General features: G+C 60.4%; 53 protein-coding genes and 1 pseudogene (2 of these 54 only partly in view). 30 read left to right on the forward strand and 24 right to left on the reverse strand.

The window, feature by feature from the left end:
* The 3 genes from QTL96_RS28335 to QTL96_RS28345 all read right to left on the reverse strand — a co-directional run.
* Nucleotides 1–124, reverse strand: the 5' portion of a protein-coding gene (locus QTL96_RS28335; RefSeq protein WP_289730061.1) for an ABC transporter permease. The gene continues 920 nt to the left of window position 1, outside the view; 124 of the gene's 1,044 nt are visible here — the first part of the coding sequence; the start codon lies at nt 122–124; its stop codon lies beyond the left edge, outside the window.
* Nucleotide 125: 1 nt separating this feature from the next.
* Complete coding sequence (locus QTL96_RS28340; protein ID WP_289730062.1) at nt 126–1,700, reverse strand: ABC transporter ATP-binding protein; 1,575 nt, start codon at nt 1,698–1,700, stop codon at nt 126–128.
* Between the two features lie 74 nt (nt 1,701–1,774).
* Complete coding sequence (locus QTL96_RS28345; RefSeq protein ID WP_289730064.1) at nt 1,775–2,896, reverse strand: BMP family ABC transporter substrate-binding protein; 1,122 nt, start codon at nt 2,894–2,896, stop codon at nt 1,775–1,777.
* A gap of 351 nt (nt 2,897–3,247) precedes the next feature.
* Here QTL96_RS28345 and QTL96_RS28350 point away from each other — a divergent pair, with 351 nt between their 5' ends.
* From QTL96_RS28350 to QTL96_RS28410, 13 genes are all read left to right on the forward strand, one after another.
* Nucleotides 3,248–3,583, forward strand: coding sequence for a hypothetical protein (locus tag QTL96_RS28350; protein ID WP_289730065.1), 336 nt, complete (start codon nt 3,248–3,250; stop codon nt 3,581–3,583).
* A 13-nt stretch (nt 3,584–3,596) separates the two neighbouring features.
* Nucleotides 3,597–4,265 (forward strand): Rieske (2Fe-2S) protein, encoded by a 669-nt coding sequence (locus QTL96_RS28355; protein ID WP_289730066.1) that lies wholly within the window; start codon nt 3,597–3,599, stop codon nt 4,263–4,265.
* Complete coding sequence (locus QTL96_RS28360; protein ID WP_289730067.1) at nt 4,265–4,897, forward strand: glutathione S-transferase family protein; 633 nt, start codon at nt 4,265–4,267, stop codon at nt 4,895–4,897. Before QTL96_RS28355 ends, QTL96_RS28360 begins: the two co-directional genes overlap by 1 nt.
* Nucleotides 4,898–4,916: 19 nt before the next feature.
* Complete coding sequence (locus QTL96_RS28365; RefSeq protein ID WP_289730068.1) at nt 4,917–6,719, forward strand: adenine deaminase C-terminal domain-containing protein; 1,803 nt, start codon at nt 4,917–4,919, stop codon at nt 6,717–6,719.
* Entirely contained in the window at nt 6,719–7,648 is a 930-nt protein-coding gene (locus QTL96_RS28370) for a LysR family transcriptional regulator (RefSeq protein WP_289730069.1), read from the forward strand. The genes QTL96_RS28365 and QTL96_RS28370 overlap by 1 nt, the downstream gene beginning before the upstream one ends.
* 93 nt (nt 7,649–7,741) lie before the next feature.
* Nucleotides 7,742–8,242, forward strand: coding sequence for a thiamine pyrophosphate-binding protein (locus tag QTL96_RS28375; RefSeq protein ID WP_065692718.1), 501 nt, complete (start codon nt 7,742–7,744; stop codon nt 8,240–8,242).
* The gene (locus QTL96_RS28380) at nt 8,239–8,847 is read left to right on the forward strand and encodes a thiamine pyrophosphate-dependent enzyme (protein WP_132669412.1); all 609 of its coding nucleotides are present in this window, start codon (nt 8,239–8,241) and stop codon (nt 8,845–8,847) included. Before QTL96_RS28375 ends, QTL96_RS28380 begins: the two co-directional genes overlap by 4 nt.
* Before the next feature lie 31 nt (nt 8,848–8,878).
* Nucleotides 8,879–10,441, forward strand: a complete 1,563-nt coding sequence (locus QTL96_RS28385; RefSeq protein WP_289730070.1) for a GMC family oxidoreductase N-terminal domain-containing protein — start codon at nt 8,879–8,881, stop codon at nt 10,439–10,441.
* Nucleotides 10,442–10,485: 44 nt separating this feature from the next.
* Nucleotides 10,486–11,868, forward strand: coding sequence for an amidohydrolase (locus tag QTL96_RS28390; protein ID WP_289730071.1), 1,383 nt, complete (start codon nt 10,486–10,488; stop codon nt 11,866–11,868).
* A gap of 10 nt (nt 11,869–11,878) precedes the next feature.
* Nucleotides 11,879–12,748 (forward strand): aromatic ring-hydroxylating dioxygenase subunit alpha, encoded by an 870-nt coding sequence (locus QTL96_RS28395; protein ID WP_113196961.1) that lies wholly within the window; start codon nt 11,879–11,881, stop codon nt 12,746–12,748.
* Nucleotides 12,749–12,771: 23 nt separating this feature from the next.
* Nucleotides 12,772–15,897 (forward strand): molybdopterin cofactor-binding domain-containing protein, encoded by a 3,126-nt coding sequence (locus QTL96_RS28400; RefSeq protein WP_289730072.1) that lies wholly within the window; start codon nt 12,772–12,774, stop codon nt 15,895–15,897.
* Entirely contained in the window at nt 15,894–16,412 is a 519-nt protein-coding gene (locus QTL96_RS28405; RefSeq protein ID WP_289730073.1) for a (2Fe-2S)-binding protein, read from the forward strand. Before QTL96_RS28400 ends, QTL96_RS28405 begins: the two co-directional genes overlap by 4 nt.
* A complete protein-coding gene (locus QTL96_RS28410; protein WP_289730074.1) occupies nt 16,409–17,923 on the forward strand; it encodes an aldehyde dehydrogenase family protein in 1,515 nt (504 codons plus the stop codon). The genes QTL96_RS28405 and QTL96_RS28410 overlap by 4 nt, the downstream gene beginning before the upstream one ends.
* 738 nt (nt 17,924–18,661) lie before the next feature.
* On the opposite strand, the gene QTL96_RS28415 is transcribed toward QTL96_RS28410, so the two are convergent.
* Complete coding sequence (locus QTL96_RS28415; RefSeq protein WP_289730075.1) at nt 18,662–19,522, reverse strand: D-amino-acid transaminase; 861 nt, start codon at nt 19,520–19,522, stop codon at nt 18,662–18,664.
* A gap of 7 nt (nt 19,523–19,529) precedes the next feature.
* On the reverse strand, nt 19,530–20,303 hold the full coding sequence (locus QTL96_RS28420) for a 5-oxoprolinase subunit PxpA (protein WP_289730076.1): 774 nt from the start codon (nt 20,301–20,303) through the stop codon (nt 19,530–19,532).
* A 248-nt stretch (nt 20,304–20,551) separates the two neighbouring features.
* Between QTL96_RS28420 and pxpB the strand changes: the two genes are divergently transcribed.
* From pxpB to QTL96_RS28460, 8 genes are read left to right on the forward strand one after another with little or no spacing between them, the layout of a single operon-like run.
* Entirely contained in the window at nt 20,552–21,295 is a 744-nt protein-coding gene (gene pxpB, locus QTL96_RS28425; protein ID WP_289730077.1) for a 5-oxoprolinase subunit PxpB, read from the forward strand.
* A complete protein-coding gene (locus QTL96_RS28430) occupies nt 21,292–22,263 on the forward strand; it encodes a biotin-dependent carboxyltransferase family protein (protein ID WP_289730078.1) in 972 nt (323 codons plus the stop codon). Before pxpB ends, QTL96_RS28430 begins: the two co-directional genes overlap by 4 nt.
* A complete protein-coding gene (locus QTL96_RS28435) occupies nt 22,260–22,904 on the forward strand; it encodes a GntR family transcriptional regulator (protein WP_289730079.1) in 645 nt (214 codons plus the stop codon). The genes QTL96_RS28430 and QTL96_RS28435 overlap by 4 nt, the downstream gene beginning before the upstream one ends.
* Entirely contained in the window at nt 22,901–23,848 is a 948-nt protein-coding gene (locus tag QTL96_RS28440) for an NAD(P)-dependent oxidoreductase (RefSeq protein ID WP_289730080.1), read from the forward strand. Before QTL96_RS28435 ends, QTL96_RS28440 begins: the two co-directional genes overlap by 4 nt.
* Nucleotides 23,845–25,098, forward strand: a complete 1,254-nt coding sequence (locus QTL96_RS28445) for a hydantoinase/carbamoylase family amidase (RefSeq protein ID WP_289730081.1) — start codon at nt 23,845–23,847, stop codon at nt 25,096–25,098. The genes QTL96_RS28440 and QTL96_RS28445 overlap by 4 nt, the downstream gene beginning before the upstream one ends.
* A complete protein-coding gene (locus QTL96_RS28450) occupies nt 25,095–25,733 on the forward strand; it encodes a GntR family transcriptional regulator (protein ID WP_132669399.1) in 639 nt (212 codons plus the stop codon). Before QTL96_RS28445 ends, QTL96_RS28450 begins: the two co-directional genes overlap by 4 nt.
* A 4-nt stretch (nt 25,734–25,737) precedes the next feature.
* A complete protein-coding gene (locus QTL96_RS28455; protein WP_289730082.1) occupies nt 25,738–26,928 on the forward strand; it encodes a Xaa-Pro peptidase family protein in 1,191 nt (396 codons plus the stop codon).
* A gap of 34 nt (nt 26,929–26,962) precedes the next feature.
* A complete protein-coding gene (locus tag QTL96_RS28460) occupies nt 26,963–27,376 on the forward strand; it encodes a VOC family protein (RefSeq protein ID WP_209193098.1) in 414 nt (137 codons plus the stop codon).
* A 65-nt stretch (nt 27,377–27,441) separates the two neighbouring features.
* Here the strand turns inward: QTL96_RS28460 and QTL96_RS28465 are convergent, their stop codons facing one another.
* Nucleotides 27,442–28,617, reverse strand: a complete 1,176-nt coding sequence (locus tag QTL96_RS28465; protein ID WP_289730083.1) for a M24 family metallopeptidase — start codon at nt 28,615–28,617, stop codon at nt 27,442–27,444.
* A 289-nt stretch (nt 28,618–28,906) separates the two neighbouring features.
* Here QTL96_RS28465 and QTL96_RS28470 point away from each other — a divergent pair, with 289 nt between their 5' ends.
* From QTL96_RS28470 to QTL96_RS28495, 6 genes are all read left to right on the forward strand, one after another.
* On the forward strand, nt 28,907–29,533 hold the full coding sequence (locus QTL96_RS28470; protein ID WP_289730084.1) for an urea carboxylase-associated family protein: 627 nt from the start codon (nt 28,907–28,909) through the stop codon (nt 29,531–29,533).
* Nucleotides 29,530–30,339 (forward strand): amino acid ABC transporter ATP-binding protein, encoded by an 810-nt coding sequence (locus QTL96_RS28475; RefSeq protein WP_112820987.1) that lies wholly within the window; start codon nt 29,530–29,532, stop codon nt 30,337–30,339. The genes QTL96_RS28470 and QTL96_RS28475 overlap by 4 nt, the downstream gene beginning before the upstream one ends.
* Nucleotides 30,339–30,995: an amino acid ABC transporter permease gene (locus tag QTL96_RS28480; protein ID WP_018901756.1), complete on the forward strand. Its 657-nt coding sequence runs from the start codon at nt 30,339–30,341 to the stop codon at nt 30,993–30,995. Before QTL96_RS28475 ends, QTL96_RS28480 begins: the two co-directional genes overlap by 1 nt.
* An 8-nt stretch (nt 30,996–31,003) precedes the next feature.
* Nucleotides 31,004–31,963: an agmatinase gene (locus QTL96_RS28485; RefSeq protein ID WP_112820983.1), complete on the forward strand. Its 960-nt coding sequence runs from the start codon at nt 31,004–31,006 to the stop codon at nt 31,961–31,963.
* A 59-nt stretch (nt 31,964–32,022) separates the two neighbouring features.
* Entirely contained in the window at nt 32,023–32,811 is a 789-nt protein-coding gene (locus QTL96_RS28490) for a transporter substrate-binding domain-containing protein (RefSeq protein WP_112820981.1), read from the forward strand.
* Nucleotides 32,812–32,900: 89 nt separating this feature from the next.
* Nucleotides 32,901–33,845 (forward strand): glyoxylate/hydroxypyruvate reductase A, encoded by a 945-nt coding sequence (locus tag QTL96_RS28495; protein ID WP_289730085.1) that lies wholly within the window; start codon nt 32,901–32,903, stop codon nt 33,843–33,845.
* A 604-nt stretch (nt 33,846–34,449) separates the two neighbouring features.
* Here the strand turns inward: QTL96_RS28495 and QTL96_RS28500 are convergent.
* The 8 genes from QTL96_RS28500 to QTL96_RS28535 form a co-directional block, all read right to left on the reverse strand.
* Nucleotides 34,450–35,481: a porin gene (locus QTL96_RS28500; RefSeq protein WP_289730086.1), complete on the reverse strand. Its 1,032-nt coding sequence runs from the start codon at nt 35,479–35,481 to the stop codon at nt 34,450–34,452.
* A 541-nt stretch (nt 35,482–36,022) separates the two neighbouring features.
* Nucleotides 36,023–36,265: a hypothetical protein gene (locus QTL96_RS28505; protein WP_289730087.1), complete on the reverse strand. Its 243-nt coding sequence runs from the start codon at nt 36,263–36,265 to the stop codon at nt 36,023–36,025.
* Between the two features lie 219 nt (nt 36,266–36,484).
* Nucleotides 36,485–38,137, reverse strand: a complete 1,653-nt coding sequence (locus QTL96_RS28510; protein ID WP_289730088.1) for a GMC family oxidoreductase — start codon at nt 38,135–38,137, stop codon at nt 36,485–36,487.
* Nucleotides 38,138–38,204: 67 nt separating this feature from the next.
* Complete coding sequence (gene ugpC / locus QTL96_RS28515) at nt 38,205–39,284, reverse strand: sn-glycerol-3-phosphate ABC transporter ATP-binding protein UgpC (RefSeq protein WP_289730089.1); 1,080 nt, start codon at nt 39,282–39,284, stop codon at nt 38,205–38,207.
* A gap of 6 nt (nt 39,285–39,290) precedes the next feature.
* Nucleotides 39,291–40,172: a carbohydrate ABC transporter permease gene (locus QTL96_RS28520; RefSeq protein WP_112535104.1), complete on the reverse strand. Its 882-nt coding sequence runs from the start codon at nt 40,170–40,172 to the stop codon at nt 39,291–39,293.
* On the reverse strand, nt 40,169–41,059 hold the full coding sequence (locus QTL96_RS28525) for a sugar ABC transporter permease (RefSeq protein WP_289730090.1): 891 nt from the start codon (nt 41,057–41,059) through the stop codon (nt 40,169–40,171). The genes QTL96_RS28520 and QTL96_RS28525 overlap by 4 nt, the downstream gene beginning before the upstream one ends.
* Nucleotides 41,060–41,135: 76 nt before the next feature.
* Nucleotides 41,136–42,365 (reverse strand): ABC transporter substrate-binding protein, encoded by a 1,230-nt coding sequence (locus tag QTL96_RS28530; RefSeq protein ID WP_289730091.1) that lies wholly within the window; start codon nt 42,363–42,365, stop codon nt 41,136–41,138.
* Nucleotides 42,366–42,417: 52 nt separating this feature from the next.
* A complete protein-coding gene (locus tag QTL96_RS28535) occupies nt 42,418–43,371 on the reverse strand; it encodes a sugar phosphate isomerase/epimerase (RefSeq protein ID WP_289730092.1) in 954 nt (317 codons plus the stop codon).
* A gap of 234 nt (nt 43,372–43,605) precedes the next feature.
* On the opposite strand from QTL96_RS28535, the gene QTL96_RS28540 reads away from it, so the two are divergent.
* Nucleotides 43,606–44,679 carry a LacI family DNA-binding transcriptional regulator gene (locus QTL96_RS28540; RefSeq protein WP_289730093.1) on the forward strand — a complete coding sequence of 358 codons (1,074 nt, stop codon included), beginning with the start codon at nt 43,606–43,608 and terminating at the stop codon, nt 44,677–44,679.
* Nucleotides 44,680–44,681: 2 nt separating this feature from the next.
* Here QTL96_RS28540 and QTL96_RS28545 read toward each other — a convergent pair.
* From QTL96_RS28545 to QTL96_RS28580, 8 genes and pseudogenes are all read right to left on the reverse strand, one after another.
* Nucleotides 44,682–45,261, reverse strand: a pseudogene (locus QTL96_RS28545) (nucleotidyl transferase AbiEii/AbiGii toxin family protein); the annotation flags it as partial.
* Between the two features lie 135 nt (nt 45,262–45,396).
* Nucleotides 45,397–46,159 (reverse strand): IS5 family transposase gene (locus tag QTL96_RS28550; protein WP_289730094.1). Its coding sequence is split into 2 segments (ribosomal slippage): nt 45,397–45,838 and nt 45,837–46,159, totalling 765 coding nucleotides; the frame shifts between segments, so codons are not numbered across the junction.
* Nucleotides 46,160–46,316: 157 nt separating this feature from the next.
* Nucleotides 46,317–47,642, reverse strand: a complete 1,326-nt coding sequence (locus tag QTL96_RS28555) for an alpha/beta fold hydrolase (protein WP_289730095.1) — start codon at nt 47,640–47,642, stop codon at nt 46,317–46,319.
* A 391-nt stretch (nt 47,643–48,033) separates the two neighbouring features.
* Nucleotides 48,034–49,131 (reverse strand): sn-glycerol-3-phosphate ABC transporter ATP-binding protein UgpC, encoded by a 1,098-nt coding sequence (gene ugpC, locus QTL96_RS28560; RefSeq protein WP_289730096.1) that lies wholly within the window; start codon nt 49,129–49,131, stop codon nt 48,034–48,036.
* Nucleotides 49,132–49,141: 10 nt separating this feature from the next.
* On the reverse strand, nt 49,142–51,073 hold the full coding sequence (locus QTL96_RS28565) for a beta-L-arabinofuranosidase domain-containing protein (RefSeq protein ID WP_289730097.1): 1,932 nt from the start codon (nt 51,071–51,073) through the stop codon (nt 49,142–49,144).
* A 29-nt stretch (nt 51,074–51,102) separates the two neighbouring features.
* Entirely contained in the window at nt 51,103–51,972 is an 870-nt protein-coding gene (locus QTL96_RS28570; RefSeq protein ID WP_289730098.1) for a carbohydrate ABC transporter permease, read from the reverse strand.
* The gene (locus QTL96_RS28575) at nt 51,972–52,892 is read right to left on the reverse strand and encodes a sugar ABC transporter permease (RefSeq protein ID WP_289730099.1); all 921 of its coding nucleotides are present in this window, start codon (nt 52,890–52,892) and stop codon (nt 51,972–51,974) included. The genes QTL96_RS28570 and QTL96_RS28575 overlap by 1 nt, the downstream gene beginning before the upstream one ends.
* A gap of 81 nt (nt 52,893–52,973) precedes the next feature.
* Nucleotides 52,974–54,218 carry a sugar ABC transporter substrate-binding protein gene (locus QTL96_RS28580; RefSeq protein ID WP_289730100.1) on the reverse strand — a complete coding sequence of 415 codons (1,245 nt, stop codon included), beginning with the start codon at nt 54,216–54,218 and terminating at the stop codon, nt 52,974–52,976.
* Between the two features lie 179 nt (nt 54,219–54,397).
* On the opposite strand from QTL96_RS28580, the gene QTL96_RS28585 reads away from it, so the two are divergent.
* Nucleotides 54,398–55,393 carry a LacI family DNA-binding transcriptional regulator gene (locus tag QTL96_RS28585; protein WP_289730101.1) on the forward strand — a complete coding sequence of 332 codons (996 nt, stop codon included), beginning with the start codon at nt 54,398–54,400 and terminating at the stop codon, nt 55,391–55,393.
* A gap of 487 nt (nt 55,394–55,880) precedes the next feature.
* Nucleotides 55,881–56,276 (forward strand): RidA family protein, encoded by a 396-nt coding sequence (locus QTL96_RS28590; RefSeq protein WP_113196974.1) that lies wholly within the window; start codon nt 55,881–55,883, stop codon nt 56,274–56,276.
* Between the two features lie 104 nt (nt 56,277–56,380).
* On the opposite strand, the gene QTL96_RS28595 is transcribed toward QTL96_RS28590, so the two are convergent.
* Both QTL96_RS28595 and QTL96_RS28600 read right to left on the reverse strand, forming a co-directional pair.
* A complete protein-coding gene (locus tag QTL96_RS28595) occupies nt 56,381–56,962 on the reverse strand; it encodes an NAD(P)H-dependent oxidoreductase (protein ID WP_113196975.1) in 582 nt (193 codons plus the stop codon).
* A protein-coding gene (locus QTL96_RS28600; RefSeq protein WP_289730102.1) for an FAD-binding oxidoreductase crosses the window boundary here: on the reverse strand, nt 56,959–57,039 show its final stretch. It continues 1,329 nt past the right edge of the window; only the last 81 of its 1,410 coding nucleotides appear in the window; its start codon lies beyond the right edge, outside the window; it ends in the stop codon at nt 56,959–56,961. The genes QTL96_RS28595 and QTL96_RS28600 overlap by 4 nt, the downstream gene beginning before the upstream one ends.

Consider the following 57,039-nt stretch of genomic DNA (forward strand, 5'->3'; position numbering starts at 1 on the left):
CGCCGGTCATCGCCAGAATGATGCCTGCAAAGACGAGCGCGAGAACGATGGCGGCCGCCCGGGCAGCCAGCGCGATGCCGGGCGAGGCGGACGGCAGGCGCTGCAAACGGAGGGAACCTGCCATGCTATGCGACCTCACGGACCTGGGTACGGCCACCCATCAGCAGGCCGATTTCGTCGATATCGGTCTTGTCGTTGTCGACGATCCCCATGATCTTCCCTTCATAAAGCACGGCAATGCGGTCGGAGAGGTTGAGCAGTTCTTCGAGTTCCTCGGAGATCAGAATGATGCCAGCGCCTGCATCGCGCAGCTCGACGATGTAGCGCAGCATCGTGTTGATGGCACCGACATCGAGGCCACGGCTCGGATAAGCAGCGATCAGGACCTTGTCGGCAATGCGCATCTCGCGCCGGGCGACAAGGCGCTGTTGGTTGCCACCGGACAGATTGCGGATCGGCATTGCGAAATCCGGAATGGCAACCTCGGCGGCCGAGGCGATCTCCTTGGCAAGTGCGGTTGCAGCACTGGGTTTGTAGCTTCCGGCTGACGAGACCGGCGGCTTCTTGTATTCGCGCATCACGGCATTGACTGTGATGCTCATCGCCGGTGCGAGGCCGCTGTGCAGACGGTCTTCCGGAACATGACCGATGCCGCTTTCGGCAAAGGCTGCGGCGTTGCTCTTGTCAACCGGTTTGCCCGCAATCAGGATCCGGCCGGCACTCACCGGGCGGATGCCGGTCAGCACCTGGCTGAGCTCGCGTTGACCATTGCCGGCGACACCCGCAACGCCAACGATCTCGCCCGCCCGAACATCGAGCGAGATGCCGTGCAGTGCTTCATTGCCGCCGTCACCGATCGCCGAGACATTTTCGAGTGATAGTACAGGCTGTGGCGACATCGGGGCCGCGCCTGCTGGGCGCTGGCGCATGTCGGCCAGCACGATGTCACGGCCAACCATGAGCTTGGCAAGCATGCGCGGATTACAATCGGCCGTGTTTTCGGTGGCGATCTTGCGGCCGCCGCGCAGAATGCTGATGCGGTCGGAAATCTCCAACACTTCATCCAGCTTGTGGCTGATGAAAATGACGGCATTGCCGGCGGCCACGAATTCGCGCAGCGCCTTGAACAGTTCGCGCGCCTCGGCCGGCGTCAAAACGGCTGTCGGCTCGTCAAGGATAAGGACGCGTGCCTGTCTGGCAAGTACACGCAGGATCTCGACGCGCTGCTGTTCGCCGGTCGAAAGATCGCTGACGCGGGCGCCTGGATGGGTTTTTAGATTGAATTTCTCGGCCAAGTCGGCGGTGCGCTGCTCCAGTACCTGCGCGGAGGCACGGCGCGGCGTTTGCGACCAGCCGAGATGGATGTTCTCGGCAACCGTGAAGGCCTGGACCAGCTTGAAATGCTGGTGCACCATGCCGATGCCTGAGGCGATTGCCTGCAGCGGCGTCGCGAATTCCTTGGCGTAGCCGTCGATGATGATCTCGCCGGCGTCCGGCTGGTAGATGCCGGTCAGGATGTTCATCAGCGTCGACTTGCCGGCGCCGTTTTCGCCAAGCAGCGCATGGATTTCACCCGGCATCACCTCCAGATCGACATTCTCGTTGGCAATGACGCCTGGAAAGTATTTCGCGATGTCCTTCAGCTGGACGAGCGGGGGAGCTCCTGCAGGCGGCGTGTAATGGGTCGCATTTTCGATCATGGAATGGCACCGGAGCTTGAAGGCGGGGAGCCCGGCCGACTAGAGCGGCCGGGCTCTTGGCTTGGGAGGCCGGATCAGGAGGTAAGGCCGGTAACACCCTCGACCGACCAATCCCAGTTGTAGAGTTCGAGCTCGGTCATCTTCTGCCCAGCGGCAACGCGCACCTTGCCGGTGGAATCCTTCAATTCGCCGGTGAAAGGCGACCAGCCGCCCATGATCTTCTCGCGGACGGCATCGGCCGCTGCGGCAACATCTGCCGGAACCTTCTCGCCCCACTTGTCACGATCAACGCCGGCGCCCATTGCAAACAGCTGCTCGCTCGGCGCCCAGGTGCCGGCAAGACGCTTGCCGACCTGATCGACATAGAACTTGGTGAAATCGATCAAGATCGATGAGACATAGGAGTTCGGGCCGTAGCGACGGATGTCGGTGTTCCACATGGCCGCCCAGACGCCGCGCTTTTCTGCGACCTGCAGGTAGCCCGCTTCGTCCATGATGCCGAAGAGGAAGTCGCAGCCATTGTCGATCAGGGCCGTACCAGCCTGCGTTGCCGCCTGCGGATCGAACCAGGAGTTGATGACGATCGTCTGCACCGTTGCATTCGGGTTGACGGTGCGTGCGCCCATCAGGAAGGCGTTGGTCGAGGCGTAGACGGAGGCAACCGGGAAGGAAGCGACGTAGCCGAGTTTGCCGGTCTTAGACAGATGGCCCGCGGCGACACCGAGCACATAGGTCGGATACCAATGGGCCAGATAGTACCAGCCGAGATTGTCCATCGTGACGTGGCCGTTGCATTCCATGAATGCCACATCGGTCGCGCGCTTGACCACCTCATGCAGGAAGTCGCCGTTCGACGAGGTGTCGAAGATCATGTTCGCGCCTTCGGAGACGAACTGGCGATAGGTGCGCGTCGCGTCGGCCGAGTAGGGGATGTTTTCGACTTCAAGGATCTTCTTGAGCTTCGGATAGGCTTCCTTTACGGCCAGCAGGCCCTGGTGGTGTGCCCATGTCCAGCCCTCGTCGGAGATCGGCCCGACATGCCCGAAGCCGATGACGGCTTCTTCTTCCTTGATCGCAGGCAAAGGCGAGGCGGCTAGAGCCTGGCGGGCGAGGCCAGCCGGGAGCAACATTGCCGCTGCACCAGCAGCACTCATGTTCAGAAATCCGCGGCGGGAAAGCGTACGCAAGTCAATCATGTGATCCCCTTCTGGTTTCTACGCGGTTGGCCGCGCTTTTGATCTGTAATAGTTCGACCCTACCGTTCTTGACGCAACAATTATGCCAGTTGCCAAACGGAAGCTGGTCCGTCCCGAAGCGCATCCCTGCAGTGCTATTCCAGCGGCTCTCGGTCGCCGTGGCCGCGTGGATGGCGACGTTGCCTAGTGTGTTTTGCGCGCGGCGATCACGGGGTGGAAACAACGGAACCAGGCGAGACTGACAAATCACCAATGTTCCGAATAGTGCGAATTTTTCGATGATACCAATGCGTAGAAGGCAACAAGCCACGACGAAAAGCGGCTTGAATTTCGGTCCAGACAATGCCTAGAATGCCCAAAAGTAATGCATGTTTATTTTTTATGCATTCCGCTTTAATTTTGAGCGGAGGCACGCGTCAGGATGGAGACGATAAGCGAGCAATGTCCGGACTAATTCAAGGCGCGTATTTCACCTTCCGAGGGCAGATGGTGTGCGAGAGCTTCACCGAATTTGCATTGCATCGCGCCCGACGGCTGGATCTGGAGATCAGCATGGGCGCTTGCGATACAGCGTCGGCCACCTTGTCCGTTCGGGGGCAGGAAGATCTGGTTGACGCGTTCGAGATGGCCTGCAGCCTCGGCCCCTATGATTGCATCATCGTCGATATCGAACGCGCAACCGCTTGAACAGGAGTGGACTATGAAATTGAATGAGGGATGGGTGCCCGTCGGGTTGTCCTCGTCAATCGAAGCCGGGACATCGGCAGGTGCGACGATCGAGGGCGACGAAATTGTCGTCTGGCGCGACAATAGCGGCAATGCACATGCCTGGGAGGACCGCTGTCCGCATCGTGGCATGCGCCTCAGCTTCGGCTTCGTCCGCGGCGATCATATCGCCTGCCTCTATCACGGCTGGCAGTACGATACGACGGGACAGTGCCGCTACATCCCGGCCCACCCCACACTCGACGTCCCGCAGTCGATCAAGGTTCCGATCTACCGGGTCGAGGAAAAGTACGGCATCATCTGGACGACGACGGCGGAAGATGTTTCGATCCCGGAGACCGGCGCTACGGAGATTACGCCGGTGCGCAGTCTTTATGTCGACCGATCGATCGATGCCGTCGTTGCTGCGTTCACTGGGGCCGGAATGACAAGCCTTGGCATCAATGCCGGCGAATTCGTCAATGGCGACGATGTCGTGTTCGTGGCATTCCAGGCAACGACGGAAGCCAAGACTGCCGCGCACATTGTCCTTTTCGGCTCTCTTGCGGTCTATGGCGGCGCAAAGCAGAAGCACTACGCGCAATGGGCCGAGGGGCTGCGGTTCGAGCTCGAGGCCGAGCAGCGCGTGACAGAGGTCGCCTGATGTCTGATATCACGCTTTACAATTACGAACTCGACGAACAGAGCTATCGTGCGCGTCTCGCGCTTTCTATGCTGGGCCTCGAGTGGACGACAATTTCGGTCGATATGTTCCCAGGCGCGGAGCAGAAAAAGCCCGCGATGCTGGCACTGAACCCGCTAGGTACGCTCCCTGTCGTGCGTGATGGCGACCTTGTGTTGCATGGCGCCGCGGCAATCCTGCTCTATCTCGCCAAGGCCTACGATCCGGCCGGAAAATGGCTGCCTGAAGAACCCGCGTCCTTCGGCGCCGTGGCGAAATGGCTTGGCTTCAGCGAGACGGCGATCGCGCCGGCTATCGAAGCCCGACTGCAGGCGCTGTTCGACACATCAGGCGATGCAGCCGCACTGCGTCAGGCCGCGCGCAAGGCGTTTCGCATCATGGACGACCACATGACCGCACGTCACTTCGACGGCAAGGATTGGTTCGTCGGCGATGGGCCGACACTCGCGGATCTAGCGCTCTTTCCCTCCTTCGCGCTCAGCCGCGACTATGGTGTCGAACACGACGAATATCCGGCGCTTCGCCGTTGGATCCGTCGTTTCCGCGCCTTGAAGGGCTTCCATACGATGCCGGGTATTCCCGACTACCACTGATTTTCAGATCGGAGTTTTCATGAGCCCTTTGACCCGTTTTTCCGTGAAGCCGCTTTCAACACTGACACGCACCCTGGCCGACGTCGCCTTCGGGCGATCCGATCCGGACATCGTCATCCAGGGAGCGCGCGTGCTGTCGACTTATTCCGAGCGCATCCTCGGCGATAAGGAAATCTGGGTTTCGAATGGCCGCATCGCGGCGGTGAAGCCATCGGGAACCTATCGCGGCGGGACGGCTAGGCTCTATGATGCGCGAGGCGGAATTATCGCGCCGGGCCTGGTCGATCCGCATATTCATATCGAATCCAGCATGGTGACCGCCTGCGCTTACGCGGAAGCAGCGCTTCTCAACGGGACAACCACGATCTTCTGCGACAGTCACGAGATCGGCAACGTCATGGATGTCGCCGGCGTCGAGGCGATGCTGGAAGACGCGCGTCATGCGCCCTTGTCGATCTTCCTCACGGTCCCGAGCACCGTGCCGGCGACATCCCCGCAGCTTGAGACCGCCGGTGGCGATCTGACGCCCGGCAAGATCGCGGCCCTGTTCGACAAATGGCCGGAAGCCGTGGCGCTCGGCGAGAAGATGGATTTCGTGCAGGTCGCGATGGGCGACGAGCGCAGCCATGCGATTTTGGCCGCGGCACTGCAGCGCGGGCGCCCGGTCTCCGGCCATGTCTACGGCCGCGAATTCGTTTCCGCCTATGCCGCAGCCGGCGTCACCGACACACACGAGGCAATCGATCGCGACATCGCAGACGACTTGCTGGAGGCCGGCATCTGGCTGTTCTTGCGCGGTGGCCCGCCGACGACGCCGTGGCACAGCCTGCCGCACGCCATCAAGACGATCACCGAGCTCGGCGCTTCGCACAAGCGGATCGCGGTCTGCACCGACGACCGGGATGCCGACGATCTGCTTCTCTTTGGCCTCGACTGGGTGACGCGCGAAGCCGTCAAGGCGGGCATGACGCCGGAACAGGCTTGGGCCATGGGCTCACTGCACGGCGCAACGCGCTTCGGCATGGAAAACGACATCGGCGGCCTTGGCGGGGGTCGGCGCGCCGATCTCGTCCTGCTCAACGACAACCTGAAGCCGGTAAACACATGGTACGGCGGCGAATTGGTCGTCGAAGACCGCAAGGTGACACCCGTTCTCGAAACCGCGCTGTCCAAGCCCTATCGCTATCCCGATGCTGCCTATCACACGGTCAAACTGCCGAAAAATCTCAAGCTGACCCCCGACCTGCCAACCGAACCTGTCATCGCCCACACCATCAAGACCGAACTGCCCGGCATCACGCTTGGCCATTCCAAGATCACGCTGGAACCTGCCAATAACTGGCAGACCCATTTCGATCGTCACGGCCTCTGCTTCGTCACCGTCGTCGAGCGCCACGGCAAATCCCCAGGTAACGTCGCTCATGGTCTGCTGCACAGTTTCGGGCTCAAGAGGGGCGCGGTGGCCTCGTCTGTCGGACACGATAGCCACAATATCATCGTTGCGGGCACCAACGAGGCAGACATGCAGGTCGCCATTCAGGCGATCGAGGAAAAGCAGGGCGGTGTCTGCGTCGTCATAGATGGCAAGGTTACCGCCATGGTGCCTTTGCCGATTGCAGGACTGCTCTCAGACAAGCGCGTGCACGAAGTCGCAGAAGAGGTCAAAGCGCTCAAGATCGAATGGGAAAAGGCGGAGTGCACCATCGCCTATATGGGCTTCAACCTGATCCCCCTGTCGGTCATCCCCGAGATCCGCATTACCGACAAGGGTCTCGTGCTGGTGCCTGAAATGGCAATACAGCCACTCTTTGAGACGATTTAATGGACCCATACCGCCTGGGCCTTCTTGCCACCCGCATCCACTATTTTCAGCTGGTTGCAAGGCTTGGTTCGATCCGTCAGGCATCCCAGGCTCTCAACGTCGCTCCGTCCTCCGTCAGCCGCATCCTGCGGCAGTTGGAGGACGAACTTGGAGCATCCCTGTTCGAGCGCGTGCGCCAACGCCTCAAGTTGACGAGTGCCGGGGAGCTCATGCTCTACCGCGCCCGTCTCAGCCTCTCCGAGTTGAACCGCGCCTGCAGCGAGATCACCGATCTGCATGGCCTGCATCGCGGAACCGTCTCCGTCGCCGTGATCGAGAGCGTCTCGCGCGGACTGTTACCGGAAGCGCTCCAGGAATTCTGGCAGCGCCACCCTGGTATCACCGTAGATGTCCGCGTCATGGGCTCCCAACCGGCCGTCAACGCGGTGGCCGAGGGTGAGTGCGACCTTGCTGTCATGTTCGACATCAAGGTGCCACGCAATGTTCGACGGATCGCAACGGTTTCTTTGCCGCTCGGTGTTCTCGCCTTGCCGGAGAGTCGCTTTGCCGCGAAGACGGAGCTGCGGCTGTTCGATCTTGCCGGCGAACGCATCATCCTGTCGGATTCCAGCCTGACGCTTGGCGCCTGGCTCGAAGAAGCCTTCAGCCGCTCGCTGGTCGACATCACGCAACGCAGCCGCACGAACTCGATCGGGCTGATGGTGGATCTGGCCAAGCGCAATCTCGGCACGGTGTTGCAGACACGTGTCGGCATCGAGCAGGAGATCTTGGACGGAACGCTGACATTCATACCGCTGCGCGATCCCAAGCTCAGCCCAAGAAAGCTGATGCTGTTGTCGCGCTCGGAAAAAGAGATGTCCGACGCGGCCTCCGCCCTCGGCAAGCTGCTGTCGCAGGCGATCGAGCGCTTGGGCGAGAACGGGATTTGAGTTGTTGCGTCTAGCGCATCACTTGGATCGAAAATTGCAGACTATTCGAAACATTTTCAGTTTGCGACCTTCCCTATGAAATGAGGACGCACCATGAAAAAATCCGCAGTTGATGCCGTCATCCGAGGCCTGAAGAAGGCCGGCGTGAGCATCGTTTGTTACCTTCCCGATTCCCTTTTCAAGGAGTTGTATCCAGCGCTCGACGCCGATCCTGATATTCGCACCATCCGGGTCACAAACGAGGGCGAGGGCGCGGCGATCTGTGGCGGTGTGTTCCTGTCTGGAAAGCGGGCCGCGCTGATCATGGAGAACTCCGGCCTGCGGGCGTCGGTCGAGCCGCTTGCCCGCATGGGCCTTGGCGCCGGCATCCCTGTCGTCATGCTGATGAGCTATCGCGGCGAGATGGGTGAAAACAACTGGTGGGCCATTCCTCACGGCATCACCATGGAGCCGGTGCTCAACGCGCTGCGCATTCCCTATCAGGTGGTGCGCGAGGAAGAACGCATCGAGCGGGCGATCGCCGACGCGTATGAATGGTCTTACGCCGCCTACTACCATTCGGCCGTGGCTCTGGGCGGGGAGATCGTTCGATGAAGCGCTTCGATTGTATGACGGTCCTCTCTGCCCGGCTCAAGGACGAACTGGTCATCCTCTCGCTCGGCGCCAGCGTCGACGAATGGTACAACGCCGCGCCGCACATGCGCGAGGCAAGTCTGTTCCAGCAGCAGCTCGGCTGCGTCACGCCGCAGGCCTTTGGCCTGGCAGCCGGTCTGCCGCATCGCCGCATCGTCTCCCTCGATACCGATGGCGGAATGATGTTCAATCTCGGCATCCTTGCCACGCTCGGCAACGAGCAGCCGAAGAACCTCTTCGTCGTCGTCTGGGACAACGAGTGCTACCAGTCCATCGGAGGGCCACCAACCCACACGGCGTCCGGCCGCGTCGATATTGCAGCCATCGCGCGCGGGGCAGGGGTCGAACAAGCCCATACCGCCCGCTCGCTGGAGGAATTTGAAACGCATTGCCAAGCGGGTCTGAAGGCGGACGTCCCCTATGTCGTCGTTGCCAAGGTGGCCGGCACCGTTCAGCCGGACATCAAGCGCAAGCACAGCGACGGCCGCGAGGACAAATACATCTTCGTGCGTCATGTCGAGGCGACCGAAGGCATCGTCATCATGGGTCCTAGCGAACACAACTGAGGCACAGCGAAGATAAGGAATGCCGCATCCAATGCCTGCTCCGACCATACCGCAAAAACCCATTGCCGCAGCCTACGACTATATCGTCGTCGGCGCCGGCTCGGGTGGTTGCGCGGTTGCGCGGCGGCTGATCGATGGCAGTGATGCCACTGTTTTGCTGATCGAAGCAGGCGGCCCCGGCATCGGCATTGCCGAGATCGACAATCCCACCTCCTGGGTGTCGCTCGGGCGCAGCAACTATGACTGGGGATACGACTACGCACCGAACCCGCGCGTCAATAACCGAACCATAGGCATTCCCCGCGGCAAGGTGCTTGGCGGTTCGAGCAGCATCAATGCGATGATGTGGTATCGTGGAGACCCGCGCGACTACGACGGATGGGAAGCGGCCGGAGCACAAGGCTGGTCGTTCAAGGACGTCCTGCCCTATTTCAAGCGTGCCGAAGACTGGGAGGGCGGAGCATCCGAACTGCGCGGCGCCGGCGGCCCTCTTCGCATCGAGCGCAGCAAGGCGCCTCATCCCGTCGCCGAAGCGATGCTCGGCGGCTCTGCCGAGCTCGGCATCCCCGTCATAGACGACCCCAATGGCCCGTCCAACGAAGGAGCGGCGCTCTCCAACCTCAACATGTCGGCGGGCGAACGCTGGAGTTCGGCTAGAGGCTACCTCTGGCCGATCTTCGACAATGAACGTCTGACGATCCTTACCGATGCGCTGGCGATCGGTCTCGGCGTCGAAAATGGTCGCTGCGTGTCGGTCAAATACCTCCACGCGGGAGAGGTGCGGGAGGTCCGAGCAACCGCGCATGTCATCCTGGCGCTTGGCGCTATCGACACGCCGCGGCTCCTGATGATGTCGGGCATCGGCCACCCCGCGGAGTTGAAGCGGCTTGGTATCGATATTCGCCTTGCTCTTCCCGGCGTCGGCCAGAATCTCCAGGATCACCCGCTGGTTCAGGCCTGCGTGTTTCGTGCCAAGCAATCGCTCGGCCCGGTGCGCGATAATGGCGGCGGCGCGGTCATCAACTGGAAATCGTCTGCAGCTTTGGCCCAGCCGGACCTGCATGCCTTTCCGGTGCAAGGCAGCAGCGCCGGACCGCGCATTCGCGAACTCTACGACCTGTCCGGGGATGTTTTCTCGATCGGCTGCGGGCTGATGCACTCGAAGAGCGTCGGCTACATGCGGTTGCTGTCCGCTGAACCCGGTGGCGCGGTCGAGATCCAGCCAAACTATCTGGCGGAACAAGGCGACCTTGATGCGCTGGTAACCGCTGTCGAAACCATGATGGAGCTTGCCACGACACGGAGCTATGCCGATTGGTTCGGCGGCTACGCGGCGCCCTCGCGGCAGCTCTCAAAGGCAGCGATCGTCGACTACATCAGGAACGCCTGCTCGACCTTCTTCCATGTCAGCGGCACTTGCGCGATGGGCAGCAGCGAGGCGGCCGTCGTCGACCGCAGGCTGCAGGTGCGCGGCATCGATGGCCTGAGCATCGCCGATGCCTCGGTCATCCCGATTATCCCCACCTGCCATACCCACGCGCCGGTGACGATGATCGGCGAACGCGCCGCCGACTTCGTTCTCGAGGAGGCCTGAAACTTGCATGCGATGCGTGAACCCGAAACGAACTGGATGATGGCATGACCACGGATAAGCAAATTGTCGCCGGCGACTACCTATTGACGATGGACGCTGAAAACCGTGTTGTCTCGGATGGCGCAGTCTTAATCGATGGCAGCGTCATCGAAGCAGTTGCCCCCCTTAGCGAGCTTGTCGCGGCCAATCCCGACGCCCCCGTCCGGAAAATCGCAAATTCCGCAATCATGCCAGGACTGGTCAACGCCCATGCGCATTCCGGCTTTCTGCGAGGCACGGCGGAACACCTGCCGGTGTGGGACTGGCTGACGCTGCACATCAACCCGATGCATCGGGCACTTCAGCCGCATGAAGCCGAGGCCGCATCCTGGCTCTGCTATGCCGAATCCGTCCTCGCCGGCACGACGACGATTGTTGACATGTGGCGGTTCATGGAGGGCAGCGCCAAGGCGGCGAGCGCAATCGGCAACCGCCTCGTGGCGGTGCCCTATGTCGGAGAACATCCGGAATATAACTATTTCGATACGCTCGACATGAACGAGGCGATGATCGAGACGTGGCACCGCAAGGCCAATGGCCGCGTGAATGTCTGGGTGGGACTTGAGCATCTGTTCTATGCCGACGAGGTGGGCCAGCAGCGCGCAATCCAGCTCGCCAAGACCCATAACACTGGTTTCCATACCCACTGCAGCGAAGCGGAAATCGAGCTCGCCGAATTTGACAAGCGCTATGGCAAGCGGCCGATGTATGCGTTGGCGGATCTCGGCTTCTTCGAGGCGCCGCGTACGATGATTGCTCATGGTGTCTGGCTGGACTCCGCCGAGGTCGAGTTCATCTCGAAGTATAACGTCTCGATTGCCCACAATCCCGTCAGCAACATGAAACTCGCCAGCGGTATCGCCCTCGCGGGAGAGATGCTTGCCGCGGGCGTTCCTGTTGGCATCGGCACGGATGGCGAGAAGGAAAACAACAACTTCGACATGTTCGAGGAGATGAAGGTCGCTTCCCTGCTCGGCAAGCTGAAAGACCTCGATGCCGCCGCCATGGATAGCTGGGATGTGCTTCGCATGGCCACTATAACCGGCGCCAAGGCGATCGGCCTCGACCACGAGATAGGTTCGCTTGAGCCGGGCAAGCGCGCCGACCTGATCGCCGTGCGCACCGACACGCCGCGCATGACGCCGCTTTTCGGCGAGGGCCCTTACTTCAACCTGCAACACAATCTCGTGCACGCCGTGCGTGGCGGCGATGTCAGCCTCACCATGGTCGATGGCAAGGTCCTCGTCGAAGACGGTCAGCTGAAGACCGGCGATCTCAACGAGATCATCGCCAAGATCCACCGCATTGTACCGCCGCATTTTGCCCGCCGCGCCGCCTGGCTGGCCGAAAACCGCGAGGGCACCGCGCAATGGACTAAGGCGAGCTGAGGAGACTGATGTGGCCAAGACGACCGACCGTGCAGCGCTGAACGAATGGTACGCCGTCGAAACCTCCACGGACCTGACTACCAAGCCGACCCGCGCGCGCCTGCTTGGACAGGACATCGAGCTTTTCCGCCGCGAAGACGGTGAGGTGGTCATTCGCGAGATCGAGGGCGGCTGGCCCTCCGGTCCAGCACTTCCGGTGCGCGAGAAATACGGTTGCGTATGGACGACGCTCGGGCAGCCCAACAAGGAGGTCTTCGACATCGCCGAAGCCTTCGAAAGCGACCGTCGCTTCGTGCCGTGCGGTTGGGTGAAGATGCGCGCCTCGGGGCTGCGGGTCGTCGAGAACTTTCTCGATATGGCGCATTTCCCCTTTGTGCACGCGGATATTTTGGGGGCCGAACCGCATACCGAGGTGCCGGGTTATCTCAGCGAAATCCGCCGCGATGTCGATGAGGTCTGGGCAACCAACTGTACCTTCTTTCAGCCACGCATTGCCGCGACCGAAAGCGAGGGCGCATTCGTGCAGCTCACGTATCGTGTCCCCACCCCCTTCGTCGTCATGCTCTATCGGGTATGTCCGACTGCACCCGAGCGGCTTGATGCAATCGCGCTCTTCATCCATCCGATCGAAGAAGACCTCTGCCGTGCACAGCCGGTGATGTATCTCGTCGACAGCAGTTCGACACAGACGGCTCTGCTTAATTTCGAGCAGGTCATCTTCCTTCAGGATCGCATCCTCGTCGAAAATCAGCGTCCGCTGCTTCTCCCGCTCGAACCACGACAGGAAATTCCGACCCGCGCGGACAGTTCCTCCGTCGCGTATAGGCGCTGGCTGAAGGAAAAGGGCGTGCTCTTCGGCACGACGGCGGGAGCGCCCTGAGCATGATAGCGGGACAACTCTCAGTGCTTCGTCCGACATCCTTGCGGCAATCGCTGCAAATGATGCTGGATCACGAGGGTGCCCGGTTCGTCGCCGGAGGAACCGCCCTGCATCTGGAATGGGCAAAGGGATTACCGAAGCCGCCGACGATGATCAGTCTCGGCGACATTCCGGGCCTCACTGGCATCTCGCTATCCGGCGACATGATCCGCATCGGGGCCCTGACACCCTTGTCGACACTTTGCTCGGATGCCACGATCAATGCCCGCGTGCCCATGCTAGCGGCGGCTGCACGAACGGTTGCCGCACCCGGCGTCCGCAATCTCGGGACGGTCGGCGGCAACATAACCGGCAGAGCAGGATGCCTCCTACCGTCATTGCTTGCACTCGATGCCACCCTCGACGCCTCAAGGATCGGCGGCGGAGCGCACGAAAACCTGTTGCACTGGCTGTCGCTGCCGATACGACAGGACGAGGTTGTGGAAGCCATTTACCTGCCGTCGATGGCACCTGACTGTCGCTGGACGCAGCGCAAGACAGGACTGCGGGCCGCGTTCACGCCGAGCATGATCGGCGTTGCCGGCCTGATTGAGCTTGACGGAGACCACGTGCGCACGGGGCGCTTTGCCGTCGGCGGCGGTATCGTGCCACCGGCACGTTTGCGTCGGGCCGAGATGCTGCTTGCAGGTGCATCTTGGAGCAACATCGATTGGGAGGAGCTCAAAGCCCATCTGTTCGAAGAGGTTTGCGCACCCGACGACGCATTTCGATCCGCACGCTATCGGCGCATGGTTGCTGCAAACGCCTTGACGCAAGGTCTTCGCCCAACCGCGAAAGCGCGGACACCGGTCAACGTCGTGACCGAAGATAAACACATTGCCGACGAGATCCTTCTTAGCCGGGCCGAACAGCCACATCGCTGGCACCAGCGCCCCGACGTTGAATCAAAAACCTCCGGCCAACTGCCATATCTGACGGACAAACGCTCCCCGGATATGCTCGTCGGGCGCATCCTTCGTGCAGGCCTCCCACACGCCCGCATCGTCTCCATCGACACGAGCGCCGCCGAGGCGCTTGATGGCGTCATCGCCGTGGTCACCCATTGCGACATCCAGGGCGAAAACGCCTTCGGTATCGTCGTGCAAGATCAGCCGGCATTTTGCTTCGACAAAGTCCGTCACGCAGGCGATATCGTTGCCGCCGTCGCGGCCCTTGATGCCCAAACGGCCGAGGTGGCTCTGGCTTTGATCAAGGTCGAATACGAGCTGCTTCCCACCGTCAGCGATCCGCAAGCAGCTTTGGCTGAGAACGCACCAGAGGTGCATGCCGCCGGCAACCTGCAGACCATACTGCGTTTTTCCCGTGGGGACATCACAGTTGGCTTCGAGCAGGCCACCCATATCGTTGAGCGCACCTATGTGACGTCGCGCCAGATGCATGGCTTCCTGGAGACCGAAGGGGGCTATGCACAGGTGGAGCCCGATGGGACGCTTTCGGTTTTCGCCGGAGGTCAGCATGGCGCCCGCGACCGACTGCAGTTGTCTCGTATCCTGGCAATGCCGGAAGACAGGATCCGTGTGGTCACGAGCCCGACGGGTGGCGCCTTCGGCGGCAAGGACGAACTGACGGTCCAACCCGCGCTGGCGCTTCTGGCGATGAAGTCGGGCCGTCCCGTGCGTATCCAGCTTTCGCGCGCCGAATCCGTCGTCGCCGGCATAAGACGCCATCCAATGACGATCCGGATGCGGACCGGATGCGACGCCGATGGCCGGCTCCTTGCACAGGATGTGGACGTGCTTGCCGACGCCGGTGCCTACGCCTCGCTCGGCCCCGGTGTGCTCGAAACGGCGCTCGAACATTCGGCTGGTCCCTATGTCGTGGAAAATGTCACGACACGCGGCCGGCTGGCTTACACCAACAACGGTCTATGCGGTGCCTTTCGCGGTTTCGGTGCCAATCAGATGACTTATGCGATCGAATGCCAGATCGATATTCTGGCCGAGCTCTGTGGTCTCACGCCGCCGGAAATCCGCCGGCGAAATCTTCGGCAGCCGGGAACGCCCGGCTATTTCGGCCAGGTGGTTGCACCTTCCGAGCGCCTGGCCGAGATGCTTGAGGCCGCGGCCGCAAGCCCACTCTGGAGCGCAGCGACTGACGATGATGATCCCGACGAAATCCCAGGTGTTGGGATGGCGCTGAACTATCAGGGCAATGGCCTCGGCTCGGTCGTACCAGACCCGGCGGGCGGACGCTTGAGATTGACCGAGAGAGGCACGATCGAAGCAGCCTATGGCCTTGACGAAATGGGGCAGGGGCTGCTGACCTCGATCAAGGCTGCGGTCGCCGCCGAGCTTGGCTGCCACCGCGATGAGGTGAAACCGTTGATTGGCGACACCAAGCTCGCCCCCGATTCAGGCTCTACCACGGCATCGCGCGGCGGCTATGTCGTTTGGCAGGTTGCGCGGGCGGCCGCTAAGCGCCTCGTTCCCGACCTGCTGGCCGCCGCATCCGCCCTCCTTGGACGCCCCGCTGAAAGCCTGAGACTGGGACCTGGCGGTTTCAGCGATGTCAGCGGCAAAAGCGGCGATCTGCTGTTGAGCTACCGGGATCTCTCTCGCGCGCTTGCACCGAATGATTTGCCCGAAGCCACGGTGGCGTTCGACTTCCCGAAGACCGCCTACACCGCCGGAAACGCGCGATACATCTTCGCCTTCGGGGCCTGTCTCGCCCGCGTCGCTGTCAACCGCATCACCGGCGCCGTTCGCGTGCTGGATGTCCACCAGCATACGGCAGCCGGTCCGATTATCGATGTCGCGTCTTATCTTGGCCAGATCGAAGGGGGAGTGGTTCAGGGCTTGGGCTTCACCCTGACAGAAAATGCGATCATCGACGACGGCCGCTACCTCACGACAAATCTCGACACTTATATGTTGCCGGGAATACGTGACACGGCGGCAAGCATGTCGGTTTTTGCGCTTGAGGAGCTAGACGAAGGGGACGAACTCGGGCCGCGCGGCGCTGGCGAATTGGGCATTGGGGCTATTAGCCCAGCGATCGCCAATGCGGTTGCCAACGCCATCGACTTTCTGCCTTTGACGATACCGTTCTCGCCCGAGGCGATCCTCGACGCCATGAGGGGCCGCAAATGAACTTGGCACTCTCCATGCCGGTATCGTTCCGCCTTAACGGACGCGACCAGGTCATCGACGTTGTGCCCGATATGCGGCTTTCGGATATCCTGCGTGAGGAGATCGGGCTGGCAGCCAGCAAGATCGGCTGCGGGATAGGACGCTGCGGCGCCTGCATGCTGCTGATGAACGGACAAGCCGTCAACGGCTGCCTGGTCATGGCGTGGCAGTTGCAAGGCGCCGAAATTACCAGCCCCGAAGGGCTGCATGACCTCGAGACCGCCACCATCGTCATGGCCGCGCTGACCGAAGAAAATGCATTTCAATGCGGCTATTGCGCGCCCGGTTTCGTAATGGCGCTGACCGCACTCTTCATCGCAAACCCGCAGGCGGCAGAGCCGGAGATCTTGACGGCGCTGGAAGGCAATATCTGTCGCTGCACCGGCTACCATTCCATCATACGCGGCGCCCTTAATGCCGCAGACAGACTTCGTGCCGCCCGGTCGGTCGAAGGCATCGGAGATCATCAATCATGACCTTGTCCATTCCCTCCCTCGAACCGTCTACCCACGGTGCTCGAGCGTTCCTCTCCAAACCTCGCAAGGCGCTTTTGATCGACGGCGCATGGGTCAATGCCACGTCCGGCCGGACCTTCCCGACATACGACCCCGCCAACGGCCGCCTGCTGGCGGAACTGGCAGCCGCAAGCGAGGCCGATGTCAATGCCGCCGTTGCCGCCGCCCGGCGCGCTTTTGACAGCGATCCCTGGCGCGGTCTCACCCCATCGGCTCGCGGTAAATTGCTGTGGCGGATCGCCGATCTCATCGATGCGCATGTCGACGAACTTGCCGAACTGGAAACGCTTGATCAGGGCAAGTCTTTGAAAACGGGCCGCTTCGGTGAAATCCCGGCATCGGCCGAACAGTTCCGCTATTTTGCCGGATTTGCGACCAAGATCCTGGGCGAAACCATCCCGACATCGATAGGGTACCAACCTGCCGGTAAAAAGATATTCGCCTATACGACGCGTGAGCCCATTGGTGTAGTCGCGGCGATAACGCCATGGAATTCGCCGATGCTGATGGTAGCGATGAAGCTTGCCCCGGCGCTGGCGGCCGGGTGCACAGTTGTTCTCAAGCCGGCCGAGGAGACGTCGTTGACGGCCCTCCGGCTCGGTGAATTGATGATAGAAGCCGGATTGCCAGCGGGCGTTGTCAACATCGTGACCGGCCTTGGCGAGACAGCGGGTGCGGCGCTTACAGGTCATCCTGACGTCGACAAGGTGGCCTTCACCGGCTCCACCGAGGTCGGCAAGCTCATCGTCGGCGCGGCGCGGGGCAATCTCAAGAAGCTGACACTCGAGCTTGGCGGGAAGTCGCCGGCGATCGTCATGCATGATGCGGATATGGACCTTGCCATACCCGGCATCGCGCGAGGCATCTTTGCCAATGCCGGTCAGGTTTGCGTCGCCGGCTCTAGGGTTTATGCAAATCGCTCCGTCTATGAACGCCTGGTGGAAGGGCTTGCGCGTGAGGCCGACAAGTTGAGGCTTGGGCACGGCCTCGATCCGCAGACCGATCTGGGCCCGCTGGTCAACCGCAAGCAGGCCGATCGTGTTGCAGGCTTCATCAGCGAGGCGGCGACCGACGGCGTGGAGATTGTCGCCGGTGGCGCGCAGGCGGGCGAGGAGCAGACCTTCTATCGGCCGACCGTCGTAACAGGTGTGCGCCAGGATATGCGTATGATGCAGGAGGAAATCTTCGGGCCGGTGGTCGCTGTCACGCCGTTCGACGATGTCGATGAGGCGATCAGCTACGCCAACAATTCGCCCTATGGGCTTGCCGCCAGCGTCTGGACAGCGGACCTCAGCGCCGCGCATCGGCTATCCGCTCGCGTTCGTTCCGGTACGGTATGGATCAACTGCCATTCTTACTTCTCGCCGGAACTTCCCAAGGGCGGACACAAGCAATCGGGCTGGGGCTATGAGAATGGTGCTCCAGGCCTGAAAAATTACCTGGAACTCAAAACTGTCTGCGCGGTAATTTAGCGCCCATCAGCATCGGAACGCGAGGAAGGTCATCAACTTCGGGCTGACGCATCGGTCGCGTTTTGGGAGCTGACCGTATTATCGCTGAATTGTTGGGTATCCCGGTTTCGCAACTGGCTGTCGAGCGCGGTCGGGCATCCCCAACTGTTCGACCGGGTGGTCTGCCCGATCGGCTAGACAGACGTAGAGGACAAACGCCCGGCCGTCCTCGCGACGCTCGCCGCCGCCAAGACCGCCAACTTCGAGTTTCCGCAGACCTTCGGCCGACAGAAGCGTCTACAGATACTTCACTGAGCCGGGATAGCGCAGCAGCAGACCCCCGTGCTTGTCCGAGATCAACGCATTCGCATTGTCGGGCATGCCGCGTCGTTCGAGGTAGTCGGGTGAATCAAAGACCATCCGCTGGCAATGGGGGATGCGCGCATGTGAGGGCCTGTTGGCGTGGGTGGCGGATACTGCCGATCAAGTGTTTGAGGCTGCAACTCAGATCGTGCCTCCCAGTTCATGACAAATAGGTTGGCCAAAGGTCCGAACCCCATCAAGAACAAAAGGTATATGAAAGTGCGCGATTTGCTTACTGATCGCACGATATCTGAATTGTGTTTGATGTTGTGGCTCACCAGTAATTTGATGACGAGCGAGGGCTTGGCTGAAGCCGGTATTGCGTTGGGCAATCGGCTGGGTGAACCCACCGCACCGAAATAGGTGTTGTCGCCCGCAACGGGCGACAACGATAAGTCAGATGGCGTTCGCCAGCTTGCTTTCGATGTAGAGCTGGCGAAGCTTCAGCGTTTCAGGTCCCGGCTTGCCATCGCCGACCGGCTGCCCGTCGATCTTGGTGACCGGCAGAACGAAGTTGGTGGCCGAGGTGATGAAGGCCTCGGCGGCATTCTTCGCTTCTTCGGGCGTGAAGGCGCGTTCCTCCACGGCAAGGCCAGCATTGCGGCCGATGTCGAGAACGCTGAGGCGGGTAATGCCATGCAGGATCGCGTTGGACAGGCCGCGCGTGATAAGCTTCCCATCCTTGCTGATGATGTGCGCGGTCGCCGAGCTCGCCTCCGTGACGAAGCCGTCCTCAACCAGCCAGGCATCGTCAGCACCCACGGATGCGGCCTGCATCTTTGCCATTGAGGGATAGAGCAGCTGAACAGTCTTGATGTCGCGGCGTGCCCAGCGCTGATCGGGAACCAGCGCCACGGAAATTCCGGTCTTCACTTTCGGGTTGTCGAGCACGGCCTTAGCCTGGGTGAACAGGACCAAAGTTGGCGTCGCGTCCGTCGGGAAGGCAAAGTCTCGGTCGGCCGCGCCACGGGAAATCTGCAGATAGATAAGCCCTTCCTGAAGATTGTTCTTCAGGACGATCTCGCGGTGAACGGCCAGCAGTTCCTTTTCCGTCAGCGGGCAGGCGATGCCGAGTTCGGCCGTGGAGCGCTGAAGGCGCGCCGAATGGCCGGCATATTCAAGCAGCTTGCCGCCGACAACGCCGGTGACTTCGTAGATCGCGTCGGCAAACAGGAAGCCGCGGTCGAAAACGGAGACTTTTGCGTCAGCTTCGGCGAGCCAGCTGCCATTCAGATATACGGTACGGGTCAAGATCATTCCTCGTTCAGATTTCAGGCTTGGAAAAGGGGGCTATGTCGATTCCGGCGGCGATGAGTTTGTCACGCAACGCACGCGCCGTCGCCGCAGCGCCCGGCGTGTCGCCATGAATGCAGACCGTAGCGGCGTCAACGTCAAGGCTTTTGCCACCGACCGTCGGGATCTTGTTGTTGCAGACCATCGAGAGCACCTGATCGACGCTCTGCTCGACATCATGAATGACGGCACCGTCCATCTGCCGTGGCGCCAGCATACCATTTTCGAGATAGCGACGATCGGCATAGACCTCGCAGGCGACGCTGAGGCCGGCGGCCTCGGCGGCCCGCATGGTCTGCGAATAGGGGAGTGTGATGAAGACGAGGTTCGGATCGACGGCGCGAATGGCGCGCACGCAAACTGCCGCCAGTTCCGCATCCTCGGCCGCCATGTTGCCAAGTGAGCCATGCGTCTTCACATGGGTGATCGGCCAGCCGAGCGCCGACGCCATGCCCTGGATCGCGGCGATCTGATAGATGATCTGCGCCTCGATATCCTCGGGCCGCTCGCCCGAAATTCTGCGCCGGCCGAAACCGTAGAGGTCCATGAAGGACGGGTGGGCACCGACGGCGACGCCATGCGTCTTGGCGCTCTGGATCGTGTCACGCATGACCGCGGGATCGCCAGCGTGGAAGCCGCAGGCCACGTTCGCCGTGGTGATGATCTCCATCATGGCCGCATCGTCGCCGATCTTGTAGGCCCCGAAGCTCTCGCCCATGTCGCAGTTCAAATCTACTGATACCATGGCTGAACTCCTTGTTTGCGAGGGCGCCGCCGGTCATTTGTCAATTGTTGCGGGGCGTAGGATAATGCTTGACATACAGTTGGTGTACTGAAATGACAAGGGCATTGTCGATTGAGAATCTCGCTTGTCGAGACGTGTTTGATGGTGATGGTGGAAATATCTCTCGCTTTCCGTTTGCGCTCGGCACTGAAGCCTCTGGAGCGGCATTCTAATGCGCCCGCGCCCTTCTTACAGGTAAAGTCGCGCCCATGGCCATGATGCAGTCGGTCCATCCCAACTATCCGCGCATTATCGCGTGCGGCGACAGTGCGCTCGTGGTCGAATTCTCCGACCAGATTGATGAGGAGACGAATGAGCGTGTCATCGCCTTGGCGGACATGCTGGCGACGCGGCCGATAACAGGCGTCATCGAAACCGTTCCGACTTATCGTTCGCTCCTCGTCGCTTATGATCCCATCATCATACGTGGGAAGATCCTTTCCTCTTCGATAGCGACATTGCTTGGTCAGCTGTCACTGGGCAGCGCAACCGCACGCCGGATCACCGTACCCGTTCTTTATGGCGAGAAGGTCGGGATCGATCTCGATGAACTCGCGGATATGAAGCAGATGTCGCGTGAGGAGCTGATCGCGTTGCATGCGTCTGCAGACTATCGCGTCTACATGATCGGCTTCGCACCGGGCTTTTCCTATCTCGGCGGCCTGCCGCAGCAATTGCATACACCGCGCCTGGCTGTTCCGCGCCAGCGGATCGAGGCGAGCGCGATCGGCATTGGCGGCAAGCAGGCCAGCATCAACTCCGTTCCCGGCCCAAGCGGATGGCGTTTCATCGGCCGCACGCCGCTTAAGCTGTTCGATCCATCGCGGCCCCAGCCATTCCTGTTGCGCGCCGGTGATCGCGTGCGCTTTCGTCCTGTTGATGCTGACGAGGCAGAAAGCCTCGATGCTGCGGTCAGCCGCGGCGAGGCGGTGGAGGAGTGGGTGGCACCATGACCATACTTCATATCAAGCAGGCCGGGCCCATGCTGACGGTCCAGGATCTCGGCCGTGCCGGGCTTATGCATCTGGGCGTCTCCGGCGCCGGTGCCATGGACCGGATGTCGATGCTGATCGGCAACCGGCTCGTCGGCAACGCGGATAGTGACGCGGCGCTGGAATTCGCCCATGTCGGCGGGGCGTTCGTGGCCGAAAGGCCGGTGCGTTTCGCGGTGACCGGTGGCGCCGTCGATATTACCGTCGATGGTGAGATCAGGCATGGTTGGGAAAGCAATTGGCTTATGCCGGGCGAGGTGCTGAAGATCGGTGCGCTGCGGCAGGCCGTTTGGGGTTATCTCGCCATCTCGGGCGGCATCGATACGCCGAAGGTTTTGGAGGCCCGCTCGACGCATCTTCGCTCCGGTCTCGGCGGTATTGAGGGACGGCGTCTTGCGATTGGCGATGCGCTGCCGCTTGGCGAGACCAACAAGTCGCCAATCCTTGCATTGCGCAAGCCCTTCTCGCGATCGAACGGTCCGGTGCGCGTCGTTCCAGGGCCGCAGGCGGATCATTTCGACGTCACCGCCTGGAAGAATTTCCTGCAGCACCCCTTTAGTGTCACTCCAAGCCGGGACCGGATGGCGCAGGTTCTCGATGGCCCCGCCATCCGTGCCTTCGCCGGTCACGATATCGTCTCGGACGGGACGGTGGCGGGCTCGATCCAGGTGCCGTCGTCCGGGCGGCCGATCGTGCTGATGGCGGAGCGCCAGACCACGGGCGGCTACCCGAAGATCGCGACCGTTGCCTCGGTCGATCTGCCGAGATTGGCGCAGACACCGACCGGCAGCACCATTCGCTTCAAATCCATATCTCAGGAAGAGGCAGAAGATCTGCTGATTGCGCGCAATGCCGCGCTCGCGGATATCCTTGCGTCTCTCGAAGAAAAACCAGAGGACGCGGCAAAGGTGGAGGACCGACAGATATGAGCGAACCGCTTGCCAAGCAGGCCTATGCGAAAATCATCGAGATGATCCTCGCAGGCGGGTTGAAGCCAGGAGACGTATTGCAGGAGGCGAAGCTCGGCGAGGAACTTGCCATGTCGCGCACGCCGGTTCGCGAAGCGATCAAGCGCATCGAGGCCGAAGGACTTGCCGTCCAGGAGGGGCGCTTTCTCAAGGTTCGCACGCTGACATCAGGCGAGGTGAACGAGATCTTCTTTCTCAGAAGTGTCATCGAAGGCTATTGCGCCCGCCATGCGACAACGGTCGCTCCCGCTATCCTCGACGGTCTCGAGAGGCGCGTGACCGCCCTGATGACCGAAGGGCCGGGCGAGGAAGACGAACAGCGCCGGGTCGATGACGATTTCCATCTGACGCTGGCGCGTTCCACGTCCAATCAGATGGTGGTGCGCACCATCAGCGATCTCAGGCGCCGGACCTGCATGTTCGATCACAGCCTCGTTCCCGCACGCTATCTGAAGGGTTGCGAGGAGCATCTCGAGATCATCGCGGCGCTGCGCGCCAAGAATGGAGAGCAGGCTGGAAAGCTGATGAGCCGACATGTCCTCAATGCCCGAGACGCCATTATCGGCCGACTTGAAATCAACGAGCGGAGAGCAGTGCGATGAAGTGCCTGATCGTTCAGCCCATTCACAAGGATGGCCTTGATCTGCTGCAGCAGGCCGGCGTGGAACCCGTCCTGTGCCCATCGCCGGATGCTGCGACCGTATCGACGATGATCATGGGTTGCGACGCCGCCATCACCCGCGATGCGGGCCTCTCGGCTGCGCCCATTCTAGCAAGCGATCGCCTGAAGGTTGTTGTCGTTCACGGCGCGGGTCACGATGCCGTCGACAAGCGCGCTGCGCATCAAAAGGGCGTGCTGGTCTGCAACACACCCGGCGCGAACGCGCAATCGGTCTCGGAACTCGCCTTGGGGCTCACGCTCGCGGCGGCCCGGCTTGTTCCAGCCGCAGATCGTGCGGTTCGCTGCGGCGAGCGCGGCTTTCGCGAAGCCCATACGTTTCATGAGTTGTCCGGCAAGACTGCGCTCGTCGTCGGCTGGGGCGCGACGGGCGCCGGATTAGGGCGGATGCTTCACGCAGCGCTCGGCATGCGGGTTCTCATATTTTCGCCGAGAAGCTCGGATACCGGTTCGTTCCAGCGGGTGAGTACGCTTGCCGAGGGCCTCGCACAGGCCGATGTCGTCTCTCTCCACACCCCCATGCGTGATGAGACGCGCGGGATGATCGGTTCCCGTGCTTTCGCGGTCATGAAGCCGGGCACGATTCTCGTCAACACCGCGCGCGCAGGTCTGATTGAAGAACCGGCGCTTGCCGAGGCACTTGCCGGCGGGATTGTCGCCGCGGCAGCACTGGACGTCCATTCGCCAGAAGCACCGAATGGCCCGCTAGGCGCGTCCGAGCGCGTTATCTTCACCCCGCATCTCGGCGGCACGACGCCAGAGGCGTTGCAGCGGGTCGCAGTCGGCGCCGCGCGCAATGTGCTCCTGGCGCTCTCCGGCGAGAGGCCGGCCACGACCATTGAATTTCTGCCGGAGGTAGCCGCGTGAGCGCAATCATCAGGGACACGATCGATCGCTTGCTCGATCGCATCAACGCCATTTCCGATCCCGGCCCGGGCTTTACCCGCCCATCCTACAGCCCGCTCGAAAGCCGCGCGCATGATGTGGTGGCCGAGGAAGTAGAGCGCCTGGGAATGGCAGTGACGCGGGACGCCGCGCTCAATCTCTTCGCGCGCCTGCCGGGACGTGATCGCGATGCGCCGCCGATCTATGTCGGCTCGCACGTGGATACGGTTGCCATGGGAGGCGCCTATGACGGCGCAGCCGGTGTCGCTGGCGCCGTTGCCCTTGCGGCGGCTTTCGTGGACAGCGGACAGGCGCCGCCGGTCGATCTTGTGGTCATCATCACGCGCGCTGAAGAGAGCGTGTGGTTTCCCGTGTCCTACGCCGGCTCACGGGCAGCGCTCGGGCGCTTGACTGCGCCAGAACTGCAAGCGAAGCGGGCCGACAATGGCCGCACTCTCAGCGACCACATCCGCGCGGAAGGTGGGGATCCCGATGCCATATTGAGCGGCCCGGGCCTTTCGCCGGCACGCTTCATCGAGCTGCATATCGAGCAGGGGCCTGTGCTGGACGATGCGAAGGAAGCGTTTGGCATCGTCGATGGCGTACGCGGCGGTTTGCGATATCGTGAGGCGCGCATTGACGGAACATGGGCGCATTCGGGTGGAGCGCCGCGTGCGGCGCGCTCGGACGCGGTTTTCGCGCTCGCCGATCTGATCGTTGCCATGGATAAGCACTGGGGTGACATCCTCGATGGTGGCGACGATCTCGCCGTCACCTTCGGTCGGGTCGATGCAGCAAGCTCGGAACACGCTTTCGCCAAAGTGCCAGGCCGGGTCGATTTCTGCGTTGATCTGCGTAGCGACGATGTCGCGGTTCTCGAACGCGCCGATGCACTGCTGCAGGCCGAGGCGGCATCGATCGCCGCGTCGCGTGGCGTGCGCTTCGACTTTGGGCAACAGTCACGGAGCCAGCCGACGCGCTTGTCGGCTGATCTCGGCAACATGATTGCCGATGCGGCGCAACGGCTCGGCCATTGCCCGCGCCGGATGCTGTCGGGAGGCGGCCATGATGCGGCAGCCTTCGCGCAGGCGGGCTGGGATTCCGTCATGGTGTTTCTGCGCAACTGGAACGGCAGCCACAATCCCGATGAAGCCATGGACAATGCGGATTTGGCTGCGGCAGTCGAAACCTTGTACGCCGCGATTGCCGGCGAGACGGGCGGTTCACGATGAGTGAAAAGGAAAACCTGACACAACAGGTCTATCGCGATCTGAAGCAGCGTATCCTGGAAGGGCAGTTTTCCTCCGGCGATATGCTGACGGAACGTTCGCTCGCGCAGGACTCCGGTATTTCACGCACGCCGCTGCGCGCGGCGATCTCCCGCCTGGAGAAAGAGGACGTGATATCGAGGCTGCCGAACGGCGCGCTCATGGTGCGCCAGGTGACAGTGGAGCAGCTGCTGGAGATTGTCCAGCTCAGGCGCTTGCTTGAAGGAGCAGCAGCCGAGACAGCGGCCACGCGACCGCTCACGCCCGATCTCATCCAGTCGCGCGAACGCATGCATGCCTACGCCAATGGCGGCGATATCGCCTTCGATCACTTCTGGCTCGACGATGATGCATTTCACAATGCTGTCGCCTATGCCGCCGAGCTTCCTCTGCTCGCCGCCATGCTGACCGAGATGCGCGGCATCGCCCGCCGCTGCACGATCACTCGCACCCACGACCGCTTCGACCAGCAGGCGCTAGAGCACATCGCAGTCATCGATGCGATCGAAGCCGGGGACGGCGTCGCTGCAAGACTGGCGATGGAGGCCCACTTCAACAGCGTACGCACCCGTTTCCTGGGCTGGCTGGCGCGGAGCTGAGGCAATGAACATGCAATCCAAGATACCCAATGACAGCCTGAACGCTCTTCGCGGAAGCGAGGCTTCGTTTTCGCATGACGAATTCGCCCAACGTCAGGCGCGGGCAGTGTCGGTTCTGGCAGCCAGCGGCCACGAGGCGCTCGTCGTCACTGGGCCTGAGACGATCTATTGGATGACAGGACGCCAGACTGCCGGATACTTCGCGTTTCAGGCGCTGATCCTGACGGCATCGGGCGAGCTCACGTTGCTGGTGCGGCAGCTGGAACTCTACGGCACCGTAGCCAATACTTGGCTTTCCGACATCGTCGTCTACCAGGATGGTGAGAGCCCTGTCTCGGCGCTGGTGGAACTGTTGCGAGACCGCAAGATCACGCGACCGGCGATCGAACTCGGTGGTTGGTTCCTGCCGCCTAGGCTCGCAGATGAGATCGCCAGGGAGCTTGGACAGGAGCGTCTTACAGATGGCTCGGATATCCTGCCCCCACTGCGCATGGTCAAATCCGCCGACGAACTCGCCGCGATCCGCGCTGCCGCGCGTTATGCTGAAGCCGGCATGATCGCGGCCATCGACGCCTGCCGGGGGGGCAGCAACGAAAACGACATAGCAGCCGCCATGCTGCAGGCTGCAACGCAGGCTGGTTCAGAAGCCATGGCCATGGAGCCGCTCGTCTCGTCGGGACCGCGCAGCGGCCTGCCGCACATGACCTGGCGCCGGCGCCGGCTGGAGGCGGGCGATCCCGTGTTCCTCGAACTCGCAGGCAGCCATGCCCGTTATCATTCGGCGCTCATGCGCAGCGTCTGGATCGGCGTGCCGCCTGGTGACGCACAGAGGATGATGGATTGCTCGCTGCTCGCCCTTGATGCCGCGCTAGCGGCGATCCGTCCGGGCGCACCGTGTTCGGCGCCGCATGAGGCCGCACAGAGCATCATCGACGAGGCCGGCTACACCGCCGCGTTTCGCAAGCGTATCGGCTACTCGATGGGCGTCGCCTTCGCGCCCGATTGGGGCGAGGGTAGTATCCTCAGCCTTTTTACCGGCGTCTCGCGTGTGATCGAGCCCGGCATGGTGTTCCACCTGCCTGCCACGCTTCGCAGCTACGGCCATTGGACGGTCGGTGCGTCGGAGACGGTGATTGTCACCGACCAAGGCGCCGAGCCGCTATCGAGCCTGCCCAGAACCCTCACCATTCGCTGATCAAGATCATTTCGCCATCACAAAGGAGACCACCGTGCGATCACTCTTCCATCTCGCCTACCACGTCACCGATCTCGACGCGTCAAGGCGCTTCTACGGCGACGTCCTCGGTTGCGCCGAAGGCCGTTCGACCGATACCTGGGTCGATTTCGATTTTTTCGGTCACCAGATCTCACTGCACCTCGGCAAGCCGTTCGAAGTGACGCGCACCGGCAAGGTCGGCGACCACATGGTGATGATGCCGCATCTCGGCGTTGTGCTGCCGCTTGAAGATTGGTTCGCGCTCGCCGAGCGTCTGCAGAAGGGCGGTATTGCCTTCGACATTCCACCGGTGATCCGCTTCGAGGGCGAGCCGGGCGAGCAGCGGACCATGTTCTTCTTCGATCCGAGCGGCAACCCGATCGAGGTCAAAGGCTTCAAGGACTTCGACAGCGTTTTCGCACACTAAGCAAAAAGGACCGGGCGATTATCTCGCCCGGTCCTTCTTTATTCAGGTGGCGGTTGACGCTCAGCCTAGAAGACGCTCGGCGACTTCGTCAGCAGCTCGTTGCCATCCTTGCCGATGATGATGATGTCTTCGAAGAAGGCCGCGCCGACGCCGTCGAGCGATAGGAACGCCTCGACGCCGAATACCATGTTCTCTTCCACGACATCTTCGGGCATCGACATGGTCGTCGAGATACGCGGCAGCTCGAAGCCGAGACCGATGCCGTGGCCATAGAAGGGGAAGTTCTTCATGATCGGCGAGATCGAGCCGCCGAATGCCGCCGTCATACGATCACCTTCGGCCGCGACGTCAAGTAGCTTCGTGCCGGGTCTCAGCATATCCGACAAGCTGTGCACGATGTTGCCGGCGGCTTCGATCAGGCGCAGCTGTTCGCTGTTGGCTTTGCCCCGCACAGCCGTACGGCCGGGATCGAGATAATATCCCTGAAACAGCGGGCCATGAAGCGTGCCGGTGACGATATCGCCGACATCCGGCACATCGGCGCTGTAGCCCGTGAGCGGGAAGCGCTGGTCGAAGCCAAGCGTGTCTCCATGGTTGGTGCCGATCATCTGGATGCGGCCACCACGTCGCACCACCTCGCGGGCGGCTTCGCCAGCCGCTTCGCGCTCCGACATGCCGCAGATCAGGCTTTCCATCAGGATCGTCATTCCCGCCGTCGCGGTCTCGCCCGCGACGCGATAACAGTCGAGTTCGCGCTTACTCTTGATCCGCCGAACGGATCTGACAAGGTCGTCGGCAGGGACCCATTCAATATCGGGCGCAATGGCTTCCAGCTCGCGGTAGTATTTTACCGGGATCAGGTTTGTGCCAACAAGCGCGACGGGGCCTTTCACACCGCGTTCGACGAGCGAGCGGGCAACGCTTTCGAAGGGATGGTTGCTGCTCAGCACGTCATCTACCGACACCAGATCGCGACGAACTTCCGGCTCGTCGATATGTAGCTGTGGGGAAAGTCCTTCCTGTAAGATGATGCCCGCGAAGGATCGCGCAGTCCAGATCAATGAGTCCATGCCGCTGCTGATGGCGTAGTGGTTGGAGAGGTAGAGGATGTCACCGCAATTGTCGGTCGTTCCGCCGCCCCGTCCGAAGACGACTGTCGTGGCAAAGCCACGCCGCTTCATCTCCTTTTGAACGCGGTTCCAGCGCGCCTCGTATTCGTCCAGCGGAAAATAGCGCTCCATCATGTCACTCCGTATGCACTCATGCGTTAAGGCTTTAATTTTCGGTACACCACGAGTATCCGAACGTCAATTGAGCCTTTTAGCCTTCTGCTGATTAACGCGCCAACCGGCAGAATGTGCTCACACGATAAGCATCACGTGTCTAAATTATATACAAGGAGGCGATTATATAGGCTGTAATTTATTGAAATTGCTACTTGAACTCCACTGGTATACTGAATAGGGTTGCTAGGACTTGATCGATCGGACCATCCCAGCACCGATCGCATCGAAGAAAGACGAGTTTGAAATGAGCCTAGACGCAGACATCGTGCCCGCCTCCAAAGGGCGCTCCTTCAAGATGAAGGCAGGGCAATTCGCCCTCGTTATGAACACCCACGGCAACCAGGTCGTCGATGCCTGGGCACTGGCCGACAGCGATCACTTCGAGACGTCTTCGCTAGATCACACGCGTTCGATGAACAGCAATATCTTCTTCACCGAGGGTATGGCGCTGACGAGCTCCCGACGCCGTCCGATGCTGACGATGGTTGCTGACAGCGCCAAGGTGAGGCATGACACATTGCTCTGCCCCTGCAATCGCGAGCTCTATCAGCAGCTCGGATGCCAGGAATATCACCGCAGCTGCACCGACAATTTCCACGAGGCGCTCTCCGACGTGGGTATCGAAATGCCCTTCACGCCAGCCTCGCTGAACCTCTTCATGAATGTGCCCGTTACGTCAGATGGCACCGTCGATCGCGTCCCGCCGGATACCGCTGCCGGCGACTACGTCGTCATGCGCGCCGAGATGGATCTGATCTTCGTCCTCTCCGCCTGTCCGCAAGACATCACGCCGATCAACGGCGCCGCACGCACGCCGCGCGACGTGGCGGTGAACATTCTCGATGCCTATCCGTCGGAGGTGCCAGCATGAGCGAACCACTTCTAAAACTCCGCGAGATCCGCAAGAGCTTCGGTGACAACGAAGTGCTGAAAGGCGTTTCACTGGACGTCAAGGCAGGCGAGGTGGTTTCCATTATCGGCGCCAGCGGCTCGGGCAAAAGCACCTTCCTGCGTTCGATCAACGCGCTCGAAATGCCGCAGTCGGGCTTCATGGACTTCGAAGGCCTGTCTTTCGATTTCCGTCCGGCCTCGCGTCTCTTTCCGACAGCGTCGCAGCTGCAGTCCTTGCGTGCGCGCGTCGGCATGGTGTTCCAGAGCTACAATCTCTGGCCGCACATGACAGTGCTTGAAAACGTCACGCATGCGCCGATCCGCCTCTTGAAGCTGCAGCGCGCGCAGGCGATCGAGGAGGCCGAGGCACTCCTGTCACGGATCGGCCTGTTCGAAAAACGCCACAGCTATCCATCGCGCCTGTCGGGCGGCCAGCAGCAGCGCGTGGCGATCGCCCGTGCGCTTGCCATGAAACCGCGCCTGATGCTGTTCGACGAAGTCACCTCGGCGCTCGATCCGGAGCTTGTCCATGAGGTTCTGGTACTGATGGCATCGTTGGCGTCCGAGGGCATGACCATGCTGCTCGTTACACACGAGATCGCGTTTGCGCGCGACGTCTCCTCGCGCGTCTTGTTCTTCGACAAGGGCGTAATCGCCGAAGAGGGACCGCCGGATATTCTGAGGCATCCCGAAAGCGATCGGCTGAAGCAGTTCCTTCATCGCATCCTGCATGACGACGTTGGTCATTCCTTCTCGAACGATCAAGGTCAGGGAGCGCAGGCGTGATGAGCGGTTTTATCGAAGAAGTTCAGCTTTATGGTCCAGGCTTTCTCGAAGCCGCCTGGACGGTATTCGGCCTGACGATCCTGACGATTGTCGTCAGCTGGGCATGCGGCCTTCTGGCAGCGCTGGCGCAGCGTTCCAAATGGAAATCCGCGCGCGTGGCGGCGGGCTTTTATATTTGGTTCATTCGCGGCACGCCGACGCTGATCCAGGTGTTCATCATCTATTTCGGCCTGCCGCAGATCGGCATCCGGCTTTCGCCGTTTACAGCCGGCGTCATCGCGCTCGGCATCAACAGCGGCGCCTATGTCGCCGAAATCATCCGCGGGGGCCTGAACGCCATCCCGCGCGGCCAGAACGAATCCGCGCTGGCGCTTGGCTTCAGCCCGAGCGAGACCATGCGCACGATCATCCTGCCGCAGGTCTTCCGCATCGTCCTGCCTGCCGTGACCAACGAGGCGATCTCGACGCTGAAGAACACCTCGCTTCTCTCGACCATCACCGTCGTCGAACTAACGCTCTATGCACAGACGCTGATCGCGGCGACCTTCCGTCCCTTCGAATTCTACATCGCCGTGGCGGTCATCTATCTCGTCCTGACCACGATCCTCACATTCGTCGCCTCCTGGCTTGAGCGACGCTACGCCAACCTGGGTTGAGGCCAGCCATGAGTGTGCTTCCGATCGACTCGCTTGAAACACCAAGATTCTGCGGCGTTCCGACCTTCATGCGCCTGCCGCAGGCGACGACGCTGAGCGGGCTGGACGCAGCCGTGATCGGGCTCCCCTCCGATTCCGGCGGTCCGTACCGCACCGGTGCGCGTTTTGCTCCGAACGCGGTGCGGGCTATGTCGGTGATGCTGCGTCCGATCAGTCCCTATCGCGGCAACATCAACGTCTTCGAAGCACTTGCCGTGGCTGACGTTGGCGACGCCAACGTCGTGCCGGGATACGAGATCGAATCCCTTGAGCGCATCGAGGAATCTGTCGCGGCATTGGTCAATGCCGGCATCGTCCCCTTCGCGATCGGCGGCGATCACTCGATCACGCTTGCCGAAATCAGGGCGCTGGCCAAGGTTCATGGCCCTATCGCGCTTATTCATTTCGATTCCCACACGGATACCTGGGACAAGTATTTCGCCGGAAAGAAGTACAGCGCTGGAACGCCGTTCCGCCGCGGCGCTGAGGAAGCCATCATCGATCCCGCGCACTCGATCCAGATCGGTATGCGCGGCTCGCTGTTCCAGAAGGACGATATCAGCCAGTCTATCGATCTCGGCTATGACGTGCTCACGACCGACGATGCACTCGACCTCGGCCATCATGGTCTCGCCCAGCGGATCGCCGATCGCGTCGGCGGGCGCCCGGCCTTCATTTCCTTCGACATGGACTTCATCGATCCGTCTGCGGCACCTGCGGTCCAGACCCCCGAGGCGGGCGGACCGACGGCGCGTGAGACGCTTCAGATTCTGCGCGCCCTTCACGACATCAACCTCGTCGGCTGCGACGTCGTCGAGGCCAATCCGCTCTACGACGGGCCAGGACAGATCACCGCCTTGATGGCCGCCACCGTGGTGGCGGAACTTTTGGCTTTGCTTGCTTCCCAACGCGCCAAGGCGAAGGGCTGACGAAAACCGGCGTGCGATGCCGAGTGAATGCACTGAACCAACATAAAGGGAACTGAACCATGAAATTGAAGTCTCTCATCATGACCGCCGCCGCCCTTGCAGGCATGGCTGTCGGCTCTCTCGCCCATGCCGCCGACCTCGAGCTCCTTCAGCCGGGCAAGCTGATGGTCGCCACCGAAGGCACCTACGCGCCGTTCAGCATGCGCGCGCCTGATGGCAAGCTCGACGGTCTCGAAATCCGCGTCATGACCGAAGTCGCAAAGCGCCTCAACCTCGAATACACGCCTGTCCTGATCAAGTGGGACTCGCTGCTCGTCGGTCTTCAGGCCGACCAGTACGACGTCATCAGCGCCGCCATGGACATCACCGAAGCGCGCCAGCAGCAGGTCACCTTCTCGAACGGCTGGCTGGAATCCGGTGGCCGCATTGTCGTAGCCAATGATTCCGCGATCAAGAGCGCTGGTGATCTCAAGGGCAAGACGGTCGGTGCTCTCGTCGCATCGAGCTGGACAAAGATCGCCGAAGAGAAGGGCGCGACCGCCAAGGGCTACAAGGCCGAATCCGATGCCATGCAAGACCTTGTCAATGGCAATGTCGACGCTGTCATCACCGATGCGATCGCCGCTGCCTACGCCATAAAGTCCGCGAAGATGCCGCTGACCATGACTGACGATTATGTCAGCCATGTCCAGAAGGGCTTTGCCTTCAAGAAGGGCAAGCCGCACCTGGTCGAGGCAGTCAACAAGGCACTGGCCGACATGGTTGCCGACGGCACCTACGCCAAGCTGACGACCGATCTGGTCGGCTTCGATCCGACGCCAAAGGACCCGATCAAGACCATTCAGTAATGATCGCATGGCCGGGCACCGAAAGTGCCCGGTCTTTTTTTCCTGATGTTGCTCGGCGTTCATGACGGGCAACCAAACAGAGCATGTCGATGTCGTCTCTCATCGCGCTTGTCACGCGCTTATCCGAAGCCGCCGAAAACAACTGGCTCACGGCCCTCAGCGCGGCTATGCCGCGTGAAACCATCCGGTCCATTCGTGCGCTATCGACCGAAGAGCTCGATCTCGTCGATATCGCCATCGTCGCCAATCCCGATCCCGTTGATCTCGAGCGACTGCCGAACCTGAAATGGGTGCACAGCCTCTGGGCCGGTGTCGAGCGGCTGGTTTTGGAACTCAAAGGCTTCTCGCACCCGATCGTGCGTCTCGTCGACCCGGATCTTGCGCGGACCATGGCTGAGGCGGTGCTCGCCTGGACGCTCTATCTCTCCCGCGACATGCCCGCTTATGGCATGCAGCAACGCCAAAGCCTTTGGCGGCAGCTCCCTTACCGGTCGGCACCCGATACCCGGGTCGGGCTGTTGGGCCTCGGCGCTCTTGGTTGCGCTGCCGCCCGGCAGTTGCAGCTGGCGGGCTTTGTGGTCAGTGGTTGGAGCCGCACCGAAAAGCAGATCGACGGTGTCGAAACGTATTTCGGCCGCGCTGGTCTAGATGCCATGCTTAAAACTTCGGACATCGTGGTTTGCCTGCTGCCGCTAACCGCTGAAACGACCGGTCTCCTTGGCGCAAGCGAATTTGCTCTTCTGCCCGCGAATGCTGGCTTTATAAATTTTGGGCGTGGCCGCATCGTGAAAACGGGCGATCTCGTCGCTGCGCTTGATGCAGGTGTTGTCCAGCACGCAGTGCTTGATGTCTTCGAAACCGAACCGCTCGATGAACAGAGCCCACTATGGCAGCATCCCGGCGTAACTGTGCTGCCGCACATCTCGGCGCCCACGAACCCGCCGACCGCAGCAAAGATCGTTGCCGACAGAGTCTGTGCATTCCGTGCGAACGGCATTCAGCCTGCGGGCATAGACTTCAATCGAGGTTACTAGGGCCCCTCTCTACCGTTTTGAACTGCTTTAAACCGGTAGGGATTGTCAACAGCCCGAAGCGCCCCAGCCGAAAGTCAGTGAAACATCGGGAGCTGTCTCAGCGAAATCTTTCGTTGGATCGTTTGATTGGATTCGCAGACCAATACAACGATAGCAACCAGGCGCGTCTAGAGGGCATTTAGTTTCAAAGAAGAGCCAGGCTCTGCGTCTGCGTCGCTAGGGTGAGAAAGTTCCAAAATTGCCAGTATGACGTTTCTCAGTGGTTAGACAATTCATCGAGGGGCCGCCGCTTAAAATCCTTCCAAGAGCCAAGCGCAGAAACGTATGTTGACTGATCTCTTAAGCAGCATCTTTGCGCGCGTCGTCGTCGTGACTGGCACGGCCCGCGATGGCAGGTGGTGGTCGGCGATCCGGCCACGCTATCGCCCGGACCCAACTGATGCGAGAGGTCATGTAATGCTAGTGACCTTTGAAGGCTGCACTCCGAACCGTCGGCTGAACAGGCTGGGTCGCGTGACTGCTTTTCAAGGTCATTAGTTGGTGGCTATAAACTTGCCACGAGAGGGACCGCACTGAATACCTCAGCGCGGTCTCGGCCTTTCCATCAAAATGCGCGCTGAAGCCGGAAGAAGCCCGTTGTCACGTCGCTGCCCTGATCTTGGTTGAGGTAGTTCACTGTTGCCTTGGCATATAGATTCTCTACGAGTTCATAGTCGAGCGTGACGCCAACCTTCCACGCATCGTTGTTGTCGTTGAAATCACTACCGATGATGCCGTAGTGGCCGTAGTACTGGAACCCTGGGGTGATCTTTACCTTGTCGGTCGCGGCAATGGCGTATTGAACTGCAGCGATCCATTCGGCAGTCTGGTAGTACGAATTCGGAGCGCTGGAGTAAATCCCGGCGAGGCCGAGGGTTCCTGGGCCGATGGCTACGTTCCCCATCGCGCGGATTGCGCCTTCTTCGTTGTCGGTGTCGTAGCCACCCGTGATTTGGTAGCTCAGTGCACCGACCTTGCCGCCAACACCGAACGCAATGCCGACGTTGTTAGAACCCTCGCCCGCGCTGTAATATCCATCTTCGAGTTCGTCGACACTGACCCCGATGTAGAAGTTGCTGGACTCGTACTGGTAGCGAATTGAATTATGAAGAGTGACCTTGCTCTTGATATCGTCGGTATCGCCAGAGAGGTCATCGTCCCACCAACTATAGAACAAGCCGGCGCGCAGACCCGCGATGTCGATGTAGGCAGAGTCGAGCTTTGCGATCTGTCCAGAAGCGTTGTCTGCATTAGTCTGGAAAACCAACACGCCAGTCAGCGCCCCGGACTCCGTGTCGCTTTTTGCAGTGACCTGGAGCTGCCCACGAGTGAAAACGTCCCAGTCCGAGGTGCCTGAAGTCGAAGCGTTCGCGGTCGCCGCGTTGGGCCCGGCATTGGCCTGAAAACGAATATAGCCATTAATCTTAAGGCAGGTCTCGGTGCCAGGAATGTAGAAATACCCGCTGCCGTAAGCATCGCAGACCCGGACGTACTCAACAGTTTCGGGTTCAGCAGCGACGATCGCGTCCGCGGCCTGTGCACTTGAAAAAGCGGCCGATGCTGCGGTCGAACAAATAAGAACTGTCGTGATTTTCATGGTCGGTTCAAACTTTCGAATGGGCACAGGGGATCATTGCAGAGATCGAATCCGTTATTCCGGTGCCGTTGGATTTATGTTGAAGGCGTGCGCTCAAGCGCGCCGGCTAGATCTTCAGTACAGAGATCTCGTCAGCTGCTGATGATGACGTGAGACATAAGTGGATTTCCCCCTAATCCTTTGAGACTTCCAATTGCAACATCGGTAATCGCGGCGTCGTCGTGCTCACGTGAGCATCATTACCTGCCGGACATCCCCAGTTCCTCAACATGACTAGCTGCGGTTCGGCAGAATTCGCAAATATGAAATCGCGCGAATTAATAAATTTCAATTATAGAAACTAAGTCCGCTTCAGGCCGCAGTCAGCGCGGGGAAATTGGCATCCAGCAGCGGCCTTGCTTCTACCTCGCTGATCCTAGCAGGCAGCAGATCGGGATTGACGATCCAGACAGATCGCCCTTCCCATTCGAGGTCGGCATTGGCGTAGACACTGCTCTTCCGTGATCCATTAGGCCCAGCAACGATCAGGAGGACCGGCTGCTCAAGCTTCTATGGGGGCACGATCAACGACGCCGGTCACAGCCTTGTTCTCTCGGCGTGCCTTGGCGACGTTCTTGCTAAAACCATAGTACAGATCCTGCCCGAGGGTCTTGCTCTGCGCGTCAATAGTACGCACGACCAGGAACTGCCCGCTGTTTGCATCGTGAACACGTTTCTGAGTAACAGCCGCGCCGCGCAGATCAGCCTTCGGTCCGCTAGACTTTTTGACGACGACTTTAGCCATGTCTGATCCAACCTTTAAGGGAATATGGCAAGCGTCGTGCTGCGCAAAAAGGCCAAACATTTCATTTCATCGACCGCAAGTCGCGAGAATGGAGACTTTCTTTGAGCGTTATCCGAACTCTTGGACAGGGACAGCATGACGCTTTAGTTGATCTAGCGGCTTGCAAATCGGGTGAAGCGTGCAAGACAAGGCGAAATACTTTAGGCGGACCTCTTTCATTCAACGTTGCATGTAGCCTGTCGCCAGCTTGCGGCAGGCGCGCAGGGTGAGGGCCATGACTGTGAGAGTCGTGCCGGTGGTTCCACCGCCGGCGAACGAGCTTGCGTCGGTGACCAGCAAGTTGGGCACATCCCAACTCTGGTTCCAGGAGTTGAGGACGGAGTTTTCCCTGGATGCGCCCATGCGTGCGCCACCGCTTTCGTGGATGGCGGCACCCATGCACATTGTTTTCTTGAACCATTTGCGGAAAAGGAATCGGCTGAGCGCGCTTGCTTCCGGGAAGGCGCCGCGGCCCATTTCCTTGAGGCCAAGAGGCGAGCCGATGAAGTCGAGCTTGCCGCCAGCGCCCTCGACCATGTCGATCAGGGTGTTTTCCTGTTTGTGAATAAGCGCGGTTTCCGTCTCGTGCATGACGCAGCGGATGTGCGGGACCGGAATGCCCCAGGCATCCTTGCGCCGCGCATCCAGCGTGATGCGGTTGTCGGCGTACGGTAGCATCATGCCGAAGCCGAAGAAGGCCAGGCTCGCGGCGTCATTCTCTCCCACCGGCGCGCGCCCGACGCTGCCTTGGTAGGCGAAATCGCCGCGCTGCGGCTTGTCTTCGACGTTTTCGAAGCGCGGCACGAAGATCCCACCCGATGGATTGTAGAAGGGGTCCTGCGGTGCGGAATCGTCGTGCGACCAGCCTTTGGCCGGCGGGAAGGTGCCGAAGGCAAGGCAGGGCAGTTGGTCCATGAAATAGCGGCCAAGCGTGCCCGAGCTGTTTCCGAGCCCATTCGGATGCTTCTTCGACGATGAATTGAGCAGCAGACGCACGCTTTCGATCGGAGAGGCGCAGAGGATGACGTTTTCGGCACGGATCGTCTGGACGCTGCCCGACGCCTTATCGGTGAACTCCGCGCCTGTCGCACGACCGGTTTCGGCATGCGTGGTGATACGACGCACGATGGCATTATGCTTGATGGTGAGCTTTCCGCTCGCCAGCGCCTCGCGCAGGGGACGCGGCACACGCTCGGGATCCGGCGCGATATAGCGCCAGGACACGACGTGACGCTCTGGCGCCTGGCCTTCGACGGTCTTCTTGAAGAGCTGTTCGGCCGGCGTAAGCTTGGCGGGATGCGCGTAGACGCCGTCGGGCATCGCCGCGACGTGGTCTTCATTGCCGTAGAGGCCGAGATGGGTCTCGGCTTCCGCGTAATAGGGCGCAAGCTCGTCGTAAGAGACCGGCCAGTCGACGCCAGCGCCGGTGCGGCTTTTGATCTTGAAGTCGTCGTCGCTCCAGCGGTTCAGCACGCGGCCGAAGCTGTGAAGACGGCCGCCGGCCTGGCGCCCGCGAATCCAGAGGAAGGGCTCGCCGCGCGGTGTGGTGTACGGGTTCTTGCGGTCGTTGACGAAGAAGCGGCTGAAGCGCTCGGTGAAGAAGGCGGCGCGAGCCTGGACCGGCTGGCCTTTGATAGTTGCGCGGGCGCGCTCCCAGATGTTGATGGCGCTTGCCGGCGGCTTCTTCTTCGACGGATTGAAATCGTTCTTGCCGATCTCGGGGCCGGCCTCGAGCAGAATAACGGAAAGGCCGTTCGCCGTCAGTTCTTTGGCGGCAAAGGACCCGGCTGCGCCGGAGCCGATCACCAACGCGTCATACACTTTCTCAGACATGTCGTTCAAAACCTGACTTCATCAATGAAATGGAGTCGCGGCCCTTTCGTGGGCCGCGAAGATGGGCTCACAGACGGTTACCGTCCTCGCCGAACAGCGATGCCTTGGAGAGATCGAGCCCAAGGCCGATCGCATCGCCCGGCTGAAGATCGAGATCGCCCATCACCCGCAACGACAGCGTCGTGTCGTTCCAGCTGAGCCAGACAACGGTGTCCGAGCCCATGGGCTCGATGACCGATACGCTGGCCGCGATTGCAGAGCTCTCGCTCTTCGCCCTGATGGCGAGATGTTCGGGACGCAGGCCAAGGGTCGCCGGGCCTGGCTTGGGCTCCGAGGCAAATGCATAGCTGGAGATATCGACAACAAGATTCGCGGCCTCGAACAGCCACCTCTCATTCTCGCGCCCGATCCTGCCGCTTATGACATTCATTGCTGGGGCGCCGATGAAGCCGGCGACGAAGAGGTTGGCGGGGCGGTGATAGATTTCAGCCGGCGTGCCCAATTGCTGGATCACGCCTTCCTTCATAATGGCGATGCGATCGGCAAGCGTCAGCGCTTCCACCTGGTCGTGGGTGACGTAGATCATTGTGTTGCCGAGCTGCTGATGCAGCTTCTTGATCTCGACGCGCAGCTCGTTGCGCAGTTTGGCATCGAGGTTCGAGAGCGGCTCGTCGAAGAGGAACACATCGACCTCGCGAACCAGCGCGCGGCCGATCGCGACACGCTGGCGCTGGCCGCCGGAGAGTTCGGCCGGGCGGCGCTCGAGCAGCTTCTCGAGATGCAGCAGGGACGCGGCGCGCTCGACGCGGCTGTCGATTTCGGCTTTCGGCAGGCCGGCGACGCGCAGGCCGAAGGAGAGGTTCTTTCGCACAGACATGCGGGGATAGAGCGCATAGGACTGGAACACCATGCCTATACCGCGATCCTTGGGCTCGTCCCAGGTGACATTGTTGCCCGAAATCCAGATCTCGCCATCCGTGATATCGGCAAGGCCGGCGATGGCGTTGAGCAGCGTGGACTTGCCGCAGCCCGAAGGGCCGAGCAAAACCAGGAATTCCTTTGAGGCGATATCCAGCGACATCTTCTCTATGACGGTGTGGTCGCCATAGGTGATCTTCAGGTCCTTGATTGAAACAGCGGATTGCATTCAGCTTTACCCCTTGACGGCGCCGGCCGCGATCCCGCGGACGAACCAGCGTCCGGACAGGAAATAGATGGCAAGCGGAATGATGGCGGTGAGGATGGTGGCCGCCATGTTGACGTTGTAATTGCGCTCACCCATCGTCGTGTTCACGATGTTGTTGAGCTGTACGGTCATCGGCAGATTGTCGCGTCCGGCAAAGACCACGCCGAGCAGGAAGTCGTTCCAGATACCGGTGAACTGGAACATCGAGGCGACGACGATCATCGGGAGCGCCATGGGCAGCATGATCTCGATGAAGATCCGCCAGAAGCCGGCGCCATCGACGCGAGCCGCCTTGAAGAGCTCTTCCGGGATCGTCACGAAGTAGTTGCGGAAGAGCAGCGTCACCAGGGGCAGGCCGAAGAGCACGTGCACCAGGATGATGCCGCCGAGGCTGTTGTAGAAGCCCATGACCGCCATGCCGCGCACCAGCGGATAGAGGAAGATCTGGTAGGGAACGAGCGCGCCGGCCATCAACATGCCGAACATCGCGCGTCCACCCTTGGGCCGCCAGAAGGACAGCGCATAGCCGTTGATCGCGCCGAAGAAGACGGAGATGGCGACGGCCGGGACGGTGATCTTGATGGAGTTCCAGAAGCCCATGCGCACACCGCCGCATTCGCTGCCGGCACAGGCGCCGGACCAGGCAGTCTTCCAGGCGGTGAAATCGAGATGGAGCGGAAGCGCGAAAATCTGGCCGAGCCGGATCTCGTCCATCGTCTTCAGCGAGGTGACGATCATCACATAAAGCGGCACGGCGAAGAACAGGGCGGCGGAGATCAGGAAGGCATAGAGGCCGACGCGCGCGACGGTGAACTGCGTGGGCTTCGGGCCGCGGGGATGGGTCGTCATAGCGTACCTGCCTGGCGCCGGGCGCGGATGTGTTGGGCATAGCGGAACGGCGCGATGATGATCAGTACGGTCAGCAGCAGAACGGTGGCCGCAGCCGTTGCGAGGCCGAGGTTCTGGCGCTGGAACAGGTTGTCCATGATGAACTTCGCCGGCACTTCGGTGGCCGATCCCGGCCCGCCGTTGGTCAGTGCCACGACGATATCGTAGGTCTTGATGACGCCCATCGAGAGCAGCGTGCCGGCAGCGGCAAAAGCCGGCGTCATCTGCGGCAGGATGATGGATACGTAAGTCCGCCACACCGGAATGCCGTCGACGCGCGCTGCGCGCCATTGCTCGCCGTCGATCCCACGCATGCCGGCGAGAACCAGGATCATCACCAGGCCCGCACCCTGCCAGAGCGCCGCGATGACCACGGCATAGATCGCCAGATCGCGGTTGATGATCCAGTCGAAGGTGAAGCTCTCCCAACCGAGCGCGCGCACGCTGGCCTGCACACCGAGCGTCGGGTTCATCATCCACTGCCAGATCAGGCCGGTGACGACGAAGGACATGGCGTAGGGGTAGAGAAAGATCGTGCGGAAGGCGCTTTCGAATCGCACCTTGCGATCAAGGGCGGCTGCGAGAAGGAAGCCGAGAAACAGGCAGCCGAAGACGTAGAGAATGCCGAAGATGATCAGGTTCTGGAAGGAGATCAGCCACTTTGCCGTCGCGAACAGCTTGGAATACTGTTCCAGGCCGACGAAGTTCCACGATGGGAACAGCCGCGAATTGGTGAACGACAGCGTCACGGACCAGACCATGGTGCCGAGATAGACGACGATCACCGCGGCCCAGGTCGGGATGAGCGCGATCAGCGCCGCCTTCGAGCGGTTATTCTTGCGTTTCATCTGAAGGTCTTTGCTAGAGCGTTTCGAAAGGCCGCCTGCGCCGGTGGTGCGGCGCAGGCGGCAACTGCCCGATCCGTTACTCGAAGATCGCGGCGAATTGCGCGGCCGACGCATCGATATCGGCGGACGGGTTTGCCCAGAATTCGCCGATGAAGTCGGTCAGCGCGCCGACCTGTTCCGGCGTCGTGGTGATGGCGTGTTCCGGAACGATCTTGCCTTCGGACAGGAATGCCATGCCCTTCTGCGTGCAGGCGTCGAACTTGGACTTGTCGACATCGGTGCGTACGGGGATCGAGCCCTTGTTGAGCGAGAAGTCGACCTGAACGGCTGGATCCATCACGACTTCGGCCAGAAGTTTCTGCGCTGCATCCTGGGTCGCATCGTTGGTCTTCATATAACCGAAGGCATCCGAAATATAGATCAGGCCGGGGGAGGCCGGCGAGATGGCGCAGCCGAAGTCCTTGTCGGCAACCTTGCCGGCGGCGGTGAATTCGCCCTTGGCCCAGTCACCCATGAACTGCACGCCGGCCTTGCCGGTGATGACCATGGCGGTCGCGTCGTTCCAGTTGCGGCCGGGAGAACCTTCGTCAACATAAGCACGCAGCTTGCCGAAAATCTCGAGGGACTTCTTGACGCCGTCGGACGTCAGGGCAGCCTGATCCTTGTCGGCATAGATCTTCATGAAACCGTCCATGCCGACCTGCGACAGGAGCACCATGTTGAAGACCTTCACTTCCTGCCAGGCCTGGCCGCCCCAGGCGATCGGCGTCAGGCCGGCCGCCTTCAGCTTGTCCATGTCGGCGAAGAAGGCGTCCCAATGCTTTGGCTCCTCGGTGATGCCAGCCTTGGCGAATGCGTCCTTGGAATAAAACATCCAGCTTTCGCCGTGAATGCCGGTCGGCGTCAGGTAAACCTTGCCGTCATAAGAGATGTAGTCGTAGAGCGCCTTCGGAAGCACGTCCTTCCATTTGCCGGCCGCGGCTACCTCGTCGATCGGGTTCATCAGGCCCTGTTCGATGAACTCGGCCGGGTCCTTGCCGACTACCACCTGCTTTGCCGTCGGCGGGTCGCCGGCGACGAGGCGGTTCTGGAAGGCGGCATTGGCGTTTTCGAAGCCGGCCACGGTGGAGCTTTCCCACACGCCGCCGCGCTTTTCGAATTCCTTCTTGATGGCGTCGACGGCTCGGCCTTCGCCGCCCGAGGTCCAAGAGGTGAAGACCTCGGCCTTCAGTTTGTCATCGGCCTGGGCAAGGCCGACGGCGCCGAGCAGAATGGTGCCAGCGAGCAGGATTGTCATTCTCTTCATGGTTCCACCTCTTCATGGGCCCTCTTTGCGGGGCCGTTGGTTACAGTTTCGGTTAGCGATAGATCGGCAGTAGCGACTGCCGCACGAGGGTCAGGCCATTGGCGATATCGCCGACGGGATCGGGAGCGGCATCGAGTTCGAGGATCGCCCAGCCGCTGAACTGGCGGTCGCGGAGCAGCCGGATCCACGCCGGCCAATCGACGCGACCAAGGCCGAAGCCGCAGAAATAGGGGCGATGACGCTCGTGGATATCTTTGCCGATCGGCGTGTCTGAAGGCATCTTGCCGATTGCATCCTTCCAGTGCGCGATGACCATGCGCTCGTGGTGGCGGTCGACGAGCTGGATAGGATCCGAGCCTTCGAGAATGATGTGGGCCGTATCCGGGCACATGTGGACGTAAGTGGGGTCGGTCAGCAGCATCAGCAGGTCGACGTCTCGGGCTGCGGCGAAGATCGAGTGTGCTTCCGTATGAACGGCGAGCTTGACGCCCTTTTTGTATAGAATCGCGCCCAAGCGATTGAGGAAATCGGCGATGATTTTGGCTTGGTCGAAATCGCGGAAGCGAACCGGTTCGGCACCCGGTGTCTGGCGCATCGGCGCGCCGATCACCATCACATCGCCGCCGCAGGCCTTGATGAAGTCGGCGTAGAGTTCAGCCTTGGCGATGATGGCGTCCTGTGCCGCCGCTTCAGTGAAGTCGCCCGATGCTTCCAGTTCCGCGAAGAAGCCGGATGCGAGCTGCAGGCCGCGCCTGGAGAGTTCGGCGGCGAAGCCTTCGACCGAGCCGTAGGTCTTGATGGCATCCTGCCAGTTAAAGGGTGAGAACGTCAGCTCTACGCCTGTGACGCCCGAGGCTTGGATGCTGTCGAGGATATTGTCCCAGAACTTGCGCGGCTCGGACTTGGCGTGATCAATGATCGCGTCGTAGCTGTCGACGCCCCAGAATCCTGGATGGAAGAAGGTAACCAGATCCACACCGAAACGCAGATTCTCACTCGACGCCATTGTTCAATTCCTCCGATGAGCATAGGCAACCCGTCGCGAAAGAGAGCTTCCACGGCGAAATTTATCCATATAATTCAGTGTTTTGACACTTGGCAAACGTTTGCCATGCCTTGATATTAGACAAGGCGATAAAAGATGCAATGGCTTTCTTCGATTTTTTGGCAAACGTTTGCTATAAGGGTCTTGGGAGATGCGGCGGCTTTGTCCGGCGCTGGGTTTAAGTGGATGGAATGAATGAAGAAAATTGAAGACAATTCATCCACAGAGGGCGCATCCGCTTTGATGGCGGATGTGGCGCGCCTTGCCGGCGTTGCCATCTCGACGGTCAGCCGGGCACTGGCTAACCCCGGCCGCGTCAACGAAAAGACGCGTGCGCGTATCGCGGCTGCCGCGGAAGAGCTTGGCTATACCCCCAATGCCGCCGCCCGTAATCTCAGGGTTGGCAAGTCGAACGTGATCATGATCATTCTGCCGGGATCGCTGCATTACGGCGCTTCACAGATCATTCCGCAGGTCCTGGAGGCGGTGAACCGCTCCGTCATCCGCAACGGCTACAATCTGATGATCGCCAACCTCGATCGCGACGAGAGCTCTGAGCGGCACATCTTGGACCTTGCCTTCGGCGGCACGGTGAGGGGCGCGCTCATCCTTTCGTCCCAGCTTCCCGTCGTCGCCAACAGGTCGCTCGCCGAAGCTGGGTTGCCGATCGTCTCGCTGCTTCTCGACATGAGCGAAACGAGCGTGCCCAGCATCATCACGAATGATCGCCAGGCCGTGAAGGAAGCAGCCCGCGAACTGCTGGCCCTTGGGCATCGACGCTTCTTCTATATTGCCGGTCCGACCGGGAACTACCATGATGTCGAGCGTTATGCGGGCCTTGTCGAAGCCCTGCAAGAGGCAGGCCTTTCCGAGGAAAACGTGACGCGTTCCGGTGGTGATCTGTCATTCCAATTCGGATTTGAGACGGGACTGCAAGCCGCGGCGGAATTCGCCAATCTCTCCACAAAGCCGACGGCCGTCGTGGCGACGAGCGACGACATGGCGATCTCGTTCATGAGCAAGGTGCAGAAAATGGGGTGGCGTGTGCCTGATGATCTGTCGATCGTTTCGTTCGACGGGTCGCCGGTCTGCGAATACTGCGCGCCGCCTTTATCGACCATCGAGCAGCCCATGGAGGCCCTCGGTGAGGTGGCTACCGAGTTTCTGATCGCGCGAATGGAAAAATCGGAAGGGTCACGAGAACCACGTGTTGTCATTCCAAGCCGCTTCATCCGGCGCGACAGCATTTCGGTTGCACGACGGCTGTAGATCCAGTGACGTGAAAAGCGCTCTCCGCGGAGACGCGCCTGCAGGCAGAAGGCGTGGATCTCTGTCATGACCCGCGGTTTCGCGGTGGGAAACTCGATGCCATCCACAAGGCCCGCAGCATCGCACGAAATGTCGCGAACGCTCGCTGGTTCTCCGGTCGCTCACGCCCCGAACTCCAGCATGATGCTCGGCGCGACATAGCTTACCCTCCGCCAATGGCCTCGTAGCCGATCAAGAGCTTGTCGGCTTCGACACGTACGGTTGCTGGAAGCGGCTGGGCGGTGATCGCATCGACAATGAGCGGGCCGACGGTTTCCGATACCCAAGCCGGCAAGCGCTTGCAGACCTCGCTCGACCAGCGCTTCTCATCGCATCCGGTTTCCGGCAACGCTTCCTCGTTCTTGCCCACGAGATCATGAGCTAGTTCACGGATATCATAGGTCAGGTCGATATCTTCCGAAAATCTGCGGATGGCATTGTGGCGAAGTGTCCTTGTCCAAGATGGATCGGCCGTCCGGCTTTCTCCGCGGCGATCGCAAGAACGTCTCGACGATCGTCCTGGGACAGCTTCAATAACTTCAGCCATAAGCGGCCTTTCCTTCACTGCGGGCAAGCCAGCTCGGAAACTGGGGGGCAGTGGCCCACGGCGACAGGCCGGTCGAGATAGCCGGTCGAGATAGCCCGCCGCGCCAGCGCGAAGTTGCCTAGGGCGTAGACTCATAAGGACCTGATCCAGATGCGGGTGGCGAGTAGTTTTACGGCTGCTAGGAAGTTTTGGGGGTCCTTGTCATATCGAGTGGCAATCCCTCTGAACTGCTTGAGCTTGTTGAAGAAGCGTTCGACGAGGTTTCGCTGCCGATAGACCCATGAGCTGAACGGAAAGCTCTCCTTGCGGTTTCGCTTTGCTGGAATATTGGCCCAGGCCCGTTTTGTTTTTGCCAAGGTTCGAAGGGCGTTTGTATCATAAGCCCTGTCTGCCAAAAGTATGGCACCTTTTCCGATATCCTTCAGCATTGGCTCGGCGACCCTGCTGTCGTGCACTTGTCCTGGGGTCAGGTCGATGCCAATTGGACGGCCATCTGCATCGACAAGAGCATGGATCTTCGTCGTCAAGCCGCCGCGGGAACGTCCCATGCAGCCATCGTCTTGATCCCCTTTTTCCCGTGGCCGCATGTTGATGAACGCGGACACAGGAACTGTCGATCATGACAATATCGCCGTCGAAGGCCCTTGAGACCTCCTCCAGAACATGGTCCCAGACACCAGCCTTTCTCCAACGAACAAAACGATTGTAGCAGGTTGTGTAGGGGCCATAGCGCTCAGGAACATCCGCCCAGGGCGAGCCGGTGCGAAATCGCCACAAGATGCCGTTGATAACGCGCCGGTCGTCAACTCGCGGGACGCCGCGAGGCTTGTTAGGAAGAAGCGGCTGGATAATGCTCCATTCGAAATCAGTCAGGTCAAACCGGCGACGCGTCATCTGAGGCCTCCAAATCAAAGCCTCATTGAATCAAAGCCATGCCCGCGTGTGAACCCCGTTATGAGTGTAGGGCCTAATTGGATAACGCTCACCCGCGCCAGATGTGGCTAGGCACTCGCACACCAATAGGCCGATGGAAATCGCACAATACACACTTTTACTTTTGCGGTGAATCGTTGCCATGGATCCCAAGGGGGCCTCCCCGCTCACGCACCATTTGGCGCAGGCGCGAGAAAACCGCCGAAGACTGGCGGACGCCGTCATGTTCGAATTCGTTGGTCACCCAGATCTGGACATTGCCGACATTCCGCGCAGTTTCCAGCGACAGTTCGGCATCGACATACATGTCATCGAAGTAGACGGCGGCGGCCACGGGGATCTCGCTCGAGGCCAATCGAGAGCGATCGTAAAGCGGCTCGAACTGGTCGTAGCGTGCCAATGCCTCGACCGCATTGCCGAACGGCCGCAGCGAGCGAATCTCCTCGAACATCCACGGGTACATCATCTCGCCGGTCAGGAGCAGCGGCCGGCGTGCTTCGCCAAATTCTGAGAACTCGGACCTAACCCGCTCGGCGGCCCAACCGGTCGCACCTGGGCCCTGGCCGTAGATGCTTTCCTGCAGAGCGGCAAACATCGGGTTGCCGTCATACGAGGTCAGCGACATGACGGATGCTAGGAAAGTGTCGGAGAAGCGTGTCTCCTCGTGGTCGGAGAAGGCCTCGTCGATCAGCCAGTGAATATTCTCATATCCCGGCGCCATACCGAAATCGATGCCGATTGTCTGCAATCGGCGGACCGTCAGCCGGTCGCCATCGGGAAGGCGGATATCCTCCGCCGCAATCTTGTCCGCGATCCGACCAATGCGGTCGCGATCGGCAGGGTATCGCCTGTAGTATTCGCGGTTCTTGGCGGCCACGCGCGGATAGGTACGTCTATAGACGTCGTCCGCGGACGCCGAAAGTCCCGCAAGGCCGCCTGTAACATAGCAGGCGGCCAGCCCCTCGGGAGCCCGAGACAGATAGGTCAGGGTAAGGAAACCACCGTAACTCTGACCGAGAGTCTCCCAACGCGCGCCGCCGAATACGGTCTTCCTGAGATGCTCACAATCGGCGATGATGCTGTCGGCCCGGAAGTGGCTAAGATAGCGAGCTCCAGCATTTCCGTCGGCAAACAGCGCCATCGTGGCGCTCTCGATGCGGGTGCTTCTGCCAGTGCCGCGCTGGTCGAGCAGCACGACGCGATAATTTTTAAGTGCTTCACTGAGCCGCGATGGACCGCTGCCCACGGGACGCGGGGACTTGCCCCCCGGGCCGCCCTGCAGAAAGAGCAGCACAGGCAGCGCCTCCTTGCTGCGTGACGGATCGCAAACTTCACGCGCGAACACCTTGATCGTTGCGCCATCCGGCTTCTTCCAATCGAGCGGCACATCAACGAGATGGTCTCGGACGTGGATGCCGGGGATGGTGTATTCGCTGACGAGCATAGTGATATCCTGGACAATGTTGCGCTTCAGACCGGGCTACAACCGCGACGGGCAGGCATCAAGCTCAATCTCCATGATAGATGAGGTTGATCGACTACCTAACGGCATCGCCCGGGGAGCGCCGAGCGCCGGTTGGGAAGTCGAACGGTCAATGAGTAATCCAAGCCTTCACTTTCAGCGTGTCGACATGGAAATCTCGCAAATAAGAATTTCACCTGAACGACCGGCTTCGGCGTATCGCTTGGGATCAAGACCACCCCCAATGTGTAAACTCGTCACCCCTGTCGGTTGGGAGCTTGAATTGGCAACGCAATGGGCCAACCGTGAACGACCTGCACTGGTCGGCAACTGTGCCGGCCAGAACGCTTCTAGGTGATCATCCCGGACGCCATCAGGACGAAAGCGAACGGCCTCCAGCTGGGTCAAAAAGGTGCATTCGGTTCATGTTGAAGGAAAGCGGCATTTGCGAACCTGGACGCGGTTCACTTTCCGGATCGACATTGGCGCAAAGGCTGACCGGGCCGATGTTGAAGTAAATCATCGTTTCTGGGCCAAGTGGTTCGACGAGATCGATAGTCGCCTCTATCGTTTCGAAGCCTGGTTTTGGCATCAGGCTCGATATCGATTCAGGCCGGATGCCGAATACGACCGGCTTGCCCGTATGTGACTTGTACTCCGCCGTTCGGGATGCGGGAACGGCAAGGCGGCTGCCATCATCGAGAACGACAACCAACCCGTCGCCAGCGCTCTCTAGCTTTGCGTTCAGGAAGTTCATCGACGGCGAGCCGATGAAGCCCGCCACGAACTGACTGACCGGACGATGGTACAGCTCCTGAGGCGGTCCGGCCTGTTCAATGATGCCACCGTTCATGACCACGACACGATCGGCCATCGTCATTGCCTCGACCTGGTCATGGGTGACATACACAGTCGTTGTCGGGAGCAATTGGTGCAGGCGCTTGATCTCAGTGCGCATCTGAACACGCAGCTTGGCGTCGAGATTGGAAAGTGGCTCATCGAACAGGAAGACCTTCGGGTTGCGTACGATGGCGCGCCCCATGGCGACACGCTGACGCTGCCCGCCCGAAAGCTGACCGGGGCGCCGCGACAGGAGTTCGGTGATATGCAGTGTCTCGGCGGCGCGGGTGATGCGCTCGTCGATCTGCGCCTTGGGGAGCTTCTGTTGTTCGAGGCAGAAGGAGATGTTTTCCCTGACACTCATATGCGGATAGAGCGCATAGTTCTGGAAGACCATAGCGATATCGCGTTTGCCTGGGCCGAGCCGATTGACGACCTGATCGCCGATGACGATATCGCCACCGGTTATATGTTCCAGGCCAGCGATCATGCGCAGCGTCGTGGACTTGCCGCAGCCCGACGGACCGACGAAGACGACAAACTCGTTGTCCTCGATCGTGAGGTTGATGCCGCGCACGGCTTCGTAGATGCCGTAAGATTTGACCACATTGCGAAGTTCAAGGCGAGCCATGGTGTTCCCCCTACTTCTCATGCAGCCAGACGGCCATGGCGCCCGGCTCTCTGTTTGCCCAAAGGTGGTACGGGATCGCCTTGAAGCGCGTCGGCTTGAGCGCCGGCGGCTGCGTACGATAAAGCGTCTCCTGCCAGTCGGATGCATCGGCTTCAAGTGCATCACCTTCAAGCACGGTCGCTCCACCAAGAAGTGTCTCGTCGAAACTTGCGGCGATCTCGCCCTCAGAAGGCAGCCGTAGCCGTTGCGGTTCGCTGCCGAGATCGGCTTCCTCCACGCAGAAAATCACCGGACCGCGCCGCAGCGCAAAGCGACCGTTGTCTTCAGTCGCCGCGGGATGGGCATAGAGGCGGTCGACCGGCATATCGAAAGCCAGCCTGACCGTATCGCCGTCCTTCCATTCGCGTTCGATGGCGGCGTAACCCTTGGTGACGTCGAGCTTGGTGGCCGCGCCATTGACGAAGACATGTGCATCGCGGCACCAGCCTGGAATGCGAAGCCGCAAGGTGAAGTGCATTGCCTGGTCGAGGCCAAGTGAGATGGCGACGTCGCCGTTCCACGGATATTGGCTCTTCTGCTGCAAGCGGAGGAATGCACTGCCAACGGGAAGTTCGGCCGTGTTCTCACCATAGAGATGGATCGCCACCTCATCGGCCTTGGTGGAGTAGAAATACTGACCGAGCGATGTGATGAACCGGGCGATGTTGGTTGGGCAGCAAGGGCAGTAATGCCACTTCCAGCGACGATTTTGCCCATGGCTCTCCAGGACGTTCTCGTAGAAGTAATGTTCGCCGTCGCGCGAGATTCCCGAAAGGGCGCCATTGTAGAGCACCGTCTCGAGCTTGTCGGTAAACTTGCTGTCGAGCTCGATCTGGGTCATGCGATGGCTAAAAAAGCCGAGCGCGACAGCCGCACAGGTCTCAGCATAGGCGGTTTCGTTCGGTAGATCGTATTCGCGCGTAAAGCCTTCGTTGGACGCCGATGGTCCAAGGCCACCGGTAACGTAAAGCTGGCGCCCGACCAGATTATCGAACAGTCGGTCACAGGCGCTCTTCAGGCTCTCATCATCATTCTCAAAGGCAAGATCCGCCATCGCGGAAAAGAGGTACATCGCGCGCACGGCATGACCGACAACCTGGGTCTGTTCCCGCACCGGCGTGTGGGCCTGGCTGTAGGCGTAGGTCTGGAAGACGTAGCCTGCGGGATCCTCGCCACGTTTGCGCGCTTCCTCGTCGTAGTAAGAAGGCATCTGGCCGCGCTCGTCGACAAAGTAGGTCGCCAGCTTCAGGTGCCGCGGGTCCTTGGTCACGCGGTAGAGCTTGACGAGTGCGAGCTCGATTTCTTCGTGCGCGTCGTAGCCGCGAAGCTTACCCGGCTCGCGGCCGAACGTATCGATGATATGGTCGACGGCGCGGATCATCACGTCTAGGAAGCGACGCTTTCCTGTCGCTTCAAAATAGGCGACGGCTCCTTCCAGAAGGTGGCCCATCGAATACATTTCGTGAAGATCACGCAGGTTGGTCCAACGGTTTTCCGGCTCGCGGCGGATGAACCAGCTGTTCAGATAGCCATCGGCCATCTGGCCGTGTTCGAGTTTCTCGACGATCGCATCGATCTTCGCCTCGACATCTGGGTTGGGGTGGTTCTTCAGCGTGTAGCTGGCGGCTTCGATCCACTTGCCGAAGTCAGAATCGAAGAAGTGCTGCATCGACAGGCCGCTCGGCTGGATCGGACGAGCGAGCGGACCGGCCGGCTTGTCGAAATCCAGAACTTCGAGAAAGCCTTCCTCGTCAAGCCGCATGTGCTGGGTCGGAATGGTGACGTCGCGGACGGTTTCTGTCCAGCTTTTCCAGAAGCCCCCGTCGAAGGTGACGCGGGTATGGTCGGCGGGGACGTAGCGGTCGATCGGTAACCGCGGCTGTGCTTTCTGGGCATTAGACATTAAGGCTCCTTGAGCGGACGTGCCGCTTCTTATTTCACGGCGCCGGCCGTTAGGCCGCGCACATAGTAGCGTTGCAGAAGAAGGAAGAGGATGATGCAGGGGATCATGGTGACCGCGATGCCGGCCTGCAATGCACCCCAATCGATGATGCCGTAGAGGCCCGATGACACGTTCACCAGCATGATCGGCAGGGTGAACTTGTTCTGATCCGACAGGAAGATGAGGGCGGCCAGGAACTCGTTCCAAGAATTCAGGAAGGCGAACATCGCTACCGTCGCTACACCGGGCAAGGCGATCGGCAACATGATGCGCCGCAAGATCGTCGCCTGCGAGGCGCCATCGATACGCGCCGCCTCGATCAGCGCCTTGGGCACGGCATCAAAGGCATTGCGCATCATGAAGACGGAGAACGGCAGCTGAAAAGTGACGTAGATCAGGACGAGCCCGAACAGGCTGTTCTGCAGGCTGAGCATCTTCAGGATGAGGAACAGCGGCGTCAGGATCGACTGAAAGGGGATCATCATCGTTGCCATGATCAGGACGAACAGTATCGACTGACCTGGGAACCTAAACTTGGAGAAGCCGTAGCCGCCAGGAACCGAAACGATGATTGTCAAGAGCACCGTCCCGACAGCGATCAGCACGGAGTTGCCCGCATACACGTACCATCCGGCACCGACATTCTCGAGGCGGCGGTAATTTTCCAGCGAGAAGGTCTTCGAGAAAAGTGCGGCCGGATTGGCGAGCGCTTCCGCGGCTGGCTTGAACGAATTCGCCAGTGACCAGACGATCGGCATGATGAAGAAGATAGCAAACAGGATCGAAACGAGCAGGAAGAGCAGATAGCCGGTAGGGCCACCGCGAGGATTGCTGCCCGTATTGGATTGGGTGGAGGTCATCAACCTTCCTCCGCACGTTCGCGCAACAGCACGAATTGAATGGCACTAATGGCAACGAGAACGATGAGCAGCGCAAAGGAGAGCGCAGAGCCGTAGCCGAGCCGGTAAGACGAGAACGATGCGAGGTAGATGGAGAACACGGCCGAGATCGTACTATTTTCAGGGCCGCCTTGCGTGATGATGAAGAACTGGTCGAAGGCGAGCATCGACGAGGTGACATTGAGAACCAGGGCCAGCACGAGCGAATTGCGCATCAGCGGCAGCGTGATCCGGCGGAAGCGGCTGAAGACGCTAGCGCCGTCGATCTTGGCAGCCTCGATCACGTCGTTGGAGATGCCCTGCAGACCGGTCAGCAGAATGACCATGGTGAAGCCGGCTGTCTTCCAGACGACCATCAGTATGATCACGGCAAGCGCCGGCCAGAAGCTTTCAAGCGGCCGGGGTGCTGCGCTGATAAGGCCAATGCCGCGCAGGACTTGGGCAAAAACGCCGCTGTCGGGATTGAGCAACCACATCCACAGTGTGGATGCCGCACCAAATCCGATGACGACAGGCATGAAGAAGATCGTGCGGAAGAAGCCGGCAGATCGCAGCGGGCGATCGACCAACAGCGCCAAAGGAAAGGCCACCGCAAAGATCGCGGCAGTTACGAGGACCGTGTAGAGCAGGGTGAAGCCCAGCGAATGCCAGAGCTGCATATCGCCAAGCAGTTCAGCGTAATTGGCAAAGCCGATGAACTTCTTCCGTCCGAGCAGGGGCCAATTGTAGAAGCTCATCCATATCGTCATGGCGAGCGGAACCAAAAACAGCACCAGGATGAACACGAAGCCAGGCAGGATGAATGCCAATCCAAGCCAGCCCTGCGGCTCCGGTTCTCCGGAGATCGGCTGCTTCATATCCTTTGTCGGGGTGTCGACCACAGTTATTCCTCGAAGAACTCGAAAATGCGCATCAGCGATTGAAGAAGTGCGGGGTGGAAGAGCCCACCCCGCACGCAGCCGTTACGGGTTGGTACGATCGAGGATCTTGGTGAAGTCTTCCTGCGCCTTTTTTATCGACCCATCGACGTCATCACCGAAGATCGTGCCCTGGATCAGGTTGAGGAATGGGCCGGTGCGGCTGACGAACAGTTCATCGGAGGAGAACGTATAAGGCGTGCGGGCTTTCGCCAGGATGTCATAGGCAATGAGGTTGCGCTGATCGAACTTGGCGTAGGCTTCCTTGGCGAGATCCGTACGTGACGGCATGCCGGATTCCTGCGTGATATAGACCTGCTGCTCGGGCTCCATGTAGAACTTCACAAAGTCCAGGGCGACCTTCTTCTTTTCCTCGCTGAGGCCCTTGATGAGTGCCAGGGTATCCCCGCCGGCAAAGCTCGACGCGCCGCCCTTCGGACCCGGGATCGGAGCGACGGCGAACTTGACATCCGGATACTTGCTGGTGAGCAAGTTGACGATGTAGGAACCCGTCATCAGGATGCCGACCTTTCCCGATGCGAAGGCCTCAACCGCATTGTTGCCGTTGCCCGACCGCGAGGTCGGGTGGATGGCGCCGGACGTCCACATGTCGCGATAAGCCGCGACGGTATCACGCAATGCCGGCGTATCGACGGTCGCAGTGCGGCCGTCATCGCTCAGGACATCGGCGCTTGCGGCCCAGAGGTGCGGCAGGAAGTCGTAGATCAGCCAGCTGCCGGAATTGGCGACGAAATAAAAGCCGTAGGTTTCCTTGTCCAGAGCATGGATCTTCTTGGCGTCGGCAGCAATCTCCTCGAGGGAGGCCGGTGCCTTGTCCGGATCGAGACCCGCTTTCTTGAAGAGGTCCGTGTTGTAGGCGATGATCGAGGCATCAGGCAAAGCGGGTACGCCGTAAACCTTGCCATCATAGGTCGCCAGGCGGATATGCGACGGGCTCAGCGCGGCAGCGTATGGAAGGCCCTTTACGAAATCGCTGATGTCTTCGAGGCTGTCGTTTGCGGCGAAGGTTGGGAGATAGATGAGGTCGAGCACCGCACCATCAGGTGCCGCTCCGCCGGCGATCGCGGCACCCAGCTTCGGAACCATCTGCTCGGCGGTGATCTGTGTTACATTAACCTTATCGGAGTGGGAGGCGTTGTATTTTTCAGCCAGCCCCTGGAGCGCAGCCCCCGATGACGTGCGCACCCATAGCGTGATTTCTTCAGCGTTGGCGAGAGACGTGCTCGCCAATAGTGCAACAGCTGCAATGGTAATTTTTAGACGGCGCATGCGAGTTCCCCTTCTCTTATGGGAGGCTCCAGACCTCAGAACAGAGGCAACGTTAGATGAGAAAATATTACATGTCGACATGAGTGCGCTGCAATATGAACGACTTTCTGATAAAACCTTTTAGCTCCTGTATTTTTTCTGTTAAAAGGTTTTATCAACAAGACTAGGAGAAGCCGAATTTGAACGATTCTGACCATGGGCGTCGAACAATTCGCGACGTGGCGAAAACCGCGGGAGTGAGCATTTCGACAGCCTCAAACGCGCTCAACGGTACTGGCCGGACGAACGCCGAGACACGTGAAAAGGTTAAAAGGATTGCCGACGAACTCGGCTTCCGGCCGAATGCACTCGCGCGTGGGTTGCTGATGAAGCGCAGCCATGCGATCGGTATGCTGACGAACGATACCTATGGTCGACTGACGCTTCCGATGGCGGCGGGCGTCTCCGAGATCCTCGTCGACCACGGAGTCTCGCTCTTCCTGTGCGCGACCAACAATGATCCGCGGCTGGCCAAGCTCCATCTCGATGCGCTGCTAGATCGCCAAGTCGACGGGATTATCTTCACCGCGACGCGGATCGATCTTGAGCCGCCACCCGAACTCCTCAAACTCCGAGTTCCGGTTATCTACGCGTTTGCGCAAGGTCCTGCCGACAGCGTGAGCTTCCATCCTGATGATGCCCAGGGCGCGCGCGTCGCCGTGCAGCATCTCCAATCCCTTGGCAGGACACGCATAGTGCACATCACCGGCGAGGAGAACTACCTTGCTGCGCGCATCCGTGCGCACGCCTACGAGGATCTCGTCGGACCTTCCGGTCAGGTTATGTTCGGCGAGTGGTCCGAGGAATGGGGACACTCCGCGATCGATGAGATCTATTCTCAATCGGGCCCAAAGCCCGATGCAATCTTTTGCGGCAGCGACGAAATCGCGCGCGGTGTTATCGATGCGCTTCGCGATCGAGGGATTTCGATCCCCGACGACGTCGCGGTGGTCGGGTTCGACAACTGGGAAGTCGTCTCGAAACAGACGCGACCACCCCTGACGACGATCGACATGCAACTAAAGGAGATCGGGCATCGTGCAGGCCTCGCGATCCTGGGGCTATCGCGCCAGGAAAAACTTGAGCCGGGCATCGTGCGGCTTCCCTGCAGCATCTTTAAGCGAAACTCCGCGTAATCAGATGATGGTTGCCGCCTCGTCAGTACCGACCGCAGACCGCGCACCGGCTCCCCACTGTCGTCGGCCTCACGCCAGAAGGCTCGAAAGCAACTTTTGGGTTCGAACTAAGTCCAGCCATTCCGGCGAGGTGATGGGGCTGACCGGCGACTACATGACGGCACCCAGATATTCTGCGGGAAACGTTGATGACGCCGGCGTCTTCCTTCATCACAGCGTTTACTGTGCGGACCTGGTTTCGTTCCTTGTGTCGGCCGAAAGACGTGGCGGCGTTCCGCCGCGGGCACTTGCGTTTCCCCGGGCCCCGCCAACTATGACGAGCACGACGTTATCGCCACGGCGATCGTGCCTGGCGGCCAGCCGAGCCGCCTATTCGATGTTGCCACCGTGAACGATGCCAGTATTGTATATCGGTCCGACAAGGCGGTGTGACCTTCCTGCCGGATATCAACATTACACCCTAAAGATATTTCAAATACTGGTCTTGATGACGAAATCGATCAATCCCCCGTCTGTTCGCAAGCCCTTCGGCAACTACAATCACGGCCTCCTCGTGCCGCCAGGCGCCTCGCTACTGGTCACATCGGGCCAGCTCGGCATCGCGCTTGACGATAGCATTCCGGAAGGCGTCACCGCCCAGGCGGAACTCTGCTTCAAGGCGATCGGCGCGATCCTGGAGGAGGCCGGCCTGACCTATGCCGACGTGATCCGCATCTCCGGCTTCGTGACCCGCCGCGAGGACTTCCCGGCCTACATGGCGGTGCGCGACCGCTACACGCTAGACCCCAAGCCTGTGTCAACGCTGATCGTTGTCGGCGGCTTTACGCGATCGGAGTTTCTGGTCGAGGTAGAGGTGACGGCGGCAAAGGTGCTGGCGCCGTAACGCATCGATGATGATTGAGAGAATTTCAGCCTATCAAAGCCTGGTGAGCTGTATTCATAAAGCGACTTTCGTTGGAACGGGCAGGACGGCGACCCGGAGGTAGTCTAAAACTGCCTCATCGCCGTCTCGACCTTCCCCATGAACGCCGCCCTCGTTTGTTGCGTGCAGTTGTTCATGTCGTAATGGGCGAGAAAGGTTACCGGGCGCACGGGATTGATCTGCGCCCTCAGCACCCGCTTGACGATCTTCTTTGGCGGATTGCCGGCGACAAAGGCGCGGAACGGTGTCGCCCCGTAGGTCAGCACCGCGCCAAGCTTGCGGATGTGCCTGAGACGGGATTCCACCTTCCCGTCCACCAGTTCGAAGGATACGCCCGGCAGCCAGACGCGGTCGAAATAACCCTTCAGGATCGCCGGAAAGCCGAAGTTCCAGATCGGGGTGACGATGACCAGTCCCTCCGCCCGCTTTAGACGTTCGACGTGGTCCTTCACCAACTCGGTATTCTCAGGATAGTCGTGATAGACCAGCCGGTCATGCCGCGACAGAACCGGGTCGAATTCCTCGGCATAGAGGTCGCAGGCATCGACCTCATGGCCCGCCGCCTTCAGGCTCTCCAGCGTCTTTTGATAGAGTGCCTTGCCGTAGCTCGATTCCACCGGATGCGAGTGAAGGACGAGTACCCTCATGCGCTCTCCATCACCGAAGCGAGACCTGGGAAGAGATAGTTCTGTCCGGCCGAGAAATCGAAATTGGGGTTCTCCCA

This window comes from Rhizobium sp. S163, assembly GCF_030380805.1.
In the GTDB taxonomy this organism is placed as follows: Bacteria; Pseudomonadota; Alphaproteobacteria; order Rhizobiales; family Rhizobiaceae; genus Rhizobium.

What these genes read in the sequence shown, in the direction of transcription:
- QTL96_RS28340 (WP_289730062.1), bottom strand. Translation starts at nt 1,700, where the DNA reads ATGATCGAAAATGCGACCCATTACACGCCGCCTGCAGGAGCTCCCCCG.
- QTL96_RS28345 (WP_289730064.1), bottom strand. Translation starts at nt 2,896, where the DNA reads ATGATTGACTTGCGTACGCTTTCCCGCCGCGGATTTCTGAACATGAGT.
- QTL96_RS28350 (WP_289730065.1), top strand. Translation starts at nt 3,248, where the DNA reads ATGCCCAAAAGTAATGCATGTTTATTTTTTATGCATTCCGCTTTAATT.
- QTL96_RS28355 (WP_289730066.1), top strand. Translation starts at nt 3,597, where the DNA reads ATGAAATTGAATGAGGGATGGGTGCCCGTCGGGTTGTCCTCGTCAATC.
- QTL96_RS28360 (WP_289730067.1), top strand. Translation starts at nt 4,265, where the DNA reads ATGTCTGATATCACGCTTTACAATTACGAACTCGACGAACAGAGCTAT.
- QTL96_RS28365 (WP_289730068.1), top strand. Translation starts at nt 4,917, where the DNA reads ATGAGCCCTTTGACCCGTTTTTCCGTGAAGCCGCTTTCAACACTGACA.
- QTL96_RS28370 (WP_289730069.1), top strand. Translation starts at nt 6,719, where the DNA reads ATGGACCCATACCGCCTGGGCCTTCTTGCCACCCGCATCCACTATTTT.
- QTL96_RS28375 (WP_065692718.1), top strand. Translation starts at nt 7,742, where the DNA reads ATGAAAAAATCCGCAGTTGATGCCGTCATCCGAGGCCTGAAGAAGGCC.
- QTL96_RS28380 (WP_132669412.1), top strand. Translation starts at nt 8,239, where the DNA reads ATGAAGCGCTTCGATTGTATGACGGTCCTCTCTGCCCGGCTCAAGGAC.
- QTL96_RS28385 (WP_289730070.1), top strand. Translation starts at nt 8,879, where the DNA reads ATGCCTGCTCCGACCATACCGCAAAAACCCATTGCCGCAGCCTACGAC.
- QTL96_RS28390 (WP_289730071.1), top strand. Translation starts at nt 10,486, where the DNA reads ATGACCACGGATAAGCAAATTGTCGCCGGCGACTACCTATTGACGATG.
- QTL96_RS28405 (WP_289730073.1), top strand. Translation starts at nt 15,894, where the DNA reads ATGAACTTGGCACTCTCCATGCCGGTATCGTTCCGCCTTAACGGACGC.
- QTL96_RS28410 (WP_289730074.1), top strand. Translation starts at nt 16,409, where the DNA reads ATGACCTTGTCCATTCCCTCCCTCGAACCGTCTACCCACGGTGCTCGA.
- QTL96_RS28415 (WP_289730075.1), bottom strand. Translation starts at nt 19,522, where the DNA reads ATGATCTTGACCCGTACCGTATATCTGAATGGCAGCTGGCTCGCCGAA.
- QTL96_RS28420 (WP_289730076.1), bottom strand. Translation starts at nt 20,303, where the DNA reads ATGGTATCAGTAGATTTGAACTGCGACATGGGCGAGAGCTTCGGGGCC.
- pxpB (WP_289730077.1), top strand. Translation starts at nt 20,552, where the DNA reads ATGGCCATGATGCAGTCGGTCCATCCCAACTATCCGCGCATTATCGCG.
- QTL96_RS28430 (WP_289730078.1), top strand. Translation starts at nt 21,292, where the DNA reads ATGACCATACTTCATATCAAGCAGGCCGGGCCCATGCTGACGGTCCAG.
- QTL96_RS28435 (WP_289730079.1), top strand. Translation starts at nt 22,260, where the DNA reads ATGAGCGAACCGCTTGCCAAGCAGGCCTATGCGAAAATCATCGAGATG.
- QTL96_RS28440 (WP_289730080.1), top strand. Translation starts at nt 22,901, where the DNA reads ATGAAGTGCCTGATCGTTCAGCCCATTCACAAGGATGGCCTTGATCTG.
- QTL96_RS28450 (WP_132669399.1), top strand. Translation starts at nt 25,095, where the DNA reads ATGAGTGAAAAGGAAAACCTGACACAACAGGTCTATCGCGATCTGAAG.
- QTL96_RS28455 (WP_289730082.1), top strand. Translation starts at nt 25,738, where the DNA reads ATGAACATGCAATCCAAGATACCCAATGACAGCCTGAACGCTCTTCGC.
- QTL96_RS28465 (WP_289730083.1), bottom strand. Translation starts at nt 28,617, where the DNA reads ATGGAGCGCTATTTTCCGCTGGACGAATACGAGGCGCGCTGGAACCGC.
- QTL96_RS28470 (WP_289730084.1), top strand. Translation starts at nt 28,907, where the DNA reads ATGAGCCTAGACGCAGACATCGTGCCCGCCTCCAAAGGGCGCTCCTTC.
- QTL96_RS28475 (WP_112820987.1), top strand. Translation starts at nt 29,530, where the DNA reads ATGAGCGAACCACTTCTAAAACTCCGCGAGATCCGCAAGAGCTTCGGT.
- QTL96_RS28480 (WP_018901756.1), top strand. Translation starts at nt 30,339, where the DNA reads ATGAGCGGTTTTATCGAAGAAGTTCAGCTTTATGGTCCAGGCTTTCTC.
- QTL96_RS28485 (WP_112820983.1), top strand. Translation starts at nt 31,004, where the DNA reads ATGAGTGTGCTTCCGATCGACTCGCTTGAAACACCAAGATTCTGCGGC.
- QTL96_RS28490 (WP_112820981.1), top strand. Translation starts at nt 32,023, where the DNA reads ATGAAATTGAAGTCTCTCATCATGACCGCCGCCGCCCTTGCAGGCATG.
- QTL96_RS28495 (WP_289730085.1), top strand. Translation starts at nt 32,901, where the DNA reads ATGTCGTCTCTCATCGCGCTTGTCACGCGCTTATCCGAAGCCGCCGAA.
- QTL96_RS28500 (WP_289730086.1), bottom strand. Translation starts at nt 35,481, where the DNA reads ATGAAAATCACGACAGTTCTTATTTGTTCGACCGCAGCATCGGCCGCT.
- QTL96_RS28505 (WP_289730087.1), bottom strand. Translation starts at nt 36,265, where the DNA reads ATGGCTAAAGTCGTCGTCAAAAAGTCTAGCGGACCGAAGGCTGATCTG.
- QTL96_RS28510 (WP_289730088.1), bottom strand. Translation starts at nt 38,137, where the DNA reads ATGTCTGAGAAAGTGTATGACGCGTTGGTGATCGGCTCCGGCGCAGCC.
- ugpC (WP_289730089.1), bottom strand. Translation starts at nt 39,284, where the DNA reads ATGCAATCCGCTGTTTCAATCAAGGACCTGAAGATCACCTATGGCGAC.
- QTL96_RS28520 (WP_112535104.1), bottom strand. Translation starts at nt 40,172, where the DNA reads ATGACGACCCATCCCCGCGGCCCGAAGCCCACGCAGTTCACCGTCGCG.
- QTL96_RS28525 (WP_289730090.1), bottom strand. Translation starts at nt 41,059, where the DNA reads ATGAAACGCAAGAATAACCGCTCGAAGGCGGCGCTGATCGCGCTCATC.
- QTL96_RS28530 (WP_289730091.1), bottom strand. Translation starts at nt 42,365, where the DNA reads ATGAAGAGAATGACAATCCTGCTCGCTGGCACCATTCTGCTCGGCGCC.
- QTL96_RS28535 (WP_289730092.1), bottom strand. Translation starts at nt 43,371, where the DNA reads ATGGCGTCGAGTGAGAATCTGCGTTTCGGTGTGGATCTGGTTACCTTC.
- QTL96_RS28540 (WP_289730093.1), top strand. Translation starts at nt 43,606, where the DNA reads ATGAAGAAAATTGAAGACAATTCATCCACAGAGGGCGCATCCGCTTTG.
- QTL96_RS28555 (WP_289730095.1), bottom strand. Translation starts at nt 47,642, where the DNA reads ATGCTCGTCAGCGAATACACCATCCCCGGCATCCACGTCCGAGACCAT.
- ugpC (WP_289730096.1), bottom strand. Translation starts at nt 49,131, where the DNA reads ATGGCTCGCCTTGAACTTCGCAATGTGGTCAAATCTTACGGCATCTAC.
- QTL96_RS28565 (WP_289730097.1), bottom strand. Translation starts at nt 51,073, where the DNA reads ATGTCTAATGCCCAGAAAGCACAGCCGCGGTTACCGATCGACCGCTAC.
- QTL96_RS28570 (WP_289730098.1), bottom strand. Translation starts at nt 51,972, where the DNA reads ATGACCTCCACCCAATCCAATACGGGCAGCAATCCTCGCGGTGGCCCT.
- QTL96_RS28580 (WP_289730100.1), bottom strand. Translation starts at nt 54,218, where the DNA reads ATGCGCCGTCTAAAAATTACCATTGCAGCTGTTGCACTATTGGCGAGC.
- QTL96_RS28590 (WP_113196974.1), top strand. Translation starts at nt 55,881, where the DNA reads ATGACGAAATCGATCAATCCCCCGTCTGTTCGCAAGCCCTTCGGCAAC.
- QTL96_RS28595 (WP_113196975.1), bottom strand. Translation starts at nt 56,962, where the DNA reads ATGAGGGTACTCGTCCTTCACTCGCATCCGGTGGAATCGAGCTACGGC.